Annotated in this window: 45 protein-coding genes; 25 read left to right on the top strand and 20 right to left on the bottom strand. The window is 66.2% G+C overall.

The window, feature by feature from the left end; translation table 11 throughout:
• Positions 1-1,419 (bottom strand): tannase/feruloyl esterase family alpha/beta hydrolase (locus BW39_RS18885; RefSeq protein WP_043823644.1); only part of this gene is annotated, 1,419 nt, incomplete at its 3' end.
• Positions 1,420-1,614: 195 nt separating this feature from the next.
• Between BW39_RS18885 and BW39_RS18880 the strand changes: the two genes are divergently transcribed.
• A complete protein-coding gene (locus BW39_RS18880) occupies positions 1,615-2,502 on the top strand; it encodes a 4-hydroxyphenyl-beta-ketoacyl-CoA hydrolase (RefSeq protein ID WP_013801753.1) in 888 nt (295 codons plus the stop codon).
• Between the two features lie 6 nt (positions 2,503-2,508).
• On the opposite strand, the gene BW39_RS18875 is transcribed toward BW39_RS18880, so the two are convergent.
• On the bottom strand, positions 2,509-3,009 hold the full coding sequence (locus BW39_RS18875; protein ID WP_043823643.1) for a MarR family winged helix-turn-helix transcriptional regulator: 501 nt from the start codon (positions 3,007-3,009) through the stop codon (positions 2,509-2,511).
• Between the two features lie 81 nt (positions 3,010-3,090).
• A complete protein-coding gene (locus tag BW39_RS18870; RefSeq protein WP_012206334.1) occupies positions 3,091-3,378 on the bottom strand; it encodes a TFIIB-type zinc ribbon-containing protein in 288 nt (95 codons plus the stop codon).
• Positions 3,379-3,732: 354 nt separating this feature from the next.
• On the opposite strand from BW39_RS18870, the gene BW39_RS18865 reads away from it, so the two are divergent.
• From BW39_RS18865 to BW39_RS18820, 10 genes are all read left to right on the top strand, one after another.
• Complete coding sequence (locus BW39_RS18865) at positions 3,733-5,562, top strand: CocE/NonD family hydrolase (protein WP_043823642.1); 1,830 nt, start codon at positions 3,733-3,735, stop codon at positions 5,560-5,562.
• 51 nt (positions 5,563-5,613) lie between these two features.
• Positions 5,614-6,240 carry a TetR/AcrR family transcriptional regulator gene (locus BW39_RS18860; protein ID WP_043823654.1) on the top strand — a complete coding sequence of 209 codons (627 nt, stop codon included), beginning with the start codon at positions 5,614-5,616 and terminating at the stop codon, positions 6,238-6,240.
• Positions 6,237-7,286 carry a DUF418 domain-containing protein gene (locus tag BW39_RS18855; RefSeq protein ID WP_043823641.1) on the top strand — a complete coding sequence of 350 codons (1,050 nt, stop codon included), beginning with the start codon at positions 6,237-6,239 and terminating at the stop codon, positions 7,284-7,286. Before BW39_RS18860 ends, BW39_RS18855 begins: the two co-directional genes overlap by 4 nt.
• Positions 7,287-7,386: 100 nt before the next feature.
• Positions 7,387-9,135 carry a YncE family protein gene (locus tag BW39_RS18850; RefSeq protein ID WP_043823640.1) on the top strand — a complete coding sequence of 583 codons (1,749 nt, stop codon included), beginning with the start codon at positions 7,387-7,389 and terminating at the stop codon, positions 9,133-9,135.
• A 186-nt stretch (positions 9,136-9,321) separates the two neighbouring features.
• Positions 9,322-10,440, top strand: coding sequence for a LuxE/PaaK family acyltransferase (locus tag BW39_RS18845; RefSeq protein ID WP_043823639.1), 1,119 nt, complete (start codon positions 9,322-9,324; stop codon positions 10,438-10,440).
• Positions 10,437-11,924 (top strand): acyl-CoA reductase, encoded by a 1,488-nt coding sequence (locus BW39_RS18840; RefSeq protein WP_043823638.1) that lies wholly within the window; start codon positions 10,437-10,439, stop codon positions 11,922-11,924. The genes BW39_RS18845 and BW39_RS18840 overlap by 4 nt, the downstream gene beginning before the upstream one ends.
• Positions 11,925-11,959: 35 nt before the next feature.
• Positions 11,960-12,736: an ABC transporter ATP-binding protein gene (locus BW39_RS18835; protein WP_043823637.1), complete on the top strand. Its 777-nt coding sequence runs from the start codon at positions 11,960-11,962 to the stop codon at positions 12,734-12,736.
• Positions 12,733-13,494 carry an ABC transporter permease gene (locus BW39_RS18830; RefSeq protein WP_016450562.1) on the top strand — a complete coding sequence of 254 codons (762 nt, stop codon included), beginning with the start codon at positions 12,733-12,735 and terminating at the stop codon, positions 13,492-13,494. Before BW39_RS18835 ends, BW39_RS18830 begins: the two co-directional genes overlap by 4 nt.
• 38 nt (positions 13,495-13,532) lie before the next feature.
• Complete coding sequence (locus tag BW39_RS18825) at positions 13,533-14,543, top strand: ABC transporter substrate-binding protein (RefSeq protein ID WP_043823636.1); 1,011 nt, start codon at positions 13,533-13,535, stop codon at positions 14,541-14,543.
• Position 14,544: 1 nt separating this feature from the next.
• Complete coding sequence (locus tag BW39_RS18820) at positions 14,545-15,342, top strand: SDR family oxidoreductase (RefSeq protein WP_043823635.1); 798 nt, start codon at positions 14,545-14,547, stop codon at positions 15,340-15,342.
• A 7-nt stretch (positions 15,343-15,349) separates the two neighbouring features.
• Here the strand turns inward: BW39_RS18820 and BW39_RS18815 are convergent, their stop codons facing one another.
• The 3 genes from BW39_RS18815 to BW39_RS18805 form a co-directional block, all read right to left on the bottom strand.
• Positions 15,350-17,143, bottom strand: coding sequence for a methyl-accepting chemotaxis protein (locus tag BW39_RS18815; RefSeq protein ID WP_043823634.1), 1,794 nt, complete (start codon positions 17,141-17,143; stop codon positions 15,350-15,352).
• 69 nt (positions 17,144-17,212) lie between these two features.
• Positions 17,213-18,697, bottom strand: coding sequence for a helix-turn-helix domain-containing protein (locus BW39_RS18810; protein WP_235264238.1), 1,485 nt, complete (start codon positions 18,695-18,697; stop codon positions 17,213-17,215).
• 308 nt (positions 18,698-19,005) lie between these two features.
• Positions 19,006-19,554 (bottom strand): porin, encoded by a 549-nt coding sequence (locus BW39_RS18805; RefSeq protein ID WP_235264237.1) that lies wholly within the window; start codon positions 19,552-19,554, stop codon positions 19,006-19,008.
• Between the two features lie 47 nt (positions 19,555-19,601).
• Between BW39_RS18805 and BW39_RS18800 the strand changes: the two genes are divergently transcribed.
• Together BW39_RS18800 and BW39_RS18795 are read left to right on the top strand one after the other, a co-directional pair.
• Positions 19,602-20,219, top strand: a complete 618-nt coding sequence (locus tag BW39_RS18800; RefSeq protein ID WP_235264236.1) for a LysR family substrate-binding domain-containing protein — start codon at positions 19,602-19,604, stop codon at positions 20,217-20,219.
• A gap of 215 nt (positions 20,220-20,434) precedes the next feature.
• Positions 20,435-23,293 (top strand): midcut-by-XrtH protein, encoded by a 2,859-nt coding sequence (locus BW39_RS18795; RefSeq protein WP_043823633.1) that lies wholly within the window; start codon positions 20,435-20,437, stop codon positions 23,291-23,293.
• Between the two features lie 236 nt (positions 23,294-23,529).
• On the opposite strand, the gene BW39_RS18790 is transcribed toward BW39_RS18795, so the two are convergent.
• From BW39_RS18790 to BW39_RS18770, 5 genes are all read right to left on the bottom strand, one after another.
• Positions 23,530-24,798 carry a ferritin-like domain-containing protein gene (locus BW39_RS18790; protein WP_043823632.1) on the bottom strand — a complete coding sequence of 423 codons (1,269 nt, stop codon included), beginning with the start codon at positions 24,796-24,798 and terminating at the stop codon, positions 23,530-23,532.
• A gap of 8 nt (positions 24,799-24,806) precedes the next feature.
• Positions 24,807-25,673, bottom strand: a complete 867-nt coding sequence (locus BW39_RS18785; protein WP_043823631.1) for a phosphate/phosphite/phosphonate ABC transporter substrate-binding protein — start codon at positions 25,671-25,673, stop codon at positions 24,807-24,809.
• A 63-nt stretch (positions 25,674-25,736) separates the two neighbouring features.
• Positions 25,737-26,846 (bottom strand): acyl-CoA dehydrogenase family protein, encoded by a 1,110-nt coding sequence (locus BW39_RS18780; RefSeq protein WP_081816246.1) that lies wholly within the window; start codon positions 26,844-26,846, stop codon positions 25,737-25,739.
• A 293-nt stretch (positions 26,847-27,139) separates the two neighbouring features.
• Positions 27,140-28,369, bottom strand: a complete 1,230-nt coding sequence (locus tag BW39_RS18775; RefSeq protein WP_043823629.1) for a sensor domain-containing phosphodiesterase — start codon at positions 28,367-28,369, stop codon at positions 27,140-27,142.
• A 412-nt stretch (positions 28,370-28,781) separates the two neighbouring features.
• Positions 28,782-29,576 (bottom strand): AraC family transcriptional regulator, encoded by a 795-nt coding sequence (locus tag BW39_RS18770; protein ID WP_043823628.1) that lies wholly within the window; start codon positions 29,574-29,576, stop codon positions 28,782-28,784.
• A gap of 95 nt (positions 29,577-29,671) precedes the next feature.
• Between BW39_RS18770 and BW39_RS18765 the strand changes: the two genes are divergently transcribed.
• Positions 29,672-30,388 (top strand): aspartate/glutamate racemase family protein, encoded by a 717-nt coding sequence (locus tag BW39_RS18765; protein ID WP_012206302.1) that lies wholly within the window; start codon positions 29,672-29,674, stop codon positions 30,386-30,388.
• A 122-nt stretch (positions 30,389-30,510) separates the two neighbouring features.
• Here the strand turns inward: BW39_RS18765 and BW39_RS18760 are convergent, their stop codons facing one another.
• Positions 30,511-31,893, bottom strand: coding sequence for an aminotransferase-like domain-containing protein (locus tag BW39_RS18760; protein ID WP_043823627.1), 1,383 nt, complete (start codon positions 31,891-31,893; stop codon positions 30,511-30,513).
• Between the two features lie 175 nt (positions 31,894-32,068).
• On the opposite strand from BW39_RS18760, the gene BW39_RS18755 reads away from it, so the two are divergent.
• Positions 32,069-32,302 carry a hypothetical protein gene (locus BW39_RS18755; RefSeq protein WP_012206300.1) on the top strand — a complete coding sequence of 78 codons (234 nt, stop codon included), beginning with the start codon at positions 32,069-32,071 and terminating at the stop codon, positions 32,300-32,302.
• A gap of 73 nt (positions 32,303-32,375) precedes the next feature.
• Here BW39_RS18755 and BW39_RS18750 read toward each other — a convergent pair whose 3' ends face one another.
• The 3 genes from BW39_RS18750 to BW39_RS18740 all read right to left on the bottom strand — a co-directional run bounded on the left by BW39_RS18750 (position 32,376) and on the right by BW39_RS18740 (position 34,628).
• Positions 32,376-33,602 (bottom strand): PQQ-dependent sugar dehydrogenase, encoded by a 1,227-nt coding sequence (locus tag BW39_RS18750; protein WP_043823625.1) that lies wholly within the window; start codon positions 33,600-33,602, stop codon positions 32,376-32,378.
• Positions 33,603-33,728: 126 nt separating this feature from the next.
• Positions 33,729-34,142: a VOC family protein gene (locus BW39_RS18745; RefSeq protein ID WP_034395560.1), complete on the bottom strand. Its 414-nt coding sequence runs from the start codon at positions 34,140-34,142 to the stop codon at positions 33,729-33,731.
• Positions 34,143-34,238: 96 nt separating this feature from the next.
• The gene (locus BW39_RS18740) at positions 34,239-34,628 is read right to left on the bottom strand and encodes a MerR family transcriptional regulator (RefSeq protein ID WP_043823648.1); all 390 of its coding nucleotides are present in this window, start codon (positions 34,626-34,628) and stop codon (positions 34,239-34,241) included.
• Between the two features lie 75 nt (positions 34,629-34,703).
• On the opposite strand from BW39_RS18740, the gene BW39_RS30470 reads away from it, so the two are divergent.
• Both BW39_RS30470 and BW39_RS18730 read left to right on the top strand, forming a co-directional pair.
• On the top strand, positions 34,704-35,813 hold the full coding sequence (locus BW39_RS30470; protein WP_081816245.1) for an SDR family oxidoreductase: 1,110 nt from the start codon (positions 34,704-34,706) through the stop codon (positions 35,811-35,813).
• 12 nt (positions 35,814-35,825) lie between these two features.
• Positions 35,826-36,770 (top strand): oxidoreductase, encoded by a 945-nt coding sequence (locus BW39_RS18730; protein ID WP_235264234.1) that lies wholly within the window; start codon positions 35,826-35,828, stop codon positions 36,768-36,770.
• A 46-nt stretch (positions 36,771-36,816) separates the two neighbouring features.
• Here the strand turns inward: BW39_RS18730 and BW39_RS18725 are convergent, their stop codons facing one another.
• Together BW39_RS18725 and BW39_RS18720 are read right to left on the bottom strand one after the other, a co-directional pair.
• Positions 36,817-38,265 carry a DUF1501 domain-containing protein gene (locus tag BW39_RS18725; protein WP_034395566.1) on the bottom strand — a complete coding sequence of 483 codons (1,449 nt, stop codon included), beginning with the start codon at positions 38,263-38,265 and terminating at the stop codon, positions 36,817-36,819.
• A 55-nt stretch (positions 38,266-38,320) separates the two neighbouring features.
• Positions 38,321-40,225, bottom strand: a complete 1,905-nt coding sequence (locus BW39_RS18720) for a DUF1800 domain-containing protein (RefSeq protein ID WP_043823623.1) — start codon at positions 40,223-40,225, stop codon at positions 38,321-38,323.
• A 348-nt stretch (positions 40,226-40,573) separates the two neighbouring features.
• On the opposite strand from BW39_RS18720, the gene dbpA reads away from it, so the two are divergent.
• Positions 40,574-41,974 (top strand): ATP-dependent RNA helicase DbpA, encoded by a 1,401-nt coding sequence (gene dbpA / locus BW39_RS18715; RefSeq protein ID WP_043823621.1) that lies wholly within the window; start codon positions 40,574-40,576, stop codon positions 41,972-41,974.
• Positions 41,975-42,050: 76 nt separating this feature from the next.
• Here dbpA and BW39_RS18710 read toward each other — a convergent pair whose 3' ends face one another.
• Positions 42,051-42,266, bottom strand: coding sequence for a hypothetical protein (locus tag BW39_RS18710; RefSeq protein WP_043823620.1), 216 nt, complete (start codon positions 42,264-42,266; stop codon positions 42,051-42,053).
• Between the two features lie 475 nt (positions 42,267-42,741).
• On the opposite strand from BW39_RS18710, the gene BW39_RS18705 reads away from it, so the two are divergent.
• Positions 42,742-44,367, top strand: a complete 1,626-nt coding sequence (locus BW39_RS18705; protein WP_043823619.1) for a sensor domain-containing diguanylate cyclase — start codon at positions 42,742-42,744, stop codon at positions 44,365-44,367.
• 22 nt (positions 44,368-44,389) lie between these two features.
• Here the strand turns inward: BW39_RS18705 and BW39_RS18700 are convergent, their stop codons facing one another.
• Positions 44,390-44,878, bottom strand: a complete 489-nt coding sequence (locus BW39_RS18700) for a MarR family winged helix-turn-helix transcriptional regulator (RefSeq protein ID WP_034395585.1) — start codon at positions 44,876-44,878, stop codon at positions 44,390-44,392.
• Positions 44,875-45,780 (bottom strand): alpha/beta hydrolase, encoded by a 906-nt coding sequence (locus BW39_RS18695; RefSeq protein ID WP_043823618.1) that lies wholly within the window; start codon positions 45,778-45,780, stop codon positions 44,875-44,877. The genes BW39_RS18700 and BW39_RS18695 overlap by 4 nt, the downstream gene beginning before the upstream one ends.
• Positions 45,781-45,977: 197 nt before the next feature.
• On the opposite strand from BW39_RS18695, the gene BW39_RS18690 reads away from it, so the two are divergent.
• The 6 genes from BW39_RS18690 to BW39_RS18665 form a co-directional block, all read left to right on the top strand.
• On the top strand, positions 45,978-47,153 hold the full coding sequence (locus BW39_RS18690) for an ABC transporter substrate-binding protein (protein ID WP_043823646.1): 1,176 nt from the start codon (positions 45,978-45,980) through the stop codon (positions 47,151-47,153).
• Between the two features lie 186 nt (positions 47,154-47,339).
• Complete coding sequence (locus tag BW39_RS18685) at positions 47,340-48,260, top strand: branched-chain amino acid ABC transporter permease (RefSeq protein ID WP_043823616.1); 921 nt, start codon at positions 47,340-47,342, stop codon at positions 48,258-48,260.
• 2 nt (positions 48,261-48,262) lie between these two features.
• The gene (locus tag BW39_RS18680; protein WP_012206285.1) at positions 48,263-49,225 is read left to right on the top strand and encodes a branched-chain amino acid ABC transporter permease; all 963 of its coding nucleotides are present in this window, start codon (positions 48,263-48,265) and stop codon (positions 49,223-49,225) included.
• Positions 49,222-50,016 (top strand): ABC transporter ATP-binding protein, encoded by a 795-nt coding sequence (locus tag BW39_RS18675; RefSeq protein ID WP_043823614.1) that lies wholly within the window; start codon positions 49,222-49,224, stop codon positions 50,014-50,016. Before BW39_RS18680 ends, BW39_RS18675 begins: the two co-directional genes overlap by 4 nt.
• Positions 50,016-50,729 (top strand): ABC transporter ATP-binding protein, encoded by a 714-nt coding sequence (locus BW39_RS18670; protein WP_013801790.1) that lies wholly within the window; start codon positions 50,016-50,018, stop codon positions 50,727-50,729. The genes BW39_RS18675 and BW39_RS18670 overlap by 1 nt, the downstream gene beginning before the upstream one ends.
• Positions 50,730-50,964: 235 nt before the next feature.
• A partial coding sequence (locus BW39_RS18665) for a type VI secretion system Vgr family protein (protein ID WP_043823645.1) occupies positions 50,965-53,030 on the top strand: 2,066 nt, incomplete at its 3' end.

Genomic DNA, 53,030 nt, shown 5'->3' with positions numbered 1-53,030 from the left:
CGCGTCGCCATGGTTGCGGCGCAGCGTGTCGTACCACTGCACGGTGTCGTCGCTGGAGAAGATGGGATCGGCCGTGCCGTGGTAGACCATGAGCTTGGCGCCCCGGTTGCGCAGCACGGGCAGCTTGCCGTAGTCGGGCGGGAGCATGAAGGACAGCGCGCTTTCGGTGTACAGCGCCGTCGTGGCCTGGACCTTGGCCAGCATGCTGTCCACGCTGCCTGTCAGCGCGAACTGCGGGCCGTTGAAGCTGGCCGGGTTCTCGGGTGGCGCCTGCCAGACCAGGCCCACGGCGCCGGTGTCCAGGTTCAGCGAGTTGGAGAATTTCCAGCCGGCCCAGCCGGCCGTATCCAGCCCTGCGTCATACGGGAAGCTGCTGTAGATGCGGCTGCCGCCGCTGGTGGTGGCGCCCTTGAACAGGCCGGCAATGGTGCTCTTTTGCTCGGCGCTGAGGCAGCTGCCGTCGCGCGCGCCGCCGCAGGTGGGCACGTCGCGCGCCAGGTCGAAGCTCGCCTGGCAGGCTGCGCCGGCCTGCACCATGCCGTCGGTGGCGCCGTCCAGCGCATCGCACCGGGCCAGCACGGCCTGGCTGACCAGGCGGCGCTCGGCCTGGGTGAAGCCCGTGCCCAGGTCGGCGGGCGTGGTGGCCAGCTTCGCATAGCCCTGGGCGCCGGCAATGTTGGCAATGGCCGCCAGCGGCAGGCGCGTGCCGGGGTTGCCGGCAATGATGCCGTCGTACTGGTCGGCATAGCGCGAGGCCGCCACCATGGCGTGGCGCCCGCCGTTGGAGCAGCCGCCCAGGTAGGAGCGGTCAGGCCCCTTGCCATAGGCCGTCTGCAGCGCGCTGCGCGCCATGGGCGTGAGCTTGCCCACGGCCTGGTAGCCGTAGTCCAGCCGCGCCTGCGGGTCCAGGCCGAACAAGGGGCCCATGCTGCCTGCATGCCCGGCGTCGGAGCTGAGCACGGCAAAGCCCATCTGCAGCGCATTGCCCAGCGGCCCGCCGCCCAAGGCTCCCACGGCCGTGCTCACGACGCCGTCCAACCCGCCGTTGGCCTGGTAGAAAAAGCGCCCGTTCCAGTCGCGCGGCAGGCGCATCTCGAAGCCCACGGCGTAGTTCTGACCATCGACGGTGCTGACGCGCTCGTGCATGCGGCCGGTCACTCGGCAGTGCTCGGCAATGGGCTTGCCTGCCACCGTCAGCGTGCCGGCTGCCACGGTCTCGGCGGCGGTGATGCGGGTGTTGGGGAAGGATATTTTCGCGGCCAGGTCCGTGCACGACAGCAGCGTGGCGGGGCGGGCCTCGGCCAGCTGCGCGATGCCGTCGCTCGAGCCGCCGCAGGCCGACAGCAGCAGCGCGGGAAGGGCGGCGGCCAGCGTGGCCGGCAAGGCGCGGGAACGGGTCTTGTGGATCTTTCTGTCCATGTCTGTCTCCTCGGAAGGTGGTGTGAAGCCTCAGCGCGAAACCGTTGCGTGGCAGCCGTTGCCCGCATCCGCATCGCTTTCTGATGGCCGCGATTTTGGTTATATTTAATAACCAATTCAAGCGGCCTTTGCGAATTTCTTATTGGGACTTCCCCTTGATGCCGGGGCAGGCAGCAGGCCGCACAGGAGACAGACATGGACCACGAAAAACTCATTGCCATCGACATCCACACGCATGCCGAGGTGAGCTGCTGGAACCCGTTCGACAACTACGGCGAGGAGTACGACCGCGCCGCCGACAAGTACTTCGGCAACGGCCGGCGCCCGACCATCGCCGAGACCGTGGCCTACTACCGCGAGCGCAACCTGGGCCTGGTGATGTTCACGGTGGACAGCGAATCGCAGCTGGGCCGGCGCCGCATTCCCAACGAGGAGATCGCCGAGGCTGCGCGGGCCAACAGCGACATGATGGTGGCCTTCGCCAGCATCGATCCGCACAAGGGCCGCATGGGTGCGCGCGAGGCGCGGCGGCTGATCGAGGAAGAGGGCGTCAGGGGCTTCAAGTTCCACCCCACGGTGCAGGGCTTCCATCCCTACGACCGCATGGCCTGGCCGATCTACGAGGTGGTGGCCGAGTACCAACTGCCGGCCATCTTCCACACGGGCCACAGCGGCATTGGCAGCGGCATGCGCTGCGGCGGCGGCCTGCGCCTGGCCTACAGCAACCCCATGCACCTGGACGACGTGGCCATCGACTTTCCCGACATGCAGATCGTGATGGCCCACCCCAGCTTTCCCTGGCAGGACGAGGCCCTGTCCGTGGCCCTGCACAAGCCCAATGTCTGGATCGATCTGTCGGGCTGGAGCCCCAAGTACTTTCCCCGGCAGCTGGTGCAGTACGCCAACACCCTGCTCAAGGACCGCGTTCTCTTCGGCAGCGACTATCCGCTGATCACGCCCGAACGCTGGATGAAGGATTTCCAGGAAGCCGGCTTCAAGCCCGAGGTGATGCCCGGCATCCTCAAGGGCAACGCGGTGCGGCTGCTGGGGCTGGAGCAGCCGGCAGCGGAGAAGGCGGACTGAGCGCGCTCAGTTGTAGATCTTCTGCAGCAGCTGGATCAGCGTCCTGCGCTCGGCGTCGGTCAGGCGGTAGGTGGCATCCAGTTCCAATTCCGCCGCCGTTCTTTCCGCCCGGGCCGTGAGTTCGGCGCCAGCCGGCGTCAGGTGCACGCCCACGGCGCGGCGGTCGGTGGGGTGGGTGCGCCGCTCGATCAGCTTGCGGCGCTCCAGCGCTGCGATCAGGCCCACCAGGTTGGGCGGCATCACATCCAGCGCCGCGCACAACTGGCGCGAGGTGATGCCGGGGTTGTGGGACACCAGGGAGAGCACGGAGAACTCCACCATCTTGAGATCGTGGGTGGCCATGCGCTCCACGAACACTTCGATGATGGACAGCGAGGCACGCCGGGCGTTGTAGCCCACGAGGGTGTGCAGGAAGGAGGCGTCGATGGACGTCCCCGGCGCTGCAGTGCTGGACGGGGCCGTGTTCTCTTCGGCAGGAGCGGGCTTGGGTGTGCGGGCGCGGGGCATGTGGACAAGGAACTGAAAGCCGAATCATAGTGGGGCGCGGCTGCCATGTCCCGATGCCGGCGCAGCGGACTTGCCTTGGTGCTAGAAGTCGAAAAGATCGGAGAGAAAGCCTTCGCGCTTCTTGCGGCGGTAGCCATCGTGGCTGGAGTGCTCGCGCCGGTCATGGGATCCGTCAGGGCCCGCGCGCCGTTCCTGCGGGCGTTCATAGGCTGCTGGCGCTGTGGGTGCCTGGGCGGCGGAGCGCTCGATGAGCTTGTCCAGCTCTCCGCGGTCCAGCCAGACTCCGCGGCATTGGGGGCAGTAGTCGATCTCTATGTTCTGGCGCTCGGAGATGATGAGCGTGGCATCTCGGCAGGCGGGACATTGCATGACAGTTTCACCTTTGCCTGTTCAGGCAGTGGCTCCATCGGCAACGATGGAGTGTGGGCCGGGCTGTTATGCGTTGAGGTCTCCAGCGAAGGTCGTTCGACTGCGGGGGCGATGGATAGTTCCGTCGCTCCAAGCGCCATCACCATGTCGTGCCAGTTCATGCCGCCCCCGGGGCCGAGGGCCGTGGCGACTGGCCGCGTTCGCCTTCAGCCTGTCTTCAGGCGCGCTTCAGCGCCCCTTCATCCCCCCTTTAGCCCCCCTTCAGCTTACGCGTGCGCCATGCGCCCGGACGGTCCTACATTGCGGCCTGCCCCCTTGCGGGCATGACTGCATCAGCAACCAGGAGGACCATCCATGATGACTTTTCGCCATTCCCGCGCGTGGCTCGGCGCGGCCGGCATCGCCACCCTTGCCCTGGGCCTCGCGGCCTGCGGCGGGGGCTCTTCGGGCAGCACCAACCCCGGGCCGCGCATCTGGGGCTACATCCAGCTGCCTGACGGCAACAAGATGCGCTATTCGGTGGTCTTCCCCAAGGGGCCGGGGCCTTTTCCCGTGCTGATGGAGTACGACGGCTACGGATCGGGCTCGGTCACGGACCAGACCACCCAGGAATGGACCCAGGAAGGCTATGCCGTGATGGGCCTGAACGTGCCCGGCACAGGCTGCTCCACGGGCGAGAACCAGTGGGCCGACGCCTCCGTGGGCGCGGCCGGGGCGCATGCGGTGGAGTGGGCGGCGCGCCAGGCGTGGTCCACGGGCAAGGTGGGTATGGTGGGCTATTCGTACTCGGGCTACGACCAGCTGTGGGTGGCGGCCCAGCGTCCGCCCAGCCTCAAGGCGATCGCGCCGGGCAAGAACGTGGCCGATCCCTACCGCGACGTGGCCTATCCGGGCGGCATCCAGAACATCGGCTTTCCCGCCAACTGGTGGCGGCAGTTCCCCGCGATATGGCGCAAGGCCGCCGACGATGCCAGGGCGCTGGATGGCGATACCGGATGCGCCCAGGTCGTGGAGGACAACATCCGCAAGATCCAGCGCCCTGACCTGGACATGGCGCGCTGGCTGGACGAGGACCGCTTCTTCGGCGCCCGCTACGCGCTCAAGAGCGCCATGAACTCCACGCACCGCATCGACATCCCCACGCTGGGCACCCAGTCCTGGCAGGACGAGCAGGTGGGCACCCGTATGGGCTACTACGAGGACAGCATCGCCCCGGACAAGATGTGGCTGATCAGCTCCAACGGCGACCACCACACCGACAACGCCCCCTTTCTGCGCGAGACCATGAAGCGCTTTTATGCGCGCTTTCTCAAGGGCGAGAGCAATGGCTTCGAGCACACGCCCCGCGTGCTGCTGGCGCAGGAAATGCAGTGGATGAACGGTGGGGGCGACTATGGGCAGCTGCGCCCCTCGGCCGTGGCCAGCTTTGACCGGCTGCCCGTGCGCGTCACGCCCATGACGCTGTGGCTGCAGCCGGGCGGCGGCCTGGGCGATGCGCCGCCGCAGGCCGAGCGCCAGTCGGCCAGCTACCGCTACCCGTTGCCGGGCGCCGAGGCCAACCATCCCGACGCGGATACCGAGTCCGGCGCGGGCCAATGGACGGCCAGTCCCGCCGGGCAGGGCCTGCTGCGCTTCACCACGGCCCCGCTGCCGCGCGCGCTGAGCTTTTATGGCGAGGCCTCGCTGGACCTGTGGCTCAGCGCCACGGCCGGCGACACCGATGTGCAGGTCACCGTCTCGGAGGTGCGTCCCGACGGCCAGGAGATGTTCGTGCAGCGCGGCTGGCTGCGTGCTTCCATGCGTGCGCTGGACGGCCAGCGCTCCACCGCCTTGCGGCCCTGGGGTGATTTCACCGAGGCCGCCGTGCGCCCGCTGCGCCCCGGCGAGCCCACGCCGATGCGCGTGGAAATCCAGAAATTCGCCCATGTGTTCCGCGCGGGCTCCAGCCTGCGCGTGACCCTGGACACGCCTTCGCAGACCGGGTACTGGGCCTTCGACCATCTGTCCACGCCTTCCACCAACACCGTCTGGCTGGACCGCAGCCGGCCGTCGAAGATCGTGCTGGGCCACATCGCCTATGCCCATGAGCGGCAGCTGCCGGACTGCCGGCGCATGCTGCGCCAGCCTTGCAGGCCCAACGAGGAGGCCGTTCCTTCGGGCGTGGGCCCCCTGCCGCCGCTGTGATTTCATGCCCCGGTGTTGACTATGAATGAACGTTCGTTCATCATTCGGGGCATGAAAAAGAAAGAAGACATCAGCGAGCGCCGGGCTGTCATCGTGGAGGCCGCCCTGCAGTGCTTCGTGGAGCGCGGCTTTCACTGCACCAGCATGCGCGACATCGCGCAGGCTGCCTCGGTGAGCCTGGGCAATCTGTACAACCACTTCGACAGCAAGCAGGCCTTGATTGCCGAGGTCGCCACGCAGGAGCAGACCGAGCTGCTGCCCTTGCTGCAGGCGCTGGAGCGGGCCGCAGCCCCTTCGCTGCCTGTGGTAGCGCAATTCCTGGCCGCCTACCAGGCGCTGTGCCGCCACCGGGAATGGGCCGTGCTCAGCGCCGAATGCCTGTCCGAGATCGCGCGTTCGCCCGGGCTGGCGCCGGCCTTCGAGGCCAACCGCAGGCGCATGCTCGACGGCCTGGCAGGCTTCATGGAGCGCGGGGCGCAGCAGGGCCTCTTGCGGCCCGCCGTGCCCGTGCGCCTGGCCGCGCAACTGCTGCTGGATGCCGTGGAAAGCGATGCGCTGCGCTTTGCGCTGGCGGTGACGCCGCAAGAAGACGCGGGGGCGGATGAAGGGGTCGATGTGCTGCATCCCGCCTTGCTGGCCTGCCTTCTTGGAGGCGAGGCATGGGGGGACGCGACATGAGGCACGCCACCGGCAGGGGCGCCCGCCTGGCGGGGCTGGACCTGGCGCGCTACCTGGCGCTGGCAGGCATGGTGTTCGTCAACTTCAAGCAGGCCATGCATCCCGCGCTGCAGGAGCCGGGCTGGCTGCTGTCGTTCTTCCATTTTCTGGAGGGCAAGGCCTCGGCCACCTTCGTGGTGCTGGCAGGCCTGGGCCTGGTGCTGGCCACGCGCTCGCTCGAGCCGGCCACGGCGCGCCTCTGGACGCTGCGCCGCGCGCTGTTCCTGCTGGTGGCCGGTGGCATGAACCTGCTGATCTTTCCGGCCGACATCATTCACTACTACGCGGTGTATTTCGTGCTGGCCATCGCCTGGCTGCAGGCCGGCGCACGGGCGCTGCTGGCCGGCATGGCGGCAGTGGCCGTGCTGTCCGCATGGGCCTTGCTGCAGCTGGACTACAGCCAGGGCTGGGACTGGGCGAGCCTGTCCTACCAGGGCCTGTGGGAGCCGGCCGGCTTTGCGCGCAACCTGCTGTTCAACGGCTTCCATCCGGTGCTGCCCTGGTTTGCGTTCTTCCTCTGCGGCATGCTGCTGGCGCGCCTGCCGCTGGCCGAGCCGCGCGTGCAACGGGGCCTGGTAGCTTCTGGTGTAGCGATGGTGGGCTTGGCCTGCGCCGTCTCGGCACTTGCGGCACAGAGTGAATGGGCTCCCTGGCTGGCCACCGGCCCCATGCCGCCCGGCCCAGCCTACCTGCTGATGGGCCTGGGCTGCGCCAGCATTGCCATCGGCGCCTGCCTGCGGCTGGCCGACCGCTGGCCCGCCGGACCGTGGCGCGGCCTGCTGCCGGCCGGGCGCATGACGCTGACCCTGTACCTGGCACACATCCTCATCGGCATGGGCCTGCTGGAGGCCCTGGGCGCGCTGGACGGATCACGCAGCCTGCGCGAAGTGGCCGTGGCCGCCGCGCTGTACGTGATCATCGCCAGCCTGGCCGCCTGGGCCTGGAGCAAGAAGGCGGCGCAGGGGCCCGTGGAGTGGGTGATGCGGCGGCTGACGGCACTGGATTGATCCACAGTTTGGAAATTGCGCTCGAATGAAGTCATCGTTTTGATGGCCGCAATGCCTTGTTTGTCTACACTTGCCCCCATTCAAAAATGGGGGAGATTCAATGGCTGAGGCGGTTTACAAGAAATGGCTCAGGGCTGTGATCGGGCTGCAATGCCTGTTGATCCTGGCCTTTGTCTTTCGGGGTTGGCTGTTGCCCGACCCATTAGGCCCCAGGCTTCCCTCAATCCAAGGCAATACAGTGTGGATTCAAAGCCATGGCGCTTTGCATCAGTTTGATCGGCAGGGCACACGCCTGCAGCGTCTGGAGTTGGCGCAATTGGGTTTGACCCCATCGGTCAGCAGCCTTCAGTTCATTGGCGAGAAGACGCTTTGGGCGCATGACCAGGGAAGTGTGCATCGCTGCGATCTGGCAATGCAGCGCTGCGTGGCGCTGGATCTGCCCGATTTGTCCACACGCGGTGGCTATCGCTGGATGCGGGTAACGGCCGATGAAGCGCAGATTGTGGTCTCCGACGCATCCAATCACCGCGTTCTCGTTTACCAGCGCGACGCCGCTTCCAGTGCAGCGCAAGCCTATGTGCTGCTCAAGACCTACAGCGAAGGCCTGCGCTTTCCGAATCAGACGCTGCAGGTAGGCGAGCGCATGTGGGTGGCCAATACCAACCGCCATCAGATTGCGCAAATCGATACGGCACAGAGCACCCAGGCCGCGCCTGCCGTATTTCCCGTGGAATATGCGGGCCTGCGTTCCGGGCGCCGCTTCCCGTTCGCCATGCAGCTGGATGGCCAGCAGCGTCTATGGGTGCTGGTGGCAGACTCGAGCATGCGGGGAGCAGATCTACTGTTGATGGATTCCCAGTTGAGGCCTGAACGGGTGATGCCGCTTTCGCCCGACCAGGACCCGAACGCCATCGCCATGGTGGGTCAGGAGTTGTTGCTGCCGGACATGACCCAATTCACCGTCCATCGCGTGGATCTGGACGGCCGCGTGCTGGAGCCTTTCGGGGATGCTCCATTCCGCGGCGAACTGGCGTCTGCCCGCTCGTCCTATGAATGGGGCAGGCGGTTGCCTTCGTTCCTGCTGGGCAGCATCGGGGTATTGATGGCTCTGGGACTGTGGCTTGCCTGGAAGGCGGGGGAATTGCGCCAATTGGGCGGCAAGCGCTGGCAGGAAGTGGGCGACACCGAAGCCTCCAGCGCGGTCGTGGTTCCCTCACCGTCCCAGCACGCCGCGCAGGCTTCTCAAACCTCGGAAGGAAAGCCGCTGGTCACTTCGGTCACGGCGCTTGCGGGCAGCACCGTGAAGCGCAGGCGTGCGCTTGCCATGGTTGGCGTTCTGCATTGCCTGGTTGCAGGGGGGATGGTCTACTGGTTCTTGCCGCTTTTGCACCAGCGCGACTGCGGTCCGGACAAATCGTGCGATCCAACGGGCATGCTCGGTGTCCTGCTGGTGCTTTTGGCCGTGTTGCCGCTGTGTCTGTATGCATGGCTTTGGCGCAAGCTCAAGCAGCTGGAGACCATGCGCATAGCCACGGACGGGTATCGGATCGCAGTACGCATTGCACGCAGGACCCGCAAATTCGATGCCAGTCGCGTCACCTGCACACGCCAGCATCTGTGGATGGGCCTTCGCGCCATTCCCCTGCGACTCAATGGCAGTCCCCTGTTCGACGAGGCCGCGTTCAGGCGCGAGATCCTGGCGCGGTTGCCGCAGCTGCAGGTGCGCGATGGCGCCTGGGACTTCGCCGTGGCACGCCACTTCTGGTCCAACAGTGGTGTGCTGGGCAAGGCCTTGGTGCTGCTGTATGTCGCGACCTTGCTGGGTTTTGGGGTTCGCCTGCTGGCCTGACGGGGTTGGCGACCCTGCTGTAAGATAGCCCTCCGCTCCGGGGTGCACGCCAGTGCTGAGATCCACACCCGAGAACTTGAACCGGGTCATTCCGGCGGAAGAAGAGCTTGCACCCCTGCGTGACCGCCCATGCGCCACGGGCGGGGAGCCTTCGGAGCATCACGTCCCAGCTCTCGAAGGAATTCCATGGACAAGGCCCGGCCCCAGGCGGCTTCTCTGGTCGCAGACCTGCTTGCATTCATCGCCATGGACGGCTGCACCGACGAGCAGTTCGACGCACTGGCCCTGCGGCTGTTCGCCTACCAATACGAATCGAATGCGCCGTTTCGCAGCTTCTGCCAGCGGCGCGGCGCCACGCTGCGCAATGTGAAGACCTGGAGCGACATTCCCGCCGTGCCCATTGACGCGTTCAAGGCCATGGAGCTGCGCAGCGAGCCGGCCTCGCCCGCGGAGCGCGTGTTCATGACCAGCGGCACCACGGGCCAGGCCAAGGGGCTGTCTTCGCGCGGGCGCCACTTCCATCCCGCGCTCGATGTCTACGATGCGTCGATGACCCGCAACTTCGCGCAGCGCTTCATGGCCGGGCACGAGCGCCTGCCAATGGGCATCCTCTTTCCCGACGAACAGGCCATGCCCAACTCTTCGCTGGCCCACTACCTGGCGCTGGCCAAGACGGAATTCGGCACTCCTGACAGCCGCTACTTTCTCACCCCCGAAGGACTGGACATGCCCGGCCTGTGCGCCGTGCTGGAGGAGTCCGAGCGCAGCGGCCGCCCCTATGCGCTGCTGGGCGCCAGCTTCAGCCTGGTGCATGTGATGGATGCGCTGCGCGAGCAGGGCCGCAGCTTTTGCCTGCCGCCAGGCAGCCGCATCCTGGACACGGGCGGCTACAAGGGCCAGTCGCGCGAGCTGCCGCTGGAGGATTTCTACGCCGACCTGTCCCGGCTGCTGGGCGTGCCGCGCAGCCACTGCATCAACATGTACGGCATGACCGAGTTGAGCACACAGTTCTACGACGACGGCAATGCCACGCTGCCCTCGGTCAAGTCGGGGCCGCACTGGATACGCTCGCGCCTGGTCGAGCCCGTCACCGGCCGCAGCGTGGCGCCCGGCGAGCGCGGCATTCTCGTGCACTGCGACCTGGCCAACTACAACGCGGTCACCACCATACTCACCGAGGACGTGGGCCTGTGGGCCGGCCATGGCGAGAACAGCGGTTTCCTGTTGCTGGGGCGTGCCGAGGGCGCAGCGGCCAAGGGCTGCTCGCTGGCGGTCGATGAATTCGTGAAGGCCGCTGCTGCATGAACATCGAGCGGATCACGGCCGGCTACCTGCCCGAACTGCCTGGTTTGCGCGAGGACGAGGTGCAGTGGCGTGTGCTGCCCTTCGAACGCGGTGGCGTGCGGCTGGAAGTCTCCGTGCCCCTGCTGACCGGCCCGCAGATGCATGCGCTGGCAGCCCATGTGCGCCGTGCCGCCGACCGCCACCTCAGGGCCATGCCCGTGGCCGAGATCATCGACGCCATCGACCGCGCCATTGCCCGCCTGCTGGACCGCAGCGATCCCTATCGGCGCCAGGCCGAGGCCTGGCTGCCCGTGGTCAGCGGCTATGACGCCGACATGGTGCGCCTGGGGCTGACGGGCTTCTTCAAGACCTTTCGCGCCGCGCAGCTGCGGCGCTTCGTGGCCGAGGACTTTGCCAACCCGGCCGTGCTCGACGGCTTCCAGCCCGCGCCCAAGGGCGGCGCGGTGCGTGCCTTCGGCCCCGACCTGCTGATGCACAGCTGGGCCGGCAATGTGCCTGCGCTGTCCCTGTGGAGCCTGGTCTGCGGCCTGCTGGTCAAGGCGCCCGCCATTGGCAAGCTGGCCAGCGCCGAGCCGCTGTTCGCGGGATGGTTCGCACGGCTGCTGGCCGAGGTGCACCCGCCGCTGGCCGATTGCCTGGCCGTGGTGTGGTGGAGCGGTGCGGGGGGTGTGGATGGGGCGGATGGCGCGAATGGAGATGCCGCCGCCGCGCTCCACGCCGAGGCCGACACCGTGCTCGCCTACGGCGGCAACCAGACGCTGCAGGCACTGCGCCAGCGCCTGCCCGTGACCACACGCTTTCTGCCGCACGGCCACAAGCTGGGCTTCGGCATGGTGGGCGCCCAGGCGCTGGACACGCTCAAGGCGCCCGCCGTGGCGCGGCTGGCGGCCTGGGACGTGATGCGCTACGACCAGCAGGGCTGCTACTCGCCCCATGTCTTCTACGTGGAGCGCGGCGCCCCCGTCTCTGCGCGTGCCTTTGCCGACTATCTGGCGGCCGAGCTGGCCAACCTGCAGCGGCGCTTTGCGCGCCGGCCGTTGGAGCTGGAGGAGGGCGCCGCCGTGGCCCGCTGGCAGCAGTCCGTGGAATGGTCGGGCGACGCGCAGCAGCTGCTGGGCCCCGTTGACGCGCCCTGGAGCGTGGCGTACAGCGACAGCCTGCAGCCGCTGGCGCCCACGGCCCTGTACCGCACGATTGCCGTGGTGGGCGTGGACCGCCTGGATGACGCCGTGCCCGTGGTGGCCGCGCAGCGCGAATACCTGCAGACGGCCGGCATTGCCGCCTCGCCCGAGCAGCTGTACCGGCTGGCGGGCCTTCTGGGCGCGGCCGGCGTCACGCGCATCAGCGCCATCGGCTCCATGAGCATGCCCGAGGCCGGCTGGCACCATGACGGCCGCTTCAACCTGCTGGACCTGGTGCGCATGACCGAGATCGAGCAATCTGCCGAGGCGGCGGCGCAGCCGTTTGCGCCGTATGCGGATTGACATCCATGCACACCGGCACGACGGGCACAACGGGCATGACGGGCATCACAGACGGGGCTGACGGCATGGCGTTTCTCGATATCGAACAGGTGGTGTTCACCTACCCGGGCCGCCCGCCAGTGGTGGACGGCGTGGACTGGCGCGTGCAGGCCGGTGAGATCCACTGTCTGCTGGGCCGCAGCGGCTGCGGCAAGACCACCTTGCTCAAGCTGGCGGCGGGGCTGCTCAGGCCGCAGTCGGGCCGCATTCTGCTGCGCGGCGCCGAGCTGGCCGAGCCCGGTCCGCAACTGGGCTTCATGTTCCAGGCGCCCACGCTGCTGGAGTGGCATACGGCGCTGGGCAATGTGCTGCTGCCTGTGTCGCTGCAAAGGCGCCCCGCGCCGCAGGATGAGCAGCGCGCCCTGGCGCTGCTGGAGCAACTGGGCCTGGCCAGCCACGCGCAGCGCCATCCGCGCCATCTCTCGGGCGGGCAGCAAAGCCGCGTGGCGCTGGCACGGGCGCTGGTGCTCGATCCGCCCCTACTGCTGCTGGACGAGCCCTTTGCCGCGCTGGACGCCATCACGCGCGCCGAGCTGCAGGACGACCTGCTGCGCACCTGCCGCGAGCGCGGCACCACGGTGCTCTTCGTCACCCACGACATCAACGAGGCCGTCTACCTGGGCGACCGCATCGCCCTCATGCACGGCGGGCGCATCGTGGCCGATATGGCGGTCGATCTGCCCGCGCCGCGCACCCAGGCCATGCGCCACGGGCCGGCGTTCAACGAGCGCTGCGCCCGCGTGCGCGCAGCCATGGACAGGGCGGCGGCATGACGGTGTCCTTGTTCCATGCCCGCCTGCTGGCCGCCGCGCTGGCGCTGGTCCTGCTGGGCCTGTGGGAACTGCTGGTGCGGCAATGGGGCCTGTCCGCCCTGGTGCTGCCGGCGCCCTCGGCCATTGCGGCATCGCTGTGGACGGGGCTGGCCACGGGCTATTTCTGGCCGCACATCTGGGCGACGCTCCAGGCCCTGCTGCTGGGGCTGGCTGCCGGCAGCGCGATCGGCCTGCTGGCGGGCATGGCCCTGGCTGAATCCGAGCTGCTCGAGCGTGTGCTCAAGCCCTATGTGGTGGTCAGCCAGGTCGTGCCCAAGCTGGCGCTGGCACCGCTGTTCGTGCTGTGGTTCGGCTTCGGCATGCTGCCCACGGTGCTGATCACGGCGCTGATCTGCTTTTTTCCGCTGATGGAAAACACCTTGACCGGCCTGCGCCAGGTCGATGCCCAGCGGCTGCAGCTGTTTCGCATGCTGGGCGCCACGCGGCTGCAGACGCTGCTGCGCCTGAAGCTGCCCACGGGCCTGCCCGCCATTCTTGCGGGCCTGCGCGTGGCCGTGGTGCTGGCCCTGGTCGGCGCCGTGGTGGCCGAATTCATGGGCGCCAGCCGGGGCCTGGGCGCCGTGGTCATTGCCGCCCAGGGAATGATGGACACCACCCTCATGTTTGCGGCCCTGGTGCTGATCGCCGCCATGGGCCTGCTGCTGTACCAGGCCTGCCTGGTGCTGGAGCGCCGGCTGCTGCGCTCGCGCGCCGCCTGACCACCCTGAACACTTCCGAAACCTTTTCTCCAAGCGCCATGCACACACTGCAGTCCCCCTTCCTCACCCGCCGCAGCCTGCTGGGCGCCTCTGCCGGTTTTGCCGGCCTGGCGCTGGCCGGCAATTGCCTGGCCGCTCCTGTGCAAGGCAAGATCCGCCTGGCCGGCTGGAGCAAGCCCATCAGCGAGATCACCAACATCCTGGCCGAGCCCGACAAGGGCTTCTTCAAGGCCCAGGGCGTGGAGCTGGCCTACCTGCCCGGCGCGGGTGGCGGCGACGCCATACGCAACATGCTCAGCGGCCAGGCCGATGTGGCCTTCACCGATCCCGGCTCCTTCTTCATGGCCCTGGACAAGGGCGAGAAGCTGGTCGCCATCTACGACATCTACCCGCAGAACGTGTTCAACGTGGTCTCGCTCAAGTCGGCGGGCATCCGCAAGCCGGCGGACCTCAAGGGCAAGAAGATCGGCGTCTACAGCCTGTCCAGCGGCACGCGCCAGAACCTGCTGGTGATGCTGCACCAGGCGGGCCTCAAGGAGTCGGACGTGACCATCGTCGTCACCGGCCTGCTCAACTTCGCGCCGCTGATGCAGGGCCAGGTCGATGCCACGGCCGCCACCGACACCGGCCTGGCCGTGGGCCTGCGCAAAGGCATTGGCGAGGTCGGTGTGATGCAGGTGCGCGACCACCTCAACATCTCCAGCGACATGTTCGTGGTGCGCGAGGACACGCTGCGCGACAAGAAGGACCTGCTGCGCGCCTTCCTCAAGGGCTACCGCGACAGCGCCGCCTGGATGATGGCCAACCCCGAGGAAGCCGCCACGCTGGCCGGCAAGCACGCCATCGACGGCACCCAGCGCGATATCAACCTGGATGTGATCCGCCTGCGCAATGCGTCTTCGCAGCCGCTGCAGGCCGGCAAGCCGCTGGGCAGCTTCGACCTGGCCGCCCTGCAAAAGGGCGCCGACGCCTACCGCGCGCTGGGCATGGTGCAAAGGCAGATCAAGGTGTCCGACGTGGTGGACACCAGCCTGCTGCCCGGGGCCTGAGATGGCACAGCCGTCTTCCCTGGGCCTGCAAGGCAAGGTGGTGCTGGTCACCGGAGCCGGCCGCGGCATAGGCGCGGCCATTGCCATCGCCTTTGCGCGCGAGGGCGCCACCGTGGTGGTCAACCACCTGTCCAACGATGCTGCCGCAGCGCAGACCGTGGCGGCCTGCCAGGCTGCGGGCAAGCAGGCCGGAGGCGATGCCTGGGCCATCAAGGCCGATGTGGGCTCGCAGCCCGCCGTCCAGGCCATGACCGAGGCCATTGCGCGCGAGGCGGGCGCCATCGACATCGTGGTCAACAACGCCTTCAAACCCTACGCCTTCGACCCCGAGCGCCGCCGCCTCTTCGACGACCTGCAATGGAGCGACTACCAGGCCCAGTACGACGGTGCCGTGGGCGCGGCCTTCAACGTCTGCCGCGCGGTGCTGCCGCAGATGCGCCAGCGTGCGCGGGGCAGCATCGTCAACATTGCCAGCAATTTGGTGGAGCACCCCGTCGTGCCCTACCACGACTACACCACGGCCAAGGCCTCGCTGCTGGCCTTCAGCCGCAACCTGGCCAGCGAGCTGGGGCCCGTGGGCATACGCGTCAACTGCGTGGCGCCCGGCCTGGTCTATCCCACGCAGGGCACCCAGGACACGCGCGAGTCCTTCCGAGAATCTCTGATGGCCGCCACGCCGCTGCGCCGCCTGGCAAGCCCCGAAGACGTGGCGGGGCCGGTGCTGTTCCTGGCCTCGGAACTGAGCGGCTTCATGACGGGACAGGTACTGTTCGTCGATGGCGGCCTGGTGATGCGCTGAGCCTGGTCTAGAACTGCTCCCACTCCTCCGCCATCTCGGCCGCCGTGGCGCGGCGGGGTGCCGTGGTCCTGGCGGGCAGCGCCACAGGCGCGCTGGGGGCCGCAGCCGCTGCCGCGCGCAAGGGCTTGGCGGGGCGGGGCACGGCAGGGGCCAGCGCTGGAGACGGCTTGGCGGTCTGTGCGCGCGCCAGCCCGGCCGCTGCCACCGGCGCGGACACGGCCTGTGCCCGGGCATCGCTCTCATCCAGGCGGAACACGCTGACCAGCTGCACCAGCTGCGCCGCCTGCTTGTTCAGGCTGTCGGCAGCGGCGGCGGACTCCTCCACCAGGGAGGCGTTTTGCTGCGTCACCTGGTCGAGCTGCTGCACGGCGTCGCTGACCTGGGTCACGCCCTGGGACTGCTCCTGCGTGGCGGCACCGATGTCGGAGATCAGTTCGGCCACGCGGTGCGTCTGGGTGACGATGTCGTTCATGGTGCTGCCGGCCTCGGCCACCTGGCGGGAGCCGGCGGCGACCTTGCCCACGCTCTCGCTGATCAGGCCCTTGATCTCCTTGGCCGCATTGGCGCAGCGCTGGGCCAGGGAGCGCACCTCCGAGGCGACCACCGCAAAGCCCTTGCCCTGTTCCCCGGCACGCGCGGCCTCCACGGCGGCGTTGAGCGCGAGGATGTTGGTCTGGAACGCAATGGCGTCGATCACGCCGATGATTTCCTCGATCTTGCGCGAGCTGTGCGTGATGTCCTCCATGGTGCTGACCACGCCATGCACCACCTCGCCGCCGTGCACGGCCGTGGCGCTGGCCGACTGGGCCAGGCCCGAGGCGCTGCGCACCGTCTCCACGTTCTGCTGAATGGTGGCGGTCATCTGCTCCATGGAGGCGGCCGTTTCCTCCAGGTTGGCGGCCTGCTCTTCCGTGCGAGCGCTCAGGTCGGCATTGCCCGAGGCGATCTGGCTGGCGCCCGTGGCAATCGATTCGCTGCTGTGGCGCACCTGGCTGACGATGTCTGCCAGGCTCGCGCGCATGGAGTTCAGCGCAGCCAGCAGGCTGGTGGTGTCACCGGGCCGCAGCGCCACGGCCACCGCCAGGTTGCCCCTGGCGACTTCCTGCGTGATCTGCGCCGCGTAGGCGGGCTCCCCGCCCAGCAGGCCCGTGATGCGCCGCGTGATGGCCCAGCCCACCAGCGCGCCTATGGCCAATGCGGCCAGCGCCAGGGACAGCATCAGCCGCCCGGCAGCCAGGGATTTGTCCTCGGAGGCCTGCGCCGTTTCCGTGGCGCGCACCTGCTGGTGGGCCAGGATGTCATTGATGGAGTTGAAGAACGCGTCCTGGCGTTTGCGGAACTCCCCGCTTTCGCCGAGCATGGCCGAGACGGCCTGCAGGTCGTGGCGCGCGGCCGCCTCCATGAATTGGTCGAGCAGCGGCAGATAGGCAATGCGCGCGTTCTTCATGTTGTCGTACAGCGCAACGCCCTGCGGTGTGCTCAGGCCTTCGCGGAATTTCTCCATCAGCTGGCTGATCTTCTGGCGCTGTGCATCCAGTGCGGCCTTGGCCAGCTTCTTTTCCCCGGCGTCCTCCATCAACGCCATGCTGCGCACGCCGCGAAAGATGAACTCCACCGAGCCCTTGATCTCCACCAGCCTGAGCAAGCTGGTGATCCGCTTGTCGGCCAGGTAGGCCACATCATCGGAGGCCTGTACCAGCTGGGCGCGGCCATACAGCGCAATCGACAGCGCGATGGCAATCAGAATCGAGAATCCCAGACCCAACATGGAGCCCGTCTTCATGTTTTTCAGGTATTTCATGCGTATTCCTTTCAGTATTCAATATGGCTGCGTGCCACGCAATCGGGCCGCATCGCATAAAAATCCGGATCACGCCAATCGATGGTGGCGGACCCAGACAGACGGCGGTATTCCATAATGTCCGGAGAAATCTCTGGAAAATGATGAGAGCGAGGAATAACCAAGCTGCGAGGAAATCTGTCCTATGCTCTGGTCGGTGGTCAGCAGCGATTCGGCCGCAAGATGGATACGGCTTTGCCTTATATATTCGCCGATACTGCACGACCTGCTGTTGCGAAAGGAAACCTCCAATGTGCGCCGGCTGACGCGGCAATGGTCGGCAATGGTCTGGATCGGTAGTTTCTTGTCCAGGTTTTCTTGTATGTATTGGAGGGCGCGCTTGACATAGGCAGGTTCCAGATCGTGCAGCCGTGCCTCGTCCATGGCCGTGAATCTGGATTTCTCCAGATAGGGGCTGATGGCCATGCTCTTGAGCCGCATGATGTTCAGCGCCTTCAGCGTGGACAGCGCGCCTGCAAAATCGCCCTGCGTTTCCTGTATGTGGTACTCGTAGACCAGGGCATTGCGGCACAGGCCTTCGAGCTGGTAGGTCTGGGCCGTGGACTTTGCCAGCATCACCGCCTGCAGGGCCTGGGCATATTGGCGCTTGCTGCAGTGCACCAGTGCGCTGCTCAGCCAGGCCCAGCCGGCAATCGGCGGGTTCTTGATCTGGTGGCGGACGCCGATGCGTTCAATGGCACGGATCACGCCAGCGGCTTCGCGGCGGCCCGCATCCAGCCCTTTGACCGAGAGCTGCAGCAAATCGCTGTAGGGCCAGGCCAGGCCCGTTGGCAGCTGGCGGCCGACCCGCTCCAGCAGTGCCTGCAGGTCGGCGCTTTCGGGTGCCGCGGCACCGAGCTGGACCAGGCCTGAATCCGGGGGCGGACCGCACCACAGACTCTGGTGGTTCTTGTAGAGATAGATCTTCCACAGAATCTGCGCCCTGGCCCAATTGATCAGGGCGGACAGCCAGGGCGTGACGCCCGGCGCCATCAATGCGAAATCATGGTCCTTGCCTTCGATCAATTGCAAGGCGGTATCGAGCTCGCCCAGCCGGCTGTGCGCCAGCGCCCTCACATAGGTGGCGCAGGCCATGGATTCCGGCTGCAGCAGCGCGGGATTGGCCATGGCCGCAGTGGCCAGTGCAATCGCATTGCGCTCTTCACCCAGCTGGCAATGGATGAAGGCGGCTGCAATGCGGCATGAAACCACGCGGTCGGGCATGCGGTGCAGCTCGAAAATGGCCTGTGCTTCCTGCACATATCTGAGCACCAGTAGGGGATATATGGAAGGCTCTGGCCATTTGCAGGCCTGTAGCAATTCCTCGGCCCGGCTGATTTTGTTATATCCAGTATCGGCTTGCTGGTGATGGGCGGATATTATTCTCCATAATCTGGATGCGCTCTCATCTTGGTGGCCTTGGATGTGGTGCGTCAAAAGATTGAATAAGTAAGAATTCTTATATGAAAAAATCAATGGCCAGGAGGGGGCGATGCATTTTCCCGATGAATGCATCGGCGAGGTGCTTCACAACAACCTCCTGGGGAAACACTGATTGACTGGAAGAATCTTACAGGCCAGATAAACAATTGTTTACATTTGGATTTTATTTTTCTTGCCGGATCACGCAGGCACTTGTCTTTTTGCGAAACTTTCTCTCTTGCAAATCGCCTAATTCGCTGATTGGACAGACTTTTTCTGATTGGAAAAATCCATTCAAATAGTCGAATATTCCCTGGATTTCATGGGGTTGTTACAACGGCCAGACTCCAGCCGGGCAGCCCTGTCGGCATGGCAGGCGCTGGCCGCGCCTGTCTCGGCAATCAGAAGGCGTGCGATATGCCAAGCACCACCGAGCTGGGCCGGCTGCCTGCCTGGACCACCGGCCCCGCATTGCTGGCGGTGTTGATGGTGAAGGCGGCACCCGCCTCGTTGTGGATGCGGCCCACGCCCGCATAGAGCTTGGTGCGCTTGGACAGCGAGTGGTCGTAGCGCACGCTCAGCGCACGCGCATCGCTCTGGGCGCGAGCCTGTCCGTGGTAGGCGCCATAGGACAGCAGCCACTGCCCCGCCATGCCCATGGGCACGGTCACGCTGGCCTCGTAGAAACGGCCCTGGCCGCTGGTGGCGGCAGGCAGGTCGTCGCGCCGCGTGGACAGCAGCAGCGCGGCGCGCGCCACGCCGAAGTCATAGGCCGCGCCCAGCAGCGCATAGCGGTCGGTATTCACGGCCGTGGTACGCCGCTGCATCCACGATGCACCCAGTGCCCAGGGCCCGGCCGCATAGTCCACGGAGCCGCCGTACAGGCTGGCCACGCTGGAGCCCGCCGCCTCGCCGAACGAATACATGCCGCGCACCGTGAAGCCGCCCATGTTCGGAGACTGGTAGCGTGGTTCGCCTGGGCCTGGTTCCGTCGGCAATGCACTCGGTGCTACCCGGCCTGCTGCGCCGCATTGCCGACGCCGGCTGGAACCTGCGCGTGGAAGCCCGCGAGATGATCACCTCGCAGCAACTGCGCGCCCTGCGCGCCGGAGAGCTGGACCTGGGCTTCGGGCGCCCCGGCAAGGGCGAGCCACTGGCCGAGGAAGTGGCCGGCATGGACGATCCCTACTGCCTGGCCATGGCGCCGTCCCATCCGCTGGCGGCTGGCGAAGGCGCGCTACCGCTGCAATCGGCTGCGCATGAGCCCTTCGTGGGCTTTGCGCGCTACGAGGATGCCGACTACTTCGACCGCACCGTGGCCCTGTGCCTGGACGCGGGCTTCACCCCCTCCATACGCCACGAGGCCGGCCAGTTCGTCAACGTGCTCGCCCTGGTGGCCTGCGGCCTGGGCGTGGCCATCGTCCCCTTGTCCTTTGCCTCGCTGTACCGGGGCAAGCTGGTGTTCAGGCCGCTGCAGGAATCGCGCTACCAGAGCCGGCTGGCGGTGCTGGCCGTGGCCGGGGCGGCTGACGGCGAAAGCGATGCAGGACGCGTGGCGCAGGCTGCCGCGCTGGAGTTGAAGCAGTTCGGGCGGAGATTGGCGCGGTTGCGGTGAAGGGGTTACCGGTGCTGGTATGGCCATGCGGCCTTCAAATGGCCCTTTTCAGCGCGGCGTCGGCTGGCCAATTACCTGTTTTCAGGGATATGCGCGGCGAAAGCGATCGCCTAGAGTAAGAATTTGTCAGCAGCGCAGTCGTTTGTGATGTGCCTGAAGGCAGCGGCGAGGGCTGTTCCCTCGCCTGTTTGGTTCGCATTCTCCAGGCAAGGCCCATGCTGCAACGTTTCCATTTCCCCGCTCGTGGCGTCGGCTTCGTAAAGGCGTGCAGCGCTCTTGCTGCTGCCGTTGCCTTACCGGCCGCCCAGGCCCAGAGCATTACGGTGGCACCGCTGGCAGCCGTGGCGCCGGCGGCGATTCCTGTGGACCACCCTGGCGCTCTTGCGCTGCTGGCGTTGGCCTTGGGGGCCTGCCTTGTGCGGGGTGTGCAAAAAGGGCGGATCTCCCTGGTCGGCCTGCGTGCCTGGGCCATGGGCGGTGCTGTTGTCGTGACCGCAGCCACGGCGGTCTGGGGCGAGCGGGTGCAGGCCCAGATTCAGGAATTGCAGGAAGCCTTCAACCAGGCCGCAGGCGAGACGCTCACCGTTCCCGTGCAGGCGACAGCGCTGGGTGCCGATGGCGCACCGCAGGGATTCCTGCCCGTGGTCTATCGCAACCAGACGTCGGTGCGGCTGAAAATCACCGGCATCACGGACCCTGTGTGGAACACCTGCTTTCCGCTGGGCGTGCCCGGCGCGATTCCATCGACGGCCCCACGTCCCGGCAGCGCCTGCGCAGTCGGCGCCGCGCTGGAGGCGGGCGATTCCTGCTGGGTGGACGTGGCGCAACTGTGCGCCGAGGCGGCGGACACCGTGCGCTGCAGCCATCCCAGCGTGCTTGCGCCCGACAGCGTGCAGGTGGACACGGCCGGGCAGCGCACGGGCAATGTGCTGTCCAACGATTCCGATGCCGATGGGGCGCTCGTGGTCGCCAGCTTCACCTATGAAGGCCAGACCGTGGCGGCCGGCAGCTCCCGGAACGTGGCGGGGCGCGGGACCTTCGCGCTGCAGGCAGACGGCAGCTTCACTTTCCAGGCGGATGCGAACTACAGCGGCGGCCATCCGCTGGCCATCGGCTACACCGTGCAGACCGGCGCGTCCAGCACGCTGAGTGTTTTCGTGAACCGGGTGCCCGTGGCCGGCAACGATACGGCCACCACCGATGCCAATACATCCGTCACCATCGCCGTGCGCGGGAACGACAGTGATGCGGATGGGGACAGCCTGACCGTTTCCGGCATCACCCAGGGCACCCACGGTTCCGTGGTCGTGGATGCCATTACGGGCAACCCTGTCTATGCGCCGAACAGCGGGTTTTCCGGCAACGACAGCTTCACCTACACCATCAGCGACGGCAATGGCGGTTCCGCCACGGCCAGCGTGACGGTGACGGTTCAGGCAGCGCCTGCCGGCAATCAGCCTCCAGTGGCCGTGGCGGATTCGATTTCCGTGGCCGAAGGGAGCACAGCCACCGTGTTGGTGGGGGGCTCGCCCAGCCTGCTGGCCAACGACACGGATCCTGACGGCAATCCGCTCGTCGCGGTGCTGGTGACGGGTCCTGCGCATGGAACCTTGACCCTGAATGCGAATGGCACCTTCAGCTACACCCACAACGGCAGCGAGACGGCTTCCGATAGCTTCACCTACCGTGCCAGCGACGGGCAGGCCATGGGAAACATCGTCACCGTTTCCATCACGGTCACTCCCGTGAACGATGCACCGGTTGCCGTGGCAGATCAATTGAAGGTTGTCACGGACATCCCGCTGAGCATCAGCTTTGCCACGCTGCTGGCCAATGACACGGATGCCGACGGCGACAGCCTGACCATCACCTTGGCTCATTCGCCGATCAATGGCAGCCTTGCATTGCAGGCGGGCGGGGTGCTGTTCACGCCCGCTGCAGGCTACGAAGGACCGGCCAGCTTTCTCTACGACGTCAGCGATGGGCGTGGCGGCACCAGTATCGGCACGGTCAATCTGTCGGTTGGAACGGCCAGCGCTCCTTCGGTCGTTGTCCTGAAGTCCCTGCTGGCCATCGCACACGGCACAGGCGGGACCAGCGTCAGGTTTCCGATAACCACGAAGCTGGTGGATACGGATGGCTCGGAAACCCTGTCGATCAGGATCAGTGGACTGCCCACCAATCTGTCCTTCAATGCGGGTACGAACCTGGGTGGTGGTGTCTGGCAATTCACCGAGGCCGACCTGCCCAATCTCATCCTGAATCTGCCTGGCAGCTACACCACGAACGCCACGTATCTCACGGTCCAGGTCACGGCGACGGAGGTCAGCGGCGGCTTCACGGCATCGACATCCACCGTGGTCACGCTCAAGGCCTCATATACGACCGTGGATATCACCACGACCGAGAGCGGCAACCATACGGGCAGCTCGGCCAACGAATACATCACCGGTGGCAACGGCGCCAACACCATCAACGCCGGCAGCGGAAACAACATCGTTTTCGGGGGCGCTGGCGACGACAACCTGTCGGCGGGCTCGGGCTCCGATGTGCTGATCGGCGGCAGCGGCAACGACACCCTCAACGCGGGATCGGGCACGGACCGGCTGATCGGAGGCTCCGGCGACGACCTGTTGATAGGCGGCGATGCGGGCGAGAACTTTGTGGATGTCTTTGTCTGGTTGCTGGGAGATCAGGGGGCGGCTGGAACGCCGGCCTTGGACCGAATCCAGAACTTCTCCACGGCGGCAGCGGGAACCAACGGCGCAGGCGGTGATGTACTGGACCTGCGCGACCTGCTGCAGGGTGAATCCGCAGGCCCCAGCAATGCCGCAGGCAACCTGGCCAACTACCTGCACTTCGAGATCACGGGAGGCGATACCTGGGTCCATGTCAGCCACACGGGCGGCTTCGGTGCAGACTCCCATGCAGTGGGTGCAAGCTACTCGGCATCGGCCGAGACCCAGCAGATCATCCTGGAAGGCGTGAATCTGCAGACGCTGTATTCCGGTGCCGCCACGGATCAGCAGATCATCACGCAGCTGCTGAACAGCAATAAATTGATGGTGGATTGAGGCTGGGGTTCGGGCCTCGCCGTGCGAGAAATGCTCCCGCAGCTCAACGCCGCTCTTGCGCAGGCGCAGACTGCTCCTGGCCCGCCTTGGTCGCGCGGGGCGGAGCGACCGGCATGGGAAACCCGACAAGCGCAAGCGCCACTGCGAAAGGCAGCAGGCAGTAGAAGAGCACGCGCTTGAGCTTCATTCGCCGGAATTGAGGGTGCTTGCGCAGCCTTCAAGTGGCTGTTCCCCGGCTACATGAAATTCCTCGTATGCAGCGAAGCCAGCCGCTCTGCGTGTTCCCGCTCGAACCCCAGCCGCAGCAGCTTGGAAAACCGGCCGTCGGCCATGTCGCGCATGAGCTGCTGCACGCGGGCGGCGCCGCGGGCCAGGGCTTCGGGGGTGAGGGCGCCGGCGGCGATGAGGATCAGGGCGTCAAAGACTTCCTCGTTCAGGCCCGAGGTGCCAGCCAGGTTGTCGAAGCGCTGCTCCACGGCCTGGGCCAGCTGATGCTGGAAGCCGGGCTCGTGCTGCAGGCGGTACAGCAGGTGGGACATGCCCAGCGCCACGTGGCGCGCCTCGTCGCGTGCGGCCAGGCGGCAGATCTGGCGTGTGAGGGGGTCGGGCGCCTCGGTCTGCAGGAACTGCAGCAGGTGCACGAAGGTGCCTTCGCCCAGCACCGACAGCAAAAAGCCCGCCACGGAAAAATCCGTCTCGTCCAGCAGGCTCTTGAGCGAGGCCTGGCCGCCCGCCGTGGACAGGGCAGGCTCGCGGCCGTGGCGGCGGATGCGGCGCGTGAAGACATCGATATGTCGCGCCTCGTCGGCCACCTGGATGGCCAGCGCCGCCTGCAGCTCGCGGTAGTGCGGGTGCAGCTGGCCCAGAAAGCGCGCAGGCACCAGCAGGGCCGCGTTCTCGTTCTCCACCATGTAGGTCATGAGCTGGACGATGGCGTCCTCCACCGGCGCGGGCAGCTCGGGCGCATCGCACCAGTCGATGTCGGTGTCGGCATTCCACTGCGCGGCCACGGCCTGGGCGTAGAGGTCGGCGGCGCTGTCGGTCCAGACCTGCAGCTTGTCGCTGAGCCGGAAATGGAAGGCCGGCGCCCCGGCTTCCACCTGCGCGCCACGCGCGGCCAGGCCCCAGAACGGCTGGGCCTGCGCGGCCACGGCATCGCCGCCCGAGCGCGCATCGCTGCGGCCCGTCTGCGCCGCGCCGCGCCAGCGCCCGGACTGCGCGCTGCCGCGCGCCACGATGGCCATGGACTGTGCTGCACCCGCGCCGTCCTCCCAGCGCAGGCCGTGGCCCTGGTCGCTGCACCAGCCCGACAGCTGGGCCTGCCAGCCCGGCGCGCTGCCGGTCACGCGCAGCTGCCCGCCCACGGGCAGCGCGGCCAGCGCGTGCTTGACCAGAAGATGGGCACCGGCATCGAAGCCCAGGCCCTGCAGGTCGATGACAGGCAGGGTGGAGGCGGGCAGGGTGCGGGCGTGCAGGGCGCCGCTGTCGGAATCAGGCATGGCCATGGCGCGTATCAGTAACGGTAGTCCTGCACGGTGATGCGGCCTTCGGCGTCGTAGAAGGCCTCGTCCGTCACCGCGCGCTCCAGCAGGCCGTAGCCCGTGCCGCGGCCCGGGTGCCAGACCTTCAGGCCTTCCAGCTCCAGCAGCGGGCGCACGGCCGCGTCGTCCCAGGACATGGCCAGCAGGATGTCGCGGAAGGCGGCGGCGCGTTCGGCATCGATGTGCGGGCCGGCCGTCATGTTGCAGTGGTCGAAGGCGCCCGAGGTGGCCAGCACACGGGTGCCACCGGCCGGCAGCGTGCCTTCGCGCGCAAAGGCCTGGTAGTTCTTGCCCACCATCCATGAAGCCTGAATCTCGCCGGCCACCATGGCGGCGGCGGCCAGGCGCTCGCCGCCGATGTGGTCGCCGTGCTTGCCGCCCAGCACGTCAAAGCGGCGTGCCGTGTAGTCGCGCCCGGCCACCAGCCCTTCCTGGCGAAGATGGTCCAGCGGGATCAGCGTGGCCTGGGGCGAGTCCACCGCACCGAAGCCCACGGTCTTGCCGCGCAGGTCCTGTACGTTCTGGATGGGGCTGTCGGCGGGCACGACCAGCAGCGAATGCAGGTCCAGGTCGGTATCGCGCATGGCGATGGACTCCACGCGCAGGCCGCGCGCGCGGGCCATGCGGTCGGCGCGCACAAAGGCCAGCGGCGAGTTCCAGGCCAGGTGCACATCGCCTGCGATCAGCGCCTCGGTCAGCGACTCGTAGTTGGAATAGAGCACGTAGTCGAAGTAGTAGCCGCGCTCGATGAAATACGCCTTGAAGCCTTCCCAGATGGTGATCACCTTGGGGGCGTATGCCACGGCGCCGAGCTTGATCACGGGGGCGGTTGTCGTCATTCGGAAGTCCTTTGCTGGATGGGGAAGGGGGTTGAGGCTATCGACAGGATCTGCGGCGCAGGTTCAGGCAGCGGCTTCGCACATGGCTTTGCCCAGCATGTCGTAGATCACGTCGGTGGTGGGCGCCATGACCGAGGCGGCACGCGCATCGCGGAACAGGCGCTCTATGCCCAGCTCCTTGCGGAAGGCGGCGCCGCCGCACACGCGCATGGCAATGTCGGTCACCTCCAGTGCGGCTTCGGCGGCGGCGGCCTTGGTCTGCAGCAGGCGCGTGCGCGTGTCGGGGCGGGCGGCCTGCACGGCGGCCACGGTGTCGTCGCGCAGCAGGCGCGCCTGCTCCAGGCGCAGCTGGGCGCGGGCCAGGTAGGCGCGGATGGTGGGCAGGTCGGCCAGCGAGCTGCCGCTTTCCGCAAAGCGCGTGCCCGCCACATGGGCCACGGCGCGGCGCAGTGCGCCCTGCATCAGGCCGATGGAGGTGGTGGCGATCAGCGTGGGGAAAAACGGCATCAGGTGGCGGCCCTTCACGGCCTCGCCCTCGCCATCGGCGCCCAGCATGCGGGCGCGCGGCACGCCCACATCGCGCGCCTCGATGGGCGACGACGCATTGCCGCGCAGCCCCATGCCGTTGAAGCGCCCGGGAATGGACAGCCCCGGCAGGCGGCTGTCCACCAGCCACAGCGTATTGCCCTCGCCCTGCGTTGCGCGCGAGATCCAGACATAGGAATCGGCCTCGCCGGCCGAGGTGATCATGCTCTTGAGCGCATTCAGGTGGATGACATCTTCAGCGGCGGTGGCCGTGCCCGTGGGCGCCCAGATATGGCTGCGCGATCCCGCCTCGGACACGGCCAGCGTGGTGATGTGGCGGCCGGCGGCAATGTCGCGGCGCACCTCGTCATCGGCAAAGGGCTCGATCAGTGCCACGCCGCAGTAGTGCATGGTCAGCACCATGGCCGTGCAGGGGCAATCCTGGGCAATGCGTTCGATGACCTGTACCGCCTCGGCCAGGCCCTTGCCCAGGCCGCCCACCTCGCTGGCGCTGATCAGGCCCAGCAGGCCGGCTGCGGCCAGCGCATCCAGCGCAGCGCGCGGGTAGCGCGCCTGCTCGTCAATCTGCGCGGCCTGGGGCGCGATGATCTCGCGCATGAGGGGTTCGAGTTGCTGCAAAACTTCCATCTGGGTTCACCGTAGGCATGCCCATGGCCGCCTGCCGAGAGGCACTTGCTGGAAGTCTGGGGAAATGCTGGAGCGCCGCGATGGCCGCTGGACGCGCCTGCCGCATGCAGACCTGCAATGGCGGATGGGCTGGGGGAAAGAATGCGAAAGATTATGCGCCGGGTGCGCGACGGCCGGGCGCAATTGCCGGTGGCGCTTGATTTCGGTCAATTGGTGGCTGGGTACTGCCTTCGGCGGTTTCGGCCAACAGGCGGCCGGCAGCCAGACGAGGATGCCTGCAGGAAGATCGTGGCCTATATTGCAGCGCCCATTGCCAGCGCCTCTTGCGGCCCTATCGGCTTGGCAAAAAAGTAGCCCTGGGCCAAATCCACGCCCAGGCTCGCCAGAGTGTTGAATTCCTCGGCTGTCTCCACACCCTCGGCAACCACCACGCTTCCTATCTCGTGCGCGAAGCTCGTGAGGCCCTTGGCCAGCGCACGGCGGCTGCGGTCGGTATCGACATCGTGCGTGATGCTCATGTCCAGCTTGATCATGTCTGGTTGCAGATGCAGTATGTGCCGCATGCTGGAGTAGCCGGCCCCCGCATCGTCGACTGCCAAGGTCGCGCCCCGGCGCCGCAGCGGCGCCAGTGCATCGGCCAACGCCCTGTAGTCATCCACGGCGGCATGCTCCGTGATTTCCAGCGTCACGCGTGAGAGATCCTGGTCCGAACCCAGAAGCCTGGGCAACTGCCCCGACTGGATCAGCTGCGGCGAACAGTTGACGGCGAGCAGCCAGTCGGTGGGCAGGCTGCCAAGTGCGCCAAGCGCTGTGTCGATCGCATGGCGCTCCAGCTCCAGCCCCAGCCCCACCTCGTGCGCTGCCTTGAACCACTGGTCGGGCGGGCGACGTGGCTCCAGGTCAAAGCGTGACAGACATTCGAAACCATGCAGCTTGCCGGTCGCGATGGTGTATACGGGCTGAAATACGGGGCGCAGCGCATTGCCTTGCATTGCAAGTCGAATTTCGTGCGTCACTTTGTCTCTTGCATGCCGGACGGCAGAAGTCGCACTGAAATGAAGTCCCAATAAATCGGAGAATGCCCGCAGCAGTGACATATCGTGCGCATTCAGCGCAGGATTGGGCTGGTGGCTGAAGCAGCACAAGGTGCCGAACAATTGGTTGTCATCCAGGCGGATGGGAACGCTCAGGTGCGAGCCGATAGGAATCGTGTGCGTTTCCGGTATCTCCTGGGCAGCGGCCAACAGGGAGGTGTCGGGAATCAACTCTGGCAACTCGCCATTGACCACTTTCTGGCAATAGCCCTCGCTCAATGGAATCTTCTGATGCTGGAAAATCACTCCGGCAGTGCTCTCGTCCACATGCTCCAGCACCCGATCCTCTTCCCGGAATCGGGCTACAAAGGCGACATCCATGCCGAGATGCCGACGAACGACAGACAGAACACGGTCGACTCCATCCAGTTCAATGGCAAAAGCGAAAATTCTGCTCAAAGGTGCGAATGTGGATTTACGAAGGGTCATTTCGTTGATCTGCTCTATCAGATGTGTACGCACACTAAATTCACACGCTGCCTGCGGGCTGGCTATCCTCGGTTCCGAGTGCGATGGCCAAGCGGTGCGATATGAATTGATAAAAGGAATGAATTATCATTAACCCGCTCCATTGACCGATGCGCGGCAAATCTTGTTTGCCGCGCGATAGAAAATCCCAATCAAACCCTCAGTTGCAAGCTCAGTGGCAAACCCGTTTGCAACCCAAAGCAGTAGCGAGAAGAACAGACTTAAGTATGCGCGGTTGAAGTGCGCAGGTCGAGTCCGTCTGTTCGGATTGACAATAGTTATGAAAATCCAACACGGGCAGCTGAAAGGCCCGGCACTCCCTGGAAAGCCCGTCAAGCCCTATGTCCTGGCTGTGGCTGTCTCAGGTGCTCCATCATTGCTTGCCCGTGTGATGAATGCGGGCCAGGTACTGGCGGGGAGTCAGTCCCAGAGTCTTGCGGAAAGCGACGCCCATGTGCGACTGATGGCTGAAGCCGCAATCGTGGGCGATACCCGCCAGGGAATGGGCGTCTGCCCGCATCATGGAGCGGGCCGCCTGTACGCGGGTTTCCACAAGAAAGGCATGCGGCGTCATGCCCAGCAGCTGGGAAAACTCGCGCAGAAACTGCAGCGGCGTGCGATGGACCATCCGGGCCAGCTGGGCAATGCTCAACGGCTGCGCAAACTCGGCCGCCATGCGCTCCAGGACAGGGCGGTACACCGGGCGCAAGGCCTCGACGCGGGCGGTGGGCGCATGGCATTGCCCGGCCATGAAGCACAGCGCAGCCTGCTCGATGGCCAGCGTGTCCGGTTCGGTGCTCAGCAGCAGCTGGCGCAGTTGGTGCGCAATCTGCAAGGCGCTGCGCTGCCCGGGCGTCACAACGCGCCGTGCCTGGGTTGCAGACGCGCCGTCGCTGAGCCATTGTTCCCAATGCGCCTGGGTGCAGCGAACCACCAGGTACTCGCCGCCCGTGGCCGATTCGGAAAACACGTCGACGCCCGGCGGCGTGCATGCCACCGTCCCGGGCCAGGTATCGAAGTCGACCCGGCGATCGCTGGCAATCGCATGCACGCCCTGCTGGCGCTCCAGCGCGATGCCCAGCGAATGCAGGCGGGTCGGGTCATGGCTGCTGTAGGGCGTGCGGCCCAGCAGCTGCACCTCGACGCCTGGTGGTTCGTGATCTGTCATTGCTGTAGTGCCTTGTATGGCCCTTGTCTCGCCTTGCGTTCCTGAACTGAAATTTCCTGATAGACGCGAAATCGGCCGCTGCCCACACTGCGGGCATGAACTCAAACCACACGGAAATTCACCGCGTCATCGGTCTCATCGGTGGCATGAGCTGGGAGTCCAGCGCCGAGTACTACCGGCTCATCAATCAGGGCGTGCGTGACAGGCTGGGTCCGCTGCGCTCCGCAAAACTGCTCATGTACAGCGTGGATTTTGGCCCCATCGAGCAGGCCCAGCATGAAGGCCGATGGGACGACGCCGCCGCCTTGCTGGAGGATGCCGCGCGGCGGCTGCAGCAGGGCGGGGCGGACGGCGTGCTGCTGTGCACCAACACCATGCACAAGCTGGCAGACCGCATTGCGGCAGCGGTGCGCATCCCTTTTCTTCACATTGCCGACCCGGTAGCCGACGCAGCTCGCACACGCGGCTACCGGAAGCTGGGGCTGCTGGGCACACGCTTCACCATGGAGCAGCCCTTCATGCGCGAGCGGCTGCAGCAGCAGGGTCTGGAGGTGCTGGTGCCGCAGGAGGCAGACCGCGCCGAGGTGCACCGCATCATCTACGAGGAACTGTGCACGGGCCGGATTCTTGAAGAGTCGCGGCGCACCTATCAGCGCATCATGGCGCAGCTGGCCGGGCAGGGTGCGCAGGCCATGGTGCTGGGCTGCACGGAAATCAGCCTGCTGGTGCAGCAGGAGCATTGCCCTGTGCCCGTGCTGGATACCACCGCCCTGCATGCGCAGGCGGCGGTGGACTTCGCTCTGGAGCCTTGAACGGCCAGCGAGCAATGTTCAGGTCTGCTTTCAAAGGCGTGCCCCCCGGGTTGCCGGGGCGCCTTGAGCCGTTGCGGCAACCCATTGGCACAACGCCTCACGCCTCGATGCGCGCTGAACCGCTAAACCACGGCGGCGCTGAACGACTCGGGCAGGCGCGCAAGCAGATGCGACAGCCGTTGAAGGCCTGCCTGCAGGCGTCCACGGTCCTTGATGCTGCCCAGGGAAATGCGGATGGCATTCACGGATTCGCCGCCGGTGGCGAAGGCCTGTGCCGGCGTGACGGCGATGCCCTCGCTGTCGGCGGCACGCGCAAGCTGCGACGGGGTCCAGTAACTCGGCAGCTCCAGCCATACATGCAGGCCGTCTCCCGCGCCGCTGTACCGGCCGGCCAGCACATCCCTGGCCATCCGGTGGCGCAGGCGCGCCTCCTTGCGCACGCCTTCCATCAATTTTCCGGCCGAACCGTCGAGGATCCACTGCGTGGCCAGGGCGGCCGTCAGCGGCGTGGCCATCAGCGCAAACGATCTCAGCGCGACCAGGAAACGCTGGCGCTCGTGCGGGTCAGGCAGGAGCACGAAGGCCACCCGCAAACCGGGCGTCAGGCATTTCGAGAGGGTGGAGATGTAGTACACCTGCTCCGGGGCAAACCTGGCGATCGGCGGCGGCGGGGCATCGGCCAGCAGCCAGTAGGGATCGTCCTCGACGATGCGCACATGGCAGCGCTTTGCGATGCTGGCGATCTCTTGGCGCCGGTCCTCGGCAAGCGTGATGGCGGTCGGGTTTTGCAGCGTCGGGTTCAGGTAGACCAGCCCGGGCCTGTGCTGGCGGCATGCTTGCTCAAGCCGCTCGGGCATGATTCCCTGGCTGTCCGCTTGCACCGCAATGATGCGCCGGCCGAACTGGGCCGCTGCGGCACGCAGGCCAGGATAGCTGGTGGGCTCGGTCAGGATCACATCGCCAGGCTCCGTAAGCGCAAGCACCAGGGCGGCAATCGCCGCCTGCGCGCCCGGGCAGACCACCAGCTGCCGGGCATCCACATCTCCGAACATGGGCTGCAGCCACCTGGCGCCCGCCTTGCGGTCGGAGTCGCTTCCCCCGCCCAGGTGGTAGGTCATCAGCAATTGGGCATCCGCACCCATTAGCACTTGCGACAGGCCCTGCTTCAACATGTCGTCCAGGTCCACGCCAGCCGGCGGTGGCGGGGTGTTCATGCTCAGGTCCAGCACGGCGTTCAGCTCCACCTTGGGCGCCGCGACATAGGTGCCTCTGGCGCCGCGTCCCTCCAGCAACTGGCGGCGCCTGGCTTCGTCGTAGGCGCGCGTGACCGTCGTCAGGTCCACATCCAGCTGGGCCGCCAGCCGGCGTTGTGGGGGCAGGCGGTCACCGGGCTTCAGCGATCCGTCTGCCAAGGCTGCCTGCAAGGCATCGGCGATCTGCAGGAATCGGGGGCCGCCCTGCACGGCCAGTTGCGGCAACCAGAGGGGCAAAGGCTCATCTTGCATGGATTTAAGCGGCGACGTATGGGCTCATGTATGGAAATTGCTTTTGGGTAGTATGCGCCACAAGGTGTGGCAGCACCGTGCTTGCATGGCCGTCGCTGACGCTCTCGCCTCCCATGTCCGGGAGGGAGGCTCCCCACCATGGACAGTGCCAAGTCATTGGCTGGAAGCTCTCAAAATGATCGATTGGGTCCCCATAGTCTTCGTCACCTTCAAGGTGCTCGTGTTCGGCACGGCCATGTTCTTCGCCATCAAGTGGCATTACGACCAAGGCAAGAAGAAGGGGGCGAGCCGGCGCGAGCTGCTCATTGCCAGTGGCAAGATCGTTGCCGTCTTCACGCTGCTGCTGTTGTGCGTGCTGCTCTTCACCTTCGGCCTGGCCACCATGCTGGGCATGGACCTGAGCCTTTGATGGCAGGTGGCGCTGCCAGCGCCGGGCCTGTGCCCGCAGGCCGTGCCCAGCGCGGCAACCATCCCCCAGCTGCCTATTTCGGCGTGAGCCGATACAGACCGCCCTTCCGGTCGTCCTCGATCAGCCACAGCGCACCATCCGGCGCCTGCGCCACGTCGCGGACGCGAAAGCCTACCGTCCAGTGCTCGGCAGGCGTGGCGCTCGCGCCGTTCACCTCGATCCGGTGCAGGGCGCGGGTCAGAAGGCCGGACGCGAAGGCTGAGCCCTTCCACTGCGGAAACATCTCGCCGCTGTAGAACATCAGGCTGCCCGGCGCGAAGACAGGCGTCCAGTAGATCACGGGCTTGGTGAGGTCCGTTCGCGTATCCGGGCTGGCAATGGGCACGCCGTTGTAGTTCACCGCATAGGAGACCAGCGGCCAGCCATAGTTCTTGCCCGGCTCGATCAGGTTCAGCTCATCGCCGCCGCGCGGCCCATGCTCAAGCTCCCAAAGACGCCCATCCGGCGCGAACGCCAGGCCGTAGGGCGTGCGATGCCCCGTGGACCAGGTCTCGGACGGCGTCAGATTCGGACCGTCAAAGACAAACGTGCGCAACACCGGCGCGGTCTTGGCGGCTTCGGTGTCCTTGGGCGGATCGATCACCGGAACCGACGTTGCGCCGGTCTGCCCCTGCATCGGATTGCCGGGCGCGGGCTTGCCGTCCAAGGTCAGCCGCAGGATCTTGCCGGCCGGCTGATTCGGGTCCTGGGCAGGCGTGAAGCGCTGCCGGTCCCCGGCCGTGAGGAACAGAAACTTCTGGTCCGGCGAAAAAGCCACGGCGGCACCCACCTGCCCGCCCTTGCCCTTGACGGGGTCGCGCCAGATGACCTTGAGGTCTTCCAGCGCAGCGGTGCCGGCACCGATCCTGAGCGTGGCGCGCGCAAGCGCCAGGCTCGACGTGCCGCGGATCTCTCCGGGCTCCGAATAGGTCAGGTAGATGGCCCCGTCGCTCGCATACGAAGGGGCCAGGTAGACGCCCAGCAGGCCGTTCTGGTTTTCATGCAGCACGGGCGGCACGCCGGTGACTTCGAGCTTTTGCCCGTCCTGGGCCGCGAGAAACAGCTTGCCAACCTTCTCGGTGACCAGCATGCGCCCGTCCGGCAGGAAGGCGATGCGCCAGGGCAGATCGAATTGCGCGACCTTGGTGACCTTGAACGGAGGCGATGCAGTGGCAGGCAGGGTTCCCGCATTGATCTGCGCCAACACAGGGGTTGCAACCATGAGCAACCAGGGAATGAGTCCAGACTTCGGCAATCGCATGCTTTGCTCCGCAGTGGGGGACGGGACAGTATCCGCGCATCACCGCCGCACCGCAGAATGCACCGCCGAATTCCGGGCTATCTGCGCGGCAAGCCTGAAGTTGCGTCCAGCCGCGTTCAGCCTCGCTCAACCAGCGGATGCAGGCATGGCCGCCGGGTCCATCCACAGCGCCGCCCACATGTGTCCATCAGGATCGGCCAGATCGCGCGTGTACATGAAGCCGTGGTCCTCCATCGGATTCACGTCGGCCTGCCCGCCATGGGCCGCAGCGGCCTCGTTCATCGCATCCACGGCGGCGCGGCTCTCAAGGGCCAGTGACAGCATCAACCCGCAGGAGCCGGCTGGCGGCAACGGGCGCTGGGTGAAGGTGCGCCACTTGGCATGCGTGACCAGCATGACCTGGATCGCCTCGCTCCAGACCATGGCGGAACCATCCTCACTGCTGAACTGCGGGTTCTGGCTGAAGCCCAGCGCCTTGTAGAAGGCGGTGGAGGCGCCGAGGTCGGTCACGGGGAGACTGATGAAGAGGGACTTGGTCATGCTTGGCTCCGTGGGGTGGGCTGCAGTTCTGGTGGGTGCAGGACGGCTCGGTCAGGACATCCATCATGCAGCACTTGCACTTCGGATGCTGCCCCATTAATTGGAAGAGCCATTGAGTCGCTGAAGCTCAAGTTGCCTGGCCGCACTGGCTTCAAGGTTTGCGCGCTCCGTATCCAAATACCGATAAATGCTCTTGAGGTCAGTGATTTTCTTTTTGATTTCCGCCATCTTCCTTTCAATCAGTCTTGCACCCCCGGCACAATCTATTGACTTGTTTCTCTGAGCATTCAGAATTTCGCCTATTTCCCCAAGAGAAAATCCCATGCTTTGTGCCCGCTGGATAAAGTCCAGGTCTTGCAGGGTTTGCGGTGTGTAAACGCGATAATTGTTGGTTCGCCGCAAGGGTGAAATAAGGCCGATTTTCTCGTAATAGCGCAAGGTATGGCGCGTGGCGCCGCTGCGGACCTCAAGTTCCCCGATATTCATGGAAAAAATCGCTTGACTGTAGAGTTGAGTCGACAGTCTACACTTGGTTTTTTCATCGTGCCAAGGAGCAGAAAAATGAGCGTGGAGTGCTTTGTTACGGGAGGGACGGGCTTCATCGGCCAGCATTTGCTGTCGTACCTGAGCGCGAAAGGTCACACCATTCGGGTGCTGATGCGTCGCCCGGAGCGCCTCGCTGAACTGCGCCAGCAGGTCGATGGTTTGGATGGCGTCGCAGCCCGCGTCTTTGCCGTAGCCGGCGATCTGGCGCAAGAAAACCTTGGTCTGAGCCTTGCGGATAGAGAGGACCTGCGGCAGGCCAAGGTCGTATTCCATCTGGGAGCCCACTTCGCCTGGGGCCTTTCGATGGAGCATGCACGTGCAGTGAATGTGGAAGGGGCAAGGCGTGTGGCGCAGTTGGCGGCCGAGCAAGAGAGCCGGTTGGTGATGATTGGTGGCTACATGCTGAAAAACAATGAACATCTACAACGCATCGGGATTGATCCCGGCCATCCGGAGCTGACGGATTGGCCTGCCATCTATCGCCAAGTCGGTGCTTACGAGGCGAGCAAACTGGAGGCGCACTTCGCGACCCTCGGCTTCATGAATGCCAAGGGTGGAGAGATGACCGTTGTACACCCCGCCACGGTCTGCGGTCATAGCCGCACGGGGCATATCGCGGACGGCCAGCCGCTGGTGGATCTGATACGCAATCTGGTGCAGGGAAAGCTGGCTGCAGTACCCGGTACTGCCGCGCACTGGTTGCCACTGGTCACTGTGGATTATCTGGTCGAGTTGGTGGCGGCTTGCGCCTTTGATCCTTCCATGGCGGGCCAGGAACTGCTGGCCCTCGATGCCCAGAGCCCCGGCTTGCAGGAGCTCCTCACGCAGGTGGCACAACCTCTTGGGCTGAAGGCGCCCGGGCATCATATTCCGCTGGGATTGCTGAAATGGCTTCTGGGTATTCGTCCCATTGCGAGGTTTTTGAATACCAGCGCCGAGGCCCTGGATTTTATCCAGACAACCCGTTTTGACACGACGGAAGTGGAGCAATTTGCCCAAAGGCACGGAATCACAAAGCCGGATATACGCCATTCGTTGAGGAATACTGCAATATATGTCAACTCATATTGCATTCCAAAAGGCAAGGCCCGCCGACTTGCCCCTCCGCTGCGCAGAACATCATAATCACCTCTTTCAATGGTGCCCGGGTTGCCGCTGCGCACCAATATCAAGGAGCTCGTTTCAGTGAATCAACCAACCCATCCACGCATTGCGGTGCTGGGGCCCGGGGCAATCGGGGCAACGGTTGCTGCTGCGCTGCATGAAGTCGGTCGCACGCCGTTGCTGTGCGGTCGTACGCCGCGCGACAGCCTGACGCTGCACGGCAGCGGTCTTCGCATCGTGGTTCCCGGCCCGGTCAGAACGGATCCGGCCCAGGTCGAAGGTCCGGCGGACCTTGTTTTTCTCGCGGTCAAGGCGACTCAAACTGCTGCGGTTGCGCATTGGCTGGCGGCGTTGAGCGGTCCGCAAACCGTCGTGTGTGTCCTGCAAAACGGGGTTGAGCAGGTGGAGAGTGTCACCCGGCTGTGCCCGCAGGGGCGAATCGTTCCCGCAGTCGTGTGGTTCCCTGCACAGGCGCAACCCGACGGATCGGTGCTCCTGCGCAGCGACGCCCGGATCAGCCTGCCTGACGAGGCTGCGGCCCTCGTGGTCGCGCAGGCACTGCAAGGCACCCGATGCTCGGTAGACCTGGTTTCGAATTTCAAATCCCTGGCGTGGCAAAAGCTGCTGCAGAACGCAGCGGCCGGGCTCATGGCACTCACGCATCGCCGCTCAGGCATGTTCGGCCGGCACGACATTTCGACGCTCACTCTGGACTATTTGAGGGAGTGCCTGGCCGTCGCACGCGCCGAAGGTGCTGAACTGGGCGATGAGGTCCCGCAGGCGATCCTCGACAAGTTCCAGGCATTTCCGGCCGACCTGGGCACGTCCATACTGGCGGATCGCGAAGCAGGCCGGCCGCTCGAATGGGATATCCGCAACGGTGTCATCGCCCGCCGCGGCCGGGCGCGCGGAGTTCCGACACCGATCGGTGATGTCCTGGTGCCGCTTCTCGCCGCAGCGAGCGACGGTCCCGGCTGATCATTCGTGCCTTGACCACAAAGCCCGCGATCGCAAAAGCAAGGCTTCAGCCCATGAACCCCAGATCGATGGGATATGCCGAGCCGCCGAAGTTGCCGATGTGCGGCAGCACCCCCGCCAGCTCGGTATTGGCCACGCCGAACCAGCGCGCCAGGGTGGCGGCGTACTGGTCCACGGCGGTGCTGGGCAACAGGCGGCCCTGGCCGACATGCCACTGGTCTTCGCTGCCGCTGCCGTTGCCCACGCTGATGGGCGGTGGCGCGCCATAGAAGGACGCGCCACGCACCGCACCGCCCACCACGAAGTGGTGGCTGCCCCAGCCATGGTCCGAGCCGTCGCCGTTGGAAGTCAGCGTGCGGCCGAAGTCCGACGCGGTGAAGGCCGTGACCTTGTCGGCCACGCCGAGTTCGGCCGTGGCGTTGTAGAAGGCCGTCATGGCACTGCTTACCTTGTCGAGCAGCTGCGGCTGGTTGGCGATCAGGTTGTCGTGCAGGTCGAACCCGCCCAGCGAGACGAAGAACACCTGCCGGCGCGTGCCCAGCGCGTTGCGTCCGGCGATGAGCCGGGCCACCACCTTGAGCTGGTCGGCCAGCGGGTTGCTGGCAGGGAAGGCGGTGGACAGGCTGCCGCTGGAGAGGGCCGAAGAGATCTGCCCCTCGGCACTGATGGAGCGCTGCGTGACGCGGGCGTACTCGGCCTCCATCGCGTGGCTGCCGGCCGTCTGCACCAGCTCGCTCAGCAGGCCGCGCACGGCGGTCGATCCATAGACGTTGGCGCCCTTGACGGCGTTGATGGGCACGGCGCCGCCCGGGCTGATCTGGTACTGCAGCGCCTGGTCGCCCGAGAGAAACACGGCGTTGCCCGTGGCCGAGATGCAGGTGAAGAGCGACGTGGCGTTGGACGACAGCGCCAGGTCGCCCAGGTTGCCGCCCCAGCCCACGGTGGAGCCTTCGGCGCCCTGCGACTGCCAGACCGACTGCTGGTCGTTGTGCGAGAAAAGCTTGGGCGGCAGCGGGTAGCTGCGCCGGTCGCCGGTGGCATATTGGGCCCGCGTGAGCGGCACCAGCAGCGGGCCGACGTTCAGCTGCACCGCCGCGCGGCCCGCGTTGAAGAGGCCGGCCAGGCCTGTCATGGACGGGTGCAGCGCGTACTGCATGCCACCGGCCAGCGCCGTGCGCGGCTGCAGCAGCGTATTGCCCAGCGCGGCGCGGGCCAGGGCAATGCCACCGGCCGTGCCATCGCTGTTGCCGCCGCGGATGGTGGAGTACTGCCCGTAGCGGGTGCTGTCGTAGGGCACGACGGTGTTGGCGTAGTCGCAGCCGCCGTAGAGGAAGACGCAGACCAGCGCCTTGTAGTCGTTCGCCTCGAAGGCGGCGGCCTCGCCCAGCGCGGCAAGGTTCAGGGCGAAGGGCAGGGCGGTACCGGCGGCGGCCAGTTGCGTGCTGCGGCGCAGGAATGCGCGGCGCGTGTGGCGGGCGGGGTCGATGAAATTCATGGCGATATCGCTTTGCTTTGCAGACGTTCGGTCACCTGTTCGGTCGCTTGTTCGGTCACTTCTGCACCAGATATTCGGGGCTGGCCATCACCAGCAGCACGGCGGCTGCCACGCGGTTGAGCTGGGTGGCGGCGTTGCTGGTGGCCGTCACCGGCGTGGCATTGAGCGCTGCCACGATGCGCGCCTGTGTGGCGGCCGATACCTGCCCTGCCGACAGCAGCAGCGCCACCTTGCGCACCAGCGCGGCGGCGTCGGCCACCAGGGGCAGCAGGTTGGCGTAGCTGCAGGTGATGTCGAAGCCGTTGGCCGCGCTGCTGCCGCCCTGGGGCAGGTCAGGCGCGTTCACGTAGTAGCCGAAGCGGATCACGTTCTGCATGAAGTTCAGGTAGCCGCTCACGCTGGTCTCGGTGACGATCTGGAACTCCGGCGCCACCTGGCCCGTCGTGGCCAGGGGGGTGGAGGGCGGCACGTAGCCCGGGCGGAAGAAGTTGAACACCGAGCCCGAGCGCAGCGGGCTCTGGCCCAGGCGGGTGGCCGGGTCGCTCAGGTTGTCGATCTTCCAGGTGCCGCGTGCCGACCGCAGCCCGAAGGTGCGACCCCACTGCACGAAGCGCACCATGGGCTCGCGCAGGCGGCCGTACTGGGGGCTGGCAAGCCCTGCCGCGCCGCGCGCCTCCGGGTCCAGCAGCACGGTGGCGATCACGGCGCGCAGGTCGCCCCGCGTGCCGCTGCCGTTGTCGGCGAAGGCGGCGGCCACGCGCCCCACATAGGCGGGGCTGGGGTTGCTGGTGACCAGGCGCTGGATCAGCTGGCGCCCGATGAAGGGCCCGACGTTGGGGTGGTTGAACAGCGTGTCCAGCGCCGCCTTCAGCGCCGCTGGCCCTGACGTGCCCGCAGCCACGGTCGTGCCCAGGAAAGTGGCGGCCAGCGTGGAATGGCGCGCGGCGTTGAAGGCCATGGGCAGCAGCGCCTGCTGCAGCCCCGTCACCGTGCTGCCGCTCAGGTTGGTGGGCTGGTTCTTGCTGGTGTCGTAGTCGTAGCCGGTGAAGACGCGCGCCAGATTGCTCACATCGGCTGCCGAATAGGTGTCGATGCGGTTGCCGCTGCCGTCGCGCTGCTCGGTGCCGTCGGGGTTGAGGCGGTAGAGGCCGATGGTGAACAGCTGCATCACCTCGCGGGCGTAGTTCTCGTCGGGCTGGCGGCCGCTGCGGGCGTCTTCCTTCTGGTTGCCGCGCGTGCTCAGGTAGATGCCCATGGCCGGGCTGAGCGTGACGCCCTCCAGCAGCGTGCGGAAATTGCCGAAGGCGTGCTGGTTCAGCAGATCCCAGTAGCCGGAGGCCAGGAAGATGCTCCACGGCTGCTCCAGCCCGGTGGTGGAGACCACCATGATCTCCGACAGCGCCAATGCCACGCGCTTGCGCACCGCGTCGCGCTCCGTGAAAAGCTGGCTCCAGAGCATGAAGTCGGAGGGATACGAGACGTTGTCGTAGCGCGTGCCGGCCTCTGCCACGCCGTAGCCGCGCTGCATCAGCCAGGCCGTGCCCGTGGTGTCCACGGGCAGCGCGAACTGCTCGGCCAGCCAGGGGCCGTAGCCCTTGGCGCGCAGCGCTGCGATCTCCTCGTCGGTGGCCGAGAACTGCGCCTGCAGCAGGAAACGCGCGGCTTCTTCGTCGCTGGCAGGGGTGGCCGTGGTGCCCGTACCGGGACCGGTTCCGCCACCAGGGCTGGTGCCCGTGCCGCCGTTGCCTCCATTGCCGGTACCGGGTGCCGTATCGCCCCCGCCGCCTCCGCAGGCCACCAGCAGCGCGGCCGCCAGGGAGGAGGCCAGGGCGGAGGGGATCAAGGAACTCTTGGCTTCATGGCCGAGGTGGCCGGGCTCTGCGCAGGCAGGCAAGGAGTTCGCGGGCGCGCGGTCGGGCGGCTGCAGCGTGGAGGCTGCAGCCTGTGGTGTGGGGTGCATTGCGGGCTTTCAGGCGGCGGCCGGGGCGGGGTGACGGACTGCCCCGCTCCTCGGCACGTGGCGCAGAGTGTTCCAAGGTTTTCGGATGTGAGCGGACACTTTGCAGCCCTAAAGCGTGTCAAGATGTTAGGCGTTGCAGGGGCGGCATGCAGAAACACGGCGTTGGGCCAAGACGCATGGGTCTCGCCCGGGGCCGTCGCCGGTTGACGCGTCTTTTGCCATCCATGGCTTCAACCCCCGCTGGCCGTCCTCTCGCACATGCTGGCAATTGCCCAGCATGCCTCCTGTTCTTTTCAGTGACCAGCGTGTGCGCTTCGGTCTTGAAATCGCCAACTTTAAAATGCCCCCATGACTCCTCCCTCGGCTTTCCCCCATTCCTTCGACAAACTTGCGCTTTCGCCGGCAACGCTCGCCAATCTTGAGCGGCTTGGCTACCTTGAAATGACGGCGATCCAGCTCGCCAGTCTGCCCCCTGCGCTTGAAGGCAAGGATGTGATCGCTCAGGCGAAGACCGGCAGCGGCAAGACCGCAGCCTTTGCCCTGGCGCTGCTGGCCAAGCTGGATACGCGCAATTTCTCGGTGCAAGGCCTGGTGCTCTGCCCCACCCGCGAGCTGGCCGATCAGGTGACGACCGAGATTCGCCGCCTGGCGCGTGCGGAAGACAACGTCAAGGTGGTGACCCTGTCCGGCGGCGTTCCGCTGCGCGGCCAGAACGCGAGCCTGGAGAACGGCGCGCACGTGATCGTCGGCACGCCCGGCCGTGTGATCGATCACCTGGACCGGGGCAATCTGAACCTTGATTCGCTGAACACCTTGGTGCTCGACGAAGCGGATCGCATGCTCGACATGGGTTTCGTCGATGACATCGCCAAAGTCGCCAAGCAGTGCCCCCCGCAGCGCCAGACCTTGCTGTTCTCCGCCACCTACCCTGAAGGCATCGCCAAGCTGGCCGCGCGATTCATGCGTGACCCGGTCACGGTCAAAGTTGCCGCGCAGCACAGTGGCGAGCAGATCGAGCAGCGCTGGTACGAGGTGGACAAGGAAGAACGCTTGCCTTCGGTGGCTCGCCTGCTGGAGCACTTCCGGCCCGAGAGCACGCTGGCCTTCTGCAATACCAAGGCGCGCTGCCGGGCCCTTGCCGAGCTGCTGCAGGCCCAGGGCTACAGCGCGCTGGAGTTGCACGGCGATCTGGAGCAGCGTGATCGTGACCAGGTGCTGGTGCGCTTCGTGAACGGCAGTTGCTCCGTGCTGGTCGCCACCGATGTGGCGGCTCGCGGGCTGGATGTGACCAATCTGGGCGCCGTCATCAACGTGGACATCACGCCCGACCCTGAAGTGCACGTGCACCGCATCGGCCGCACAGGCCGCGCCGGCCAGAAAGGTTTGGCTCTGAGTCTCGCGACGATGGACGAAATGGGCGCGGTCGGAAACATCGAACAGATGCAGGGCAGCCCCTCCGTCTGGTACCCGCTGGACGAACTGACACCGGCTCCCGGCGGCCGGCTCCTGCCATCCAAGGCCACCATCCACATCAATGCCAGCCGCAAGGACAAGATCCGCCCGGGCGACGTGCTGGGCGCGCTCACCGCAGACCTGGGCTACACCCGCGAACAAGTGGGCAAGATCGACATCAACGAGTTCGCAACCTATGTCGCCGTGGACCGCAAGATTGCGCATGACGTGGTTGCCCGGCTCAATAGCGGGAAGATCAAGGGGCGAACGGTGAAGGCGCGCTTGCTCAAGGATTGAGGGGTTCAGGCGCATCAGTCGGTGTGCGAATGTCTGCACTTGGCTGAACGCGCTTCTGTCCTTCAAGCGGCCCTGCCTAAGCCCCAGGCCCCCTCATGACCTCCCGGGCCTGCACCGCCTCAACAGCCCCCTGCAGCGCCTCCCGCTGTGCAATCAGGAAGCTCAACAACGCTTCAGTCCCGACCGTGGTTTGCACGGCAGAAATCCCGCAGCCCAGGTCCACAAGCAGCGATATCTGCTGCATGCAGTCATGAACCACTTGCAGCTCTTCCTCGGCAATCGGGTAGTACATGCCTGTCCCTTTCAGCGATGAGTCAGCACGGCCTGCTGGTGTCTTGAGACAGGAATGAGAACTGGCGCGCCAGCATGCGCTGTGCGGGGGAGGGTGGTGTCGGTCAATGGCGGCTCCTGTGTATGGATGTTTCGCATGGCTGCATTGAAATGAAGCCATGTCCAGCGCAGCACTGGGAAAACTGAAAGCCGCACACCATCAAGAGGGGGGCGGCTGCTGCGCCTGTGTCCGGGCCGCCAAGCCCGTGTCCGCTGAGGGACGGCGAAATGTTATCGCAAATACGTTGCCTACCCGGCCGGCAGCCCCCCCAATCCCAGCCCGTCCGGCCGATTTTTCGAAGCCGGGGACAATACCGGGTTCGCGGGTTTTTCCGGCTTGACTTGGGTCAAGGTCCGAAACGCCCGCGCAAAGACGCTGCCCAGGTGCTGAGCCGGATGCAGAAAACCCAAGATCGGACGGCAGCAGGACTGCCGAGATGGCGCAGGTGCATGTGATGGAGAGGGATTGGTGGACAAAGGCCTGGTGCGGGGGCAGAGGCCGGCCCGTGAAGCGTGATGCCCGCCTGGTGGCCTGGTTGCTGGCGGTGGTGTTCGTGTCGGTTTCTGCGGCCACGGTCTGGCAATTGGTGGCGGCGCGCCAGCGCACGCTGGCCGAGGTCGATACCAGCAACCGCAACCTGGCCCAGACACTGAACACCTATGCCGAGGGCGTGATCACCCAAAGCTCCATGCTGCTGCTGGGCATTGCCGAGCGGCTGGAGGTGGATGGCACCAGCCCCGTGCTCCTGGAGCGGGTGCTGTATCTGGTCAACCGGCAGGAGCAGCTGCTGAACCAGCTCAACGAGCTGCTGATCGTGGATGCGCAGGGCTATTGGCTGATGTCGTCCAAGGGGGCGTTCCCCGAAGGATCGGAAAGCTCCGGCCGGGACTACTTCACGCACCACCGTGACGACGCATCGTCAGGCATCTACATCGGGCCGCCAATCCGCAGCCGCTCCACGGGCGAATGGGTGATCACCATCAGCCGGCGCTATACGGACGCCGAGGGCCAGTTTGCAGGCGCGGTGGTGGTGGCGCTGGGTGTGGAGAATTTCCTGCGGCTGTTCGGCAAGATCGATATCGGCGAGAAGGGGGCCATTGCGCTGAGCACGCCGGGCGGGCAGTTGCTGGTTCGCCACCCGTTCCGCGAGCAGGACCTGGGGCGGGACTTCTCGCAGTCGCCCAATTTCCTGCGCCACTACGTGGGGGCGATGTCGGGCACGGCGTCGTTCCGCTCGGCCCTGGATGGCACGGAAAGAATCTACGCCTTCCTGCGCAGCGAGCGCTATCCGCTGGTGACCACGGTGGCCCTGGGCCGCGATGAGGCGTTGAGCTCCTGGCGGCGCCAGGCGCTGCTGACGCTGGCTGTGGTGCTTGGGCTGTTTCTGGCGATTGCGTTGATCGGCTGGCGCCTGACGGCCGCGATGCGGCTGCGTTCGCGCGCCGAATGCTCCCTGGTCAGCGCGCGCGAGGAATTGCTGGACGCCAATCGCCGGTTGGAAGTGCTGGCCGCCCAGGATCAGTTGACGGGCCTGGCCAACCGCCGCCGCTTTGACGAGGTGCTGGAGCGCGAGGCCCGTCGCGCTGCGCGCGAGGGCACGCCGCTGTCGCTGCTGCTGATCGACCTGGACTACTTCAAGGGCTACAACGATGCCTACGGCCATGTGGCGGGCGATGCCTGCCTGCAGGCCGTGTGCAGCGCGCTGGCCCAGGCGGTGCAACGGCCCGGCGACATGGCAGCGCGTTATGGCGGGGAAGAGCTGGCCGTGGTGCTGCCCAATACCGACAAGGCCGGCGCGCAGCAGGTGGCCGAGCGGCTGCGCGCGCGCATCGAGGGCCTGGCCCTGGAGCACCGCATCAGCCGCTTTGGCCATGTAACGGCCAGCATTGGCGTGGCAACGACGCAGGGCGATGAGGCTGGCGTCACCCAAGGCGCGACACAAAGCGCGACCCAAGGCGCTACACAAGGCACCACCCAAGGTGCCGCCGTGGCGCTGGTGGAAGCGGCCGACCGTGCGCTGTACCGCGCCAAGGCCGCAGGGCGCAACTGCGTGCAGGGCTGAACGGGGTTGGGTCTGCGCGCGCTCAGTCCATGGGCGAGCGGTGGGCCACCACCTGCTGCTTGAGGTCGCCCAGCGCCTGGTACAGGTCGTTGCGGCTGGCCTGCGGCATGTCGCCGAACATGCCCATGACCCAGGATTCATGCGCCTTGGCCATGCGCGCAAAGGTCTTGCGGCCCAGTGGGGTGAGGTGCAGCACGGAGCTGCGCCGGTCGGACTCCACCTTGGTGCGCACCACCAGGCCCTCTTTCTCCAACTGGTCGGTGATGCCCGTGATGTTGCCGTTGGTCACCATCATGTGGCGCGACAGCTCGCCCATCTTCATGCCCTCGGGCGCGCGCTGCAGCTGGGCCATGAGGTCGAAGCGGGGCAGGGTGGTGTCGAATTCGCTGCGCAGGCGGTTGCGGATCTCGCCTTCGATGAGGTTGCAGCAGGTGAGCATGCGCAGCCACAGGCGCAGCGCATGGTGGTCGTCGGGCGCGGCGCGCGACTCCAGGTCGGGAGCGTGGGTCATGGCTGGTTCTGCGGTGTGGGGGCGCTCAAGCCCATCTGCGCGAGGATGGCGCGCGTCAGCGGGCTGGCCGGGTCGTTCAGGGTGAGCACGATGTCGAAATGGTTGGTGCCGGGCATGGCCACGTACTGGCCTGACGATGGACCGGGGCCACGGCGCTGGTTCCAGGCGGCCAGGTAGTCGTCGCTCTGGCGCTTGAATTCATCGGTCTCGCTCTCGCCGTAGCTGACGATGAGCGGGCAGGCCGCGCCGTGCGGCAGGAGGGCGGGGCTGTTGCGAATGGCGTCCTGCTCGCTCAGGCGCATCCATTCGTTGATGTGGGTGTGCACCAGCGGGCGCAGGTCGAACAGGCCCGACAGCGGTGCGGCGCCGCGCACCACGTCCTCGGGCACGCCGTAGTCCGCATGCCAGCCACCGGCCAGCAGCATGCCCGCCAGGTGGCCGCCGGCGGAGCTGCCGCAGACATGGATGCGGCCCGGGTCGCCGCCGTAGCGGGCGATGTGGGCATGCACCCAGGCCAGGGCGCGGCGTGTCTGGTCCACGATGCGGTCCAGCGTGGCGGCGGGCGCCAGCGAGTAGTTCAGGGCCACCACCACGGCGCCGGCGCGCGTGAAGGTGGGCGCCATGCTGCTGGAGTCGTCCTTGGACAGCAGCCGCCAGTAGCCGCCGTGGATGAAGAAGAGAACAGGGGCGCCTGCCGCCCCGGTTGCTGCCGGGAAAATGTCCAGCAGCTCGTCGGCATGCTCGCCATAGGCCACGTTCAGCGCGCAGGGCAGGCTCTGGCGCGCGGCCCGGCTGTCGTCGGCATAGGCCTTGATGATGGGGGTGATGTCGGGTACCGTCGCGCGGGCGTTGTACTGGACATCGAGTCCGGCGCGGTCGTAGTGACGGTAGAGTGCGGGCATTGGAACGGAGATGGCGCGAAATGGTTTGTATGGCAGGTATTGGTACAAGTCCCAGACTTGTTCTGCAAAATACTTTAAACCTAAACTAAGACCTGCGCCAACCGTTCCCGCCCTTACAGAGTTTCCCGTCCAGCGTGACGGAAGACTGCCTCACCACCGATTGCCATCCGCGCGGCCCGCGCAAGGAGCACAGCAGCATGCGTTTCCTCACCCCCTTCCTGGCCGCAGCGGCCCTGGCCCCTGCCTTTGTTCCCGCGCTCGCGCAGGCGGACACCATCAAGGTCGGTATCGCCAACGATATTTCCGGGCCGTTTGCCGCGCTGGGCGCCGAGGCGCGTGATGGCTTCAACCTCGCCATCAAGCAGCTGGGCAGCAAGCTGGGCGGCCAGCCGGCCGAGTTCCTGCAGACCGACATGGGCGGCAACCCCGACCAGGCGCGCCAGCTGGTCACGCGCTACATACAGCGCGACAAGGTGGATTTCTTCACCGGCCCCATCGGCTCCAACGTGGCCCTGGCCGTGGGCCCGGCGCTGTTCGGCGCCAAGGTGCCCTACCTGTCCAACAACCCCGGCCCCAGCCAGTTCGCGGGCGCGCAGTGCAATGCGTTCTGGTTCGGCACCTCCTACCAGAACGATGCCTTCCACGAGGCAGCCGGCAAGCTGGCCGCCGACCGTGGCTTCAAGAAGATGTTCATCATGGCGCCCGACTATCCGGCGGGCAAGGATGCGCTGGTCGGCTTCAAGCGCGGCTACAAGACCGCGCCCGGCGAGGAGGTCTACACCAAGCTGGGCCAGATCGACTACGCGGCCGAGCTGGCCCAGATCCGCGCGGCCAAGCCTGATGCGGTCTACATCTTCCTGCCGGGCGGCATGGGCATCAACTTCGTCAAGCAGTTCGTGTCCACGGGGCTGTCGCAAAGCGTCAAGCTGATCGGCCCGGGCTTCTCGGCCGACGAGGACGTGATCCAGGCCGTGGGCGAGCCCATGCTGGGCATGGTCAACACCGCGCAGTGGGCGCATGACCTGGACGTGCCGCAGAACAAGGCCTTCGTCGAGGCCTTCCGCAAGGAGTACAAGGGCCGCAACCCCTCGGTCTACGCGGCCCAGGCGTATGACGTGATCATGGCCATGGATGCGGCGGTCAAGCAGGCCGGCGGCAAGGCCTCGGACCGCCAGGCCATTGTCAAGGCGCTGGAGAAGGCCGACTACGCCTCGGTGCGCGGCCCCTTCACGTACGGCAAGAACCACTATCCCATCCAGGCCTATTACCAGCGCGTGATCGAGAAGGACGGCAGCGGCCGCATCACCAACAAGCTGGTGGGCAAGGTGTTCGACAAGTACCAGGACGTCTACGTCAACGACTGCAGGATGTAGGCCCCCTGAGTCGCTTCGCGCCTTCCCCCCAGGGGGACGACACCCTCGCTGCGAGGCGGCTCTTGCTCGGTGTCCCTGGCCTGGGCAGGGGCGGTAGCCGACGCTGCGGGCAATGCCCGGCACCTGGATTTCTCATGATTTGTTGACCGCGCGCGGGCCACTGCGCCTGCGGCAGGGGGCGTGTGGATGACGTGGACGCTGCTCTTGGAGCAATTGCTGAATGGCCTGCAGTTCGGGCTGATGCTGTTTCTGATCGCGGCCGGGCTGACCCTGGTGTTCGGCATCATGGACATCATGAACCTGGCCCATGGCTCGCTGTACATGGCGGGCGCCTATGTGGCGGCCGAGACCATGCAGCGCACGGGCTCGTTCACCGCGGCCGTGCTGGTGGCTGCCGTGGCCACGGGCGTGGCGGGTGTGGTGCTGGAGCTGGTGCTGATACGGCGCCTTGCCATGCGCGACCATCTGGCCCAGGTGCTGGGCAGCTATGCCGTCATCCTCATCGCCAATGACCTGGTCAAGATGGTCTGGGGCCCGGCGCCGGTGATGCTCAACATGCCGGCCGCGCTGTCCGGCCCGGTGCAGTTGCTGCCCGATCTCATGTACCCGGCCTACCGGCTGATGATCATCGTCTTCGGCCTGGCCGCCGCGCTGGGCCTGTACTGGTTCGTGACGCGCACGCGCGCCGGCGTGCTGGTGCGGGCAGGCGCCTCCAACCGCCAGATGGCCACGCTGATGGGCGTGCGCGTGCCGCTGCTGTTCCTGGGCGTGTTCACGCTGGGCGCCATGCTGGCGGCGGTGGCGGGGGCGCTGCTGGGGCCCATCACTTCGGTGCAGGTCGGCATGGGGGAAGAGATCCTCATCCTGGTGCTGGTGTGCATCGTCATCGGCGGCATAGGCTCCATACGCGGCGCCCTGGTTGGCGCCTTGCTGGTGGGCATGGTGGACACGGCCGGGCGGGCCTTTCTGCCCATGCTGCTGCGCCAGGTGTTCTCCCCTGCCGTGGCATCCAGCGTGGGGCCCACGCTGGCGGCGATTTCCATCTATGTGCTGATGGCGGTGGTGCTGGTGTACCGTCCTTCCGGCCTTTTCCCCGCGCGAGGCTGAGCATGGAACACAGCACATTGCAAGGCAGGTTCCAGGCCCGGTTCTTCTGGACCGTGCTCGCGCTGCTGGCGCTGGCGGTGTTCCCGCTGGTGGCTCCGGCGCTGGGGCTGGACTTCTACATCTCCTTCGTGCGCCGGGTGCTGATCTACGCGCTGGCCGCCACCAGCCTGAACCTCATCCTGGGCTATGGCGGCATGGTGGCGCTGGGGCATGCGGCCTTCTTCGGTGCGGGGGCCTATGCGGTGGGCATCCTGGCGATGAACGGCGTGACCTCGGCCCTGGTCGCCTGGCCGGCCGCCGCGCTGCTGGCCGGGCTGCTGGCCGCCGCCACGGGCGCCGTGTCGCTGCGCACGCGCGGCGTGTACTTCATCATGATCACGCTGGCCTTTGCGCAGATGCTGTTCTACATCTTCATCTCCCTGCGCCAGTACGGCGGCGAGGACGGGCTGAACCTGCCCGGCCATTCCGTGCTGCCCGGGCTGGACCTGGGCCACGATGTGTCCTTCTATTACGTGGTGCTGGCGCTGTTCGCGGTGCTGATGGCCGTGTTCGGGCGGCTGGTGGATTCGCGCTTCGGCAAGGCGCTGCAGGGCGTGCGCGAGAACGAGTCGCGCATGGAGTCGCTGGGCTACCCGGTCTACCGCATCAAGCTGGCAGCCTTTGTGCTCAGCGGCGCCGTGGCCGGGCTGGCGGGCGCGCTGCTGGCCAACCACAACCTGTTCATCTCCCCCAGCCTCATGCACTGGACCCAGTCGGCCAACCTGCTGATCATGGTGCTGGTGGGGGGCGTGGGCCTGCGCTGGGGCGGCGTGGCGGGCGCCGTCGTCATGCTGACGCTGGAGGAAGTGCTTCGCATGTGGACCGAGTACTGGCACCTGCCGCTGGGCCTGCTGCTGCTGTGCGTGGTGTTCGGTGCGCCGCGCGGCCTGATGGGCCTGTGGCCCGCACGCGGGAGGCAGGCATGAGCGGCGCAGCCAACCCTACCTCCATTCCCACTCCGGCCCTGGAAGCCAAGGGCCTGGTGCGCCGCTTTGGCGCGCTGCTGGCCACTGACCATGTCTCGCTGTCGCTGGCGCCTGGCGAAATCCATGCGCTGATCGGCCCCAATGGCGCGGGCAAGTCCACGCTCATCCATCTGCTGTCCGGCACGCTGGCGGCCGATGCGGGCACGCTGGTGCTGGCGGGGCGCGATGTGAGCGCGCTCAACGCCCACCAGCGCGTGGCGGCGGGGCTGTCGCGGTCTTTCCAGATCACCAACATCTTCAAGCAGTCCAGCGTGCTGGACAACCTGGTGCTGGCCGTGCAGGCGCATGCGGGCAGCAGCTTCAGCTTCTGGCGCCCGCGCGCGGCCGAGACCGCGCTCTACGAGCAGGCCCGCGAGCTGGCGCGCGAATGCGCCATTGACGCCAGCCTGCTGCAACGCCCCGCAGGCACGCTGCCCCATGGCGAGCAGCGCAAGCTGGAGTTCGCGCTGGCCCTGGCTGCGCGCCCCGGCGTGCTGCTGCTGGACGAGCCCATGGCCGGCATGGGCCCTGATGAAACACTGCGCCTGACCGAGCTGATCGAGTCCCTGCGCGGCCGTGCCGCCATGCTGCTGGTGGAGCACGACATGCAGGCCGTGTTCCGCCTGGCCGACCGCATCTCCGTGCTGGTCTACGGGCGCATCATCGCCACCGGCACGCCCGACGAGATACGTGGCAACGCCGATGTGCGCCAGGCCTACCTGGGCGACGAAGAAGTGAAGGAGGGCGCGTGATGCTCGAAATGCAGGCCGTGCAAAGCGGCTACGGACCCAGCCAGGTGCTGTTCGGCGTGGACCTCCGCATCGAGGCAGGCCAGGTCGTCACCCTGCTGGGCCGCAACGGAATGGGCAAGACCACGCTGCTTCGCACGCTGCTGGGCCAGCTGCCCCTACGCGCCGGCCGCATGGTGTTTGCCGGGCAGGACATCGCCGGCTGGGCCACCGACCGCATCGCCCGCGCCGGCGTGGCCATCGTGCCCGAAGGCCGCCAGTGCTTTCCCAATCTCACGGTGCGCGAGCACCTGACGGCCTTTGTGGCCCATCGCAATTCGGGCAGCCCCGGTGCGGCAGAGCCCTGGACGCCCGAGCGCGTGTTCGCGCTGTTTCCCCGCCTGGGCGAGCGCGCCTCCAACATGGGCAACCAGCTGTCAGGCGGCGAGCAGCAAATGCTGGCCATAGGCCGCGCCCTGGTCACCAACCCGCGCCTGCTTATCCTGGACGAAGCTACCGAGGGCCTGGCCCCCCGCATTCGCGAAGAGATCTGGTCCTGCCTGGCCCAGCTGCGTGCTGCCGGCCAGACCATCCTGGTTATCGACAAATACGTGGAGCGCCTGCTGGGCCTGGCCGACCGCCACCTCATTCTGGAGCGCGGCAAGGTCGTGTGGAGCGGAGACTCGGCCGCGCTGGATGGGGACAGAGCGCTGTGGGAACGGTATTTGGGAGTGTGAGCACGCGCAATGCATTCGCGGTTCAAGGCGAAATTCAAGGCGCGATGGAGGGTTGAATGGCATTGAAGATCAATGGGTGGCATGCCATTCAAATACATGCCTGTATCCAAGATAGGCAATTGCTTACATTTACAGGATGTATCTGGCCCTGCATTTGATTGCCCTATGGCCATCGGCTTGTCTATGATCCCCGCTCACCAAGAGCAGGGAGGCCGCCCCCAGGGCGGTGCGCACTATGACACGCCGAGTCACCATACACACGCCATTGGGCGAGCAGCTGCATTTCCGTGAATTGCGCGGCCAGGAAAACATCAGCCAGCTCTTCAGCCTCGATGTGGAAATGCTCAGCGAAAGCGAAAGCATCGATCCCAAGGCCCTATTGGGCAAAAACGCCACCATAGAAATAGAAACCCAGGGCGGCGGCAGGCGCTTCATCGACGGCATCGTCACCCGCTTCGGCATGCAGGGCCAGGACCACCGCCACTACGCCTACAAGGCCCGCCTGAGCCCCTGGCTGTGGCTGGCCACGCGCAAGAGCGACTTTCGCATCTTCCAGAACCAGACCGTGCCCGACATCATCGAGCAGGTATTGGGCGTCTATGGCCATCCCCTGCAAAAGAAACTCACGCGTGCGTATCGCAGCTGGGACTACTGCGTTCAATACAACGAAAGCGATTGCGACTTTGTCTCGCGATTGATGGAGCACGAAGGCATTTACTACTTCTTCGAGCATGCCTCGGGCCAGCACACCCTGGTGCTGTGCGACGACATCATTGCCTCGCACAGCGTATTGCCCGGGGGCGCCTCCATTCCCTTTTATCCCCCTGAAAAGGCCGCTGCAGGCGATCAGGAAAACATCCACGCCTGGCATCTGGAGCAGGAAATCAAACCGGGCCGCCATTACAGCGACGACTACGACTTCAAGAAACCCCGGGCCGACCTCACCCACCTGCGGCGCGACCCGCCGGGCCACGCCCATGACGGCCACGAAATCTACGAATGGCCGGGTGGCTACACCCAGCTGAGCGACGGCGAGGACTACATCCGCGTGCGCCTGAAGGAAAGCCTCACCGGCCAAAGCCGGGTGCGGGGCCAGTCCTGCCACCGGGCGCTGGCCACGGGCTACACCTTCAGCCTCTACAACTACCCGCGCGGCGACCAGAACCAGCAGTACCTGATCACGGGCCTGAGCTACCACTTGAAGGAGAATCCCCGCGTCAGTGCCGTGGCCCCGGGCGCCAAGGGCAGCGCCGCGGAGGACGGCTCCTTCCAGCGCTACGAGTTGCAGGCCCAGCCCACGAGTCTTGCCTACACGCCCGCGCGCACCACGCCCAAGCCCCGCACCACGGGCCCGCAGACCGCCGTCGTCGTGGGCCCGGCCGGAGAAGAAATCTGGACCGACGAATATGGCCGCATCAAGGTGCAGTTCCACTGGGACCGGCTGGGCGGCATGAACGAAAACTCCAGCTGCTGGATCCGCGTGGCCACGAACTGGGCAGGCCCGGGGTTCGGGGCCATCTCCATTCCGCGCATAGGGCATGAAGTCGTCGTCGACTTCCTCAACGGCGACCCGGACTACCCGCTGGTCACGGGCTGCGTCTACAACGCGGCCAACATGCCGCCCTGGGCGCTGCCGGCCAACGCCACGCAATCGGGCATCAAGACCAGATCCAGCAAGGGCGGTGCCGCAGGCGCGGGCATGAAGAACGGCCCGGGCGACGCCAACGCCATCCGCTTCGAGGACAAGGCCGGGCAAGAACAGCTGTGGCTGCATGCCCAGAAGGACCAGCTCACCGAAGTCGAGAACGATGAGGACAAATGGGTGGGCAACGACCGGCGCAAGACCATCGACCGGGACGAGACCAGCGTCATCCACCGCGACCGCACCGAGACCGTGGACCGCGACGAGACCATCACCGTGCACAACAACCGCACGGAGCGGGTGGACCACAACGAGAAGGTCAGCATCGGCGACAACCGCAATGAAGACGTTGGCATCGACGAGAACATCTCCATCGGCAAGAACCGCAGCAAGACCATCGGCAAGACCGAGACCGACAAGATAGGCCAGAACTGGCACGTCACGGTGGGCCTGCTCAAGACCCAGACCATAGGCATGGCCTACATGCAGAACGTGGGTGTGATGAAGATGATGAACATCGGCGTCAACTACATGGAGAACATCGGTGTGGCCATGCAGACCACGGTCGGCATGAGCCAGAACCTCACCGTGGGGCAGGAGCGCCAGGTCAAGGTCGGCAGCAAGCAAAGCACGGAAGTGGGCTCGCAGTACTCGCTGAC

It is taken from the genome of Delftia sp. RIT313, from assembly GCF_000632165.1.
In the GTDB taxonomy this organism is placed as follows: domain Bacteria; phylum Pseudomonadota; class Gammaproteobacteria; order Burkholderiales; family Burkholderiaceae_C; genus Comamonas; species Comamonas acidovorans.
Note: the sequence above shows the minus strand (reverse complement) of the source record. Positions and strands in the feature narration are given on the sequence as shown.

What these genes read in the sequence shown, in the direction of transcription:
- BW39_RS18880 (WP_013801753.1), top strand. Translation starts at nt 1,615, where the DNA reads ATGGACCACGAAAAACTCATTGCCATCGACATCCACACGCATGCCGAG.
- BW39_RS18875 (WP_043823643.1), bottom strand. Translation starts at nt 3,009, where the DNA reads ATGCCCCGCGCCCGCACACCCAAGCCCGCTCCTGCCGAAGAGAACACG.
- BW39_RS18870 (WP_012206334.1), bottom strand. Translation starts at nt 3,378, where the DNA reads ATGCAATGTCCCGCCTGCCGAGATGCCACGCTCATCATCTCCGAGCGC.
- BW39_RS18865 (WP_043823642.1), top strand. Translation starts at nt 3,733, where the DNA reads ATGATGACTTTTCGCCATTCCCGCGCGTGGCTCGGCGCGGCCGGCATC.
- BW39_RS18860 (WP_043823654.1), top strand. Translation starts at nt 5,614, where the DNA reads ATGAAAAAGAAAGAAGACATCAGCGAGCGCCGGGCTGTCATCGTGGAG.
- BW39_RS18855 (WP_043823641.1), top strand. Translation starts at nt 6,237, where the DNA reads ATGAGGCACGCCACCGGCAGGGGCGCCCGCCTGGCGGGGCTGGACCTG.
- BW39_RS18850 (WP_043823640.1), top strand. Translation starts at nt 7,387, where the DNA reads ATGGCTGAGGCGGTTTACAAGAAATGGCTCAGGGCTGTGATCGGGCTG.
- BW39_RS18845 (WP_043823639.1), top strand. Translation starts at nt 9,322, where the DNA reads ATGGACAAGGCCCGGCCCCAGGCGGCTTCTCTGGTCGCAGACCTGCTT.
- BW39_RS18840 (WP_043823638.1), top strand. Translation starts at nt 10,437, where the DNA reads ATGAACATCGAGCGGATCACGGCCGGCTACCTGCCCGAACTGCCTGGT.
- BW39_RS18835 (WP_043823637.1), top strand. Translation starts at nt 11,960, where the DNA reads ATGACGGGCATCACAGACGGGGCTGACGGCATGGCGTTTCTCGATATC.
- BW39_RS18830 (WP_016450562.1), top strand. Translation starts at nt 12,733, where the DNA reads ATGACGGTGTCCTTGTTCCATGCCCGCCTGCTGGCCGCCGCGCTGGCG.
- BW39_RS18825 (WP_043823636.1), top strand. Translation starts at nt 13,533, where the DNA reads ATGCACACACTGCAGTCCCCCTTCCTCACCCGCCGCAGCCTGCTGGGC.
- BW39_RS18820 (WP_043823635.1), top strand. Translation starts at nt 14,545, where the DNA reads ATGGCACAGCCGTCTTCCCTGGGCCTGCAAGGCAAGGTGGTGCTGGTC.
- BW39_RS18815 (WP_043823634.1), bottom strand. Translation starts at nt 17,143, where the DNA reads ATGAAATACCTGAAAAACATGAAGACGGGCTCCATGTTGGGTCTGGGA.
- BW39_RS18810 (WP_235264238.1), bottom strand. Translation starts at nt 18,697, where the DNA reads ATGCATTCATCGGGAAAATGCATCGCCCCCTCCTGGCCATTGATTTTT.
- BW39_RS18805 (WP_235264237.1), bottom strand. Translation starts at nt 19,554, where the DNA reads ATGGGCGGCTTCACGGTGCGCGGCATGTATTCGTTCGGCGAGGCGGCG.
- BW39_RS18800 (WP_235264236.1), top strand. Translation starts at nt 19,602, where the DNA reads ATGCACTCGGTGCTACCCGGCCTGCTGCGCCGCATTGCCGACGCCGGC.
- BW39_RS18795 (WP_043823633.1), top strand. Translation starts at nt 20,435, where the DNA reads ATGCTGCAACGTTTCCATTTCCCCGCTCGTGGCGTCGGCTTCGTAAAG.
- BW39_RS18790 (WP_043823632.1), bottom strand. Translation starts at nt 24,798, where the DNA reads ATGGCCATGCCTGATTCCGACAGCGGCGCCCTGCACGCCCGCACCCTG.
- BW39_RS18785 (WP_043823631.1), bottom strand. Translation starts at nt 25,673, where the DNA reads ATGACGACAACCGCCCCCGTGATCAAGCTCGGCGCCGTGGCATACGCC.
- BW39_RS18780 (WP_081816246.1), bottom strand. Translation starts at nt 26,846, where the DNA reads ATGGAAGTTTTGCAGCAACTCGAACCCCTCATGCGCGAGATCATCGCG.
- BW39_RS18775 (WP_043823629.1), bottom strand. Translation starts at nt 28,369, where the DNA reads ATGACCCTTCGTAAATCCACATTCGCACCTTTGAGCAGAATTTTCGCT.
- BW39_RS18770 (WP_043823628.1), bottom strand. Translation starts at nt 29,576, where the DNA reads ATGACAGATCACGAACCACCAGGCGTCGAGGTGCAGCTGCTGGGCCGC.
- BW39_RS18765 (WP_012206302.1), top strand. Translation starts at nt 29,672, where the DNA reads ATGAACTCAAACCACACGGAAATTCACCGCGTCATCGGTCTCATCGGT.
- BW39_RS18760 (WP_043823627.1), bottom strand. Translation starts at nt 31,893, where the DNA reads ATGCAAGATGAGCCTTTGCCCCTCTGGTTGCCGCAACTGGCCGTGCAG.
- BW39_RS18755 (WP_012206300.1), top strand. Translation starts at nt 32,069, where the DNA reads ATGATCGATTGGGTCCCCATAGTCTTCGTCACCTTCAAGGTGCTCGTG.
- BW39_RS18750 (WP_043823625.1), bottom strand. Translation starts at nt 33,602, where the DNA reads ATGCGATTGCCGAAGTCTGGACTCATTCCCTGGTTGCTCATGGTTGCA.
- BW39_RS18745 (WP_034395560.1), bottom strand. Translation starts at nt 34,142, where the DNA reads ATGACCAAGTCCCTCTTCATCAGTCTCCCCGTGACCGACCTCGGCGCC.
- BW39_RS18740 (WP_043823648.1), bottom strand. Translation starts at nt 34,628, where the DNA reads ATGAATATCGGGGAACTTGAGGTCCGCAGCGGCGCCACGCGCCATACC.
- BW39_RS30470 (WP_081816245.1), top strand. Translation starts at nt 34,704, where the DNA reads ATGAGCGTGGAGTGCTTTGTTACGGGAGGGACGGGCTTCATCGGCCAG.
- BW39_RS18730 (WP_235264234.1), top strand. Translation starts at nt 35,826, where the DNA reads ATGGTGCCCGGGTTGCCGCTGCGCACCAATATCAAGGAGCTCGTTTCA.
- BW39_RS18725 (WP_034395566.1), bottom strand. Translation starts at nt 38,265, where the DNA reads ATGAATTTCATCGACCCCGCCCGCCACACGCGCCGCGCATTCCTGCGC.
- BW39_RS18720 (WP_043823623.1), bottom strand. Translation starts at nt 40,225, where the DNA reads ATGCACCCCACACCACAGGCTGCAGCCTCCACGCTGCAGCCGCCCGAC.
- dbpA (WP_043823621.1), top strand. Translation starts at nt 40,574, where the DNA reads ATGACTCCTCCCTCGGCTTTCCCCCATTCCTTCGACAAACTTGCGCTT.
- BW39_RS18710 (WP_043823620.1), bottom strand. Translation starts at nt 42,266, where the DNA reads ATGTACTACCCGATTGCCGAGGAAGAGCTGCAAGTGGTTCATGACTGC.
- BW39_RS18705 (WP_043823619.1), top strand. Translation starts at nt 42,742, where the DNA reads ATGGCGCAGGTGCATGTGATGGAGAGGGATTGGTGGACAAAGGCCTGG.
- BW39_RS18700 (WP_034395585.1), bottom strand. Translation starts at nt 44,878, where the DNA reads ATGACCCACGCTCCCGACCTGGAGTCGCGCGCCGCGCCCGACGACCAC.
- BW39_RS18695 (WP_043823618.1), bottom strand. Translation starts at nt 45,780, where the DNA reads ATGCCCGCACTCTACCGTCACTACGACCGCGCCGGACTCGATGTCCAG.
- BW39_RS18690 (WP_043823646.1), top strand. Translation starts at nt 45,978, where the DNA reads ATGCGTTTCCTCACCCCCTTCCTGGCCGCAGCGGCCCTGGCCCCTGCC.
- BW39_RS18685 (WP_043823616.1), top strand. Translation starts at nt 47,340, where the DNA reads ATGACGTGGACGCTGCTCTTGGAGCAATTGCTGAATGGCCTGCAGTTC.
- BW39_RS18680 (WP_012206285.1), top strand. Translation starts at nt 48,263, where the DNA reads ATGGAACACAGCACATTGCAAGGCAGGTTCCAGGCCCGGTTCTTCTGG.
- BW39_RS18675 (WP_043823614.1), top strand. Translation starts at nt 49,222, where the DNA reads ATGAGCGGCGCAGCCAACCCTACCTCCATTCCCACTCCGGCCCTGGAA.
- BW39_RS18670 (WP_013801790.1), top strand. Translation starts at nt 50,016, where the DNA reads ATGCTCGAAATGCAGGCCGTGCAAAGCGGCTACGGACCCAGCCAGGTG.